This window comes from Bradyrhizobium sp. 27S5, assembly GCF_037217225.1.
Lineage (GTDB): Bacteria > Pseudomonadota > Alphaproteobacteria > Rhizobiales > Xanthobacteraceae > Bradyrhizobium > Bradyrhizobium septentrionale.
Map to the genome: position 1 here is coordinate 9010011 of NZ_CP147714.1, position 55829 is coordinate 9065839.

Genomic DNA, 55829 nt, shown 5'->3' on the forward strand with positions numbered 1-55829 from the left:
GCGCTGGTCTATGTCTATGATCACGCCGCACGCGACCTGTCGAAGCGGCTGGTGCAGAATTTCCACGGCCATCACGACCTGTCGCTGGCGACGCTGCATGTCCATCTCGACGACGACAGCTGCATGGAGGTGACGGCGCTGAAGGGCGCCAGCGGCGAGGTCCGGCATTTCGCCGATCACATCATCGCCGAACGCGGCGTGCGTTACGGCCGCGTCGTGATGATCCCGACCGCGGCGGACAAGAAGCCGGGCAAGCGCGGGCACAAGCACACGCATGATTGAAAGTGCTTACCTCGCCCCGCTTGCGGGGAGAGGCGTAGGCCGCCTCCGGCGGCCGTCCCAAAGAACGCCGAAGCTATGCTTCGGCTATGTCGCATCGCCAGATGCAATCCGGGTAAGGGGGTACAGGTCTATCCAATGATATCGCTCTCAGAGAGAGCCCCTCACCCCGACCCTCTCCCCGCAAGAGCGGGGCGAGGGAGAAGAACAGCTACGCCGCCCTCGCCTTGGTGCCGCCCGGGAGGCCGGCGCGGGCGAGACCGCCATAGAGCGCTTCGCCCGGCATCTCGGATTTCAGGATTGCGCGCACCGCGACCAGCCGGTCGAGATCGATGCCGGTCGGAAATCCCTTGCTCTCGCAGAGGAAGACGAGATCCTCGAACACGACATTGCCTGTGGCGCCCGGCGCGAACGGGCAGCCGCCGAGGCCGCCCAGCGAACCGTCGAGCACCCGGGCGCCTTCGTCGAGCGCGGCGGAAGCGTTGGCGATGCCCATGCCGCGGGTGTCATGCAGGTGGACGCAGACCGGCTTCGATCCGGCGATCTTCACCGCGCCCCGCGTCAGCTCGCCGACCTGCTTCGGCCCGGCATAGCCGACGGTATCGGCAATCGCGACCATGTCGACGCCGGCCTCGTACAGCTTCTCGGTGAGGCGCAGCACCTCCCTGGGATCGACGGCACCGACGATCGAGCAGCCCAGCGCCATCGAGATCGCGGCATTGACCACGGGCTTGTGCGCGCTGGCGTCGCGCAGCTCGCAGAGCCGCTTGACGTTCTCGATCGCGGATTCACGCGAGCGGTTGGCATTGGCCTGGCTGTGCTCCTCGGTCGCCGACACCACGGAGGCGATCTCGGCGACGCCGGAGGCCAGCGCCTCGTTGACGCCGCGCTCGTTCAGCGCCAGCGCGACGCCGTGCGCGCCGGGCAGCGCGGCAATGGTCGTGACGACGTCGCGGACATCGACGAACTGCGGAAAGGTTCTTGCCGGCAGGAACGAACCGACCTCGAAATGCCGGACGCCCGCGGCATATTCGTCGCGCACCCAGCGCTGCTTCGCCGCGGTCGACGGGAATTTCTTCACCAGTTGCAGACCGTCGCGCAGGCCGACTTCGCGCAAGGTTACCTTGTCGTTGGGATAGATATCGTGGACGCGGGTCATGTCAGCCTCACGCAGCGTTTCCGGTTGATGAAATCTTTTGTTGTGCGAGCTCGGCGCGCACCGCGTCGGTGTCGGCGCCAAGCACCGGCACTCTCAATCCTTCGCCGATATTGCTGCCGTTCCATTCGACCGGCAATGCGGGGACGCGGAACGGCTTGCCGTCGGCGTTCAAATTGTTGACGAGCCCGCCGGGCCGCAGCACATGCGGATCCCGCAACAGATCCTCCGGCCGATTGATCGGCGAGAAGCAGATGTTGAGCGCGTCGAGCCTGGCCGACAGATCGGCTACGTTCCAGCCTTTGATCACCTCGGCGACACGCGGAATGATCCGGTCGCGCGCCATGATGCGGTCCGTGGTGGAGCGCAGCGTCGGATCGTCGGCGAATTCCGTCAGGCCAAACTCGCGGCAGAAGCTCTGCCAATGACCTTCGGTGACGACCCCGATGAAGATGCGATCGCCGCCGGCGGCATCGAAGATGTCGTAGATCGGCCAGGCATGCTCGCGCTCCGGCATCGAGCGCGGCTTGCGCCCGGTCATCTCGTACTCGACCATGTGCTGGGCGACCAGGAACAGGCAGTTCTCGAACAGGCCGATACGAATATCGGCGCCGTTCCTGTTGCCGCCCCGCTTCTGGTAGAGCGCGGCGAGGATCGAGATCACCCCGAACATGCCGCCCATGATGTCGTTGGCGGAGGAACCGACGCGCTGCGGCTTGTCGCTTGTGCCGGTCATCGCCGCGAGCCCCGACATCATCTGCACGACCTCGTCGAGCGCCGGGCGATGATCGTAAGGGCCCGACAGAAAGCCCTTGTGGCCGGCAATGATCAGATGCGGATATTTTTTGCGCAGCTCCTCGGCGCCAAGACCCTGCTTGTCGAGCTGGCCGTCGCGAAAGTTCTCCAGGAACACGTCGGCGCCGGCGAGCAGCCGGTGCATCGTGTCGCGGTCCTCAGGCTTGGCGAAATCCAGCACGACGCTGCGCTTGCCGCGGTTGAACAGCGGGAAGAACGAGACGCCCATGCCGCCGAGCGAGCGGGTCTTGTCGCCGGCGGGAGGCTCGACCTTGATCACCTCGGCGCCGAGTTGCGCCAGGATCATCCCGCAGGTCGGGCCCATCACCATGTGGGTCATCTCGACGACCCTCACGCCTTCCAGCGGCAGTCCGCTCCCGGTCATCGGTTTCTCCGTGCTCGTTGCGCTCTTGTTCTGACGCGTTTTCTTCACGCGAACCGGTACCCACTTCGCTCGAAAACGCTTTGCTATCGGCGCAGGTTAGGCTTCCGCACGCTATCTGAAAAATATAATCTGTCGAATAGTGTATTCGCGGTTCTAGAACGCTAAGCCCCCATGGATTCGCGCCAGCTTCGCTATTTCATCGCGGTTTACGAGCAGCGCAACCTGTCGCGGGCGGCGGATCAGGCCAATGTCGCGCAATCGGCGCTGAGCCATCACATCGCCAATCTCGAGGCGGAATTCGCCACGCCGCTGTTCGAGCGCAAGCCGCGCGGCATGGAACCGACCGCGGCGGGCGAGCGGCTCTATGAGCACGCCCGCATCATCCTGCGCGCGTTGGCGGCGGCCGAGCGCGAGATCAAGGAAGGCGGCAGCGCGATTGCCGGTGAGATCTCGATCGGCATGGCCAATTCCGGGATGAAGGCGATCGGCGTGCCGTTGATGCGGACGGTGCTGACGAAGTATCCGAACCTGAAGCTGGCGCTGACCGAAAGTCTCTCGGGCGCGACACTGCTGCATTTGATGAGCTCGGAGGTCGACCTGGCGCTGGTCTACAATCCGCCCTCGGAAAAGGATCTGATCGCCGAGCCGGTGCTGGAGGAGCAGATGTTCTGCGTCGGTACCGAGAAATTGATCGGCAAGAAGGGACCGATCACGTTCGAGCAGGTGGCCCAGCTGCCGCTGATCCTGCTCCGGCACGGGCTGTCGGCCCGCGCCCTGCTGGACGACCCCGTGCCGCTGAAGCGGCTGGAGGCCAACGCCATCCTGCATCTCAATTCGACCAGCGGCATGATCGGCGCCTTGACCGCGGGCCTCGGCTGCACGATCGCGACGACGCACTTCGTGAGAGAGCCGTTGCAGGCAGGCGCGCTGGTCGCACGCGAGGTGATCGAACCCAAGCTGAGCCGCACGCTCTATCTGTGCCGCCTGCGCAACCGGCCGATGACCTATGTCATGGAGGAGATGTGCCGGCTGATCCGCTCCCTGATCGCCGAACAGGTCGGGCGCGGCGCGTGGGAGGCGACGCTCCTGATCTAAAGCGCTTTCAAGCGAAGCCTGCCCCGCACTTGATGCGGGGTGGGCACCGGTTCGCGCGAAGAACGCGCGTCGGAAAAAGCGCTATCGAAAATATCGAACGATTGCTTCGATATGTTCGTCTGGATTTCTGGCTTCCGGCTGCCAAACATGCGTGACCGGCACGACCTCACAAGAAGGGCGTCCGCTGGACCATACGGGGAGGACCATCATGAGCGCCGTCGAACTCGGCTCGGTTGCCGATCTCGCCAACACGACAGCCGGGCCCGACGGGATTTCGCGGCGGCTCGAGGCGTTGCCCACCTCCGCCTATGTCTGGCGGCTGGTGATCCTGCTCTCGCTCGGCGGCTGCTTCGAGATCTACGATCTGTTCTTCACCGGCTACATCGCGCCGGGCCTCGCCCGCAGCGGGCTGATGACCACGACGACGCAGGCCTTCTTCGGCTTCTCCGGCATCGGCGCCTTCGTCGCCGCGACCTTCGCAGGTCTCTTCATCGGCACCTTCTGCCTCGGCTTCCTCGCCGATCGTTACGGCCGCAAGGCCGTCTTCACCTATTCACTGTTGTTCTACAGCGCGGCCTCGATCATCATGGCGTGCCAGACCACCCCCGGCGGCCTCTTGCTGTGGCGCTTCATCGCCGGCATCGGGATCGGCATCGAGATCATCACGATCGACGCCTACATCACCGAGCTGGTGCCGAGCTGGATGCGCGGCCGGGCCTTTGCGATCAACCAGGCGGTGATGCTGTCGGCGGTGCCGATCGTCGCAGCACTTGCATGGTGGCTGGTGCCGCTCACGCCTTATGGCATCGACGGCTGGCGCTGGGTGGTGCTGATCGGCGCGGCCGCCAGCATGGTGATCTGGGTGCTGCGGCTCTACGTGCCCGAAAGCCCGCTCTGGCTGGCCCGCCACGGTCGCGTTGCCGAGGCCGAGACAATCATGCGGACGCTCGAGGCCTCATCGGGTGCGGCTGCTCCGCGCCCAGCCCCCACGGTCGCGATGGTGCCGGCACGTGCGCCGGTCAGGACCGGCTACGCCGACCTGTTCAGGCCGCCTTACGCTTCGCTCGTCGTGCTGTTCATGATCTTCAATTTCTGCCAGGCGTTCGGCGTCTACGGCTTTTCCAACTGGGTTCCGGCGCTGCTGGTCGAGAAGGGCATCAACGTCACCAAGAGCCTGCAATATTCCTTCATCATCGCCTTCGCCTATCCGCTGGCGCCGCTCTTGGCCGCGACCTTTGCCGACCGCTTCGAGCGCAAATGGATCATTTGCGGCGCGGCCGCCGCGATCTCGGTGTTCGGCCTGGCGTTCGCGCAGCTCACCGAGCCGGTGCTGCTGATCGCCAGCGGCGTGCTGGTGACGGGGGCCAACATGACGCTGTCCTACGCTTACCACGCCTATCAGACCGAGGTATTCCCGACCGCGATCCGGGCCCGCGCCGCGGGGCTGGTCTATTCGATGAGCCGGCTCAGCGCGACCTTCTCCGGCTTCATCGTGGCGTTCATGTTGAAGGAGGCCGGCGTCAGCGGGGTGTTCGGCCTGATCACCGCGGCGATGCTCATCGTGATCGTTGCTGTCGGTGTCTGGGGACCCAACGTCCGCGGCAAGCCGCTCGACGCCTGATCGCGACATAAACGGCACTTGCCGAAGCCATATTGGGTGTCTACCTCTGCGCTCGTCATTCTGCAGAGGTAACCCAGTCATGTTGGACGCCGCCGTCAAGGCGCTTTCGCAAATCCTGTCGCCGCCGATGCGCACGATCCTGTGGCGTTCGATCGGGCTTGCGCTGGTGCTGATCACCGTGCTGGCGATCGGCTTGCAGCGGCTGCTGAGCTGGTTTGCCGACACTGGCGAGCTCTGGGCCGAAGGCATACTCGGCCCCAACTTCCATTCCACGCTGCACGTGCTGTCCTGGATCATCTCGATCTCGGCAGGGCTCGGCGTCGTGCTCGGCGGCATCTTCCTGATGCCCGCGATCACCTCGCTGGTGGCGAGCCTGTTTGTCGACGGCGTCGCCGACCATGTCGAGCGCGAGCACTATCCGGCCGACCATCCCGGCACGGCGCTACCGGTCACAATCGCCACGATCGAGGGCGTCAAGACGGCGCTGCTGACGATTTTGGTCTACCTGGTCGCGCTGCCGTTCGTGCTGTTCGCGGGCGCGGGCTTCATCATCTTCTTCATCGCGACCGCCTGGCTGCTCGGCCGCGAATATTTCGAGCTCGCGGCAATGCGGTTCCGCTCGCCTGATGACGCCAAGGCGATGCGCAAGGAGAATGCGGCGACCGTGTTCACAGCCGGCCTGTTCATCGCGGCCTTCGTCTCGATCCCGATCGTCAATCTGGCGACGCCGCTGTTCGGCATGGCGTTCATGGTGCACATGTACAAGCGGCTGTCAGGTCCCCGGCGCGAGGTCATCGAGCCGGCGCGGCGAAGCAACGTGCCCTCGGTCTAGGCCGCATCCGGAGGCACCTGCAGTGATGCGGGTGTCCGATCGCGCGCCAACGGCACCAGCAGAAGCCCAACGATCGCCACGCAGGCGAGCATCGCCCATGCCTCGTTGACGGTGAGCGCGAGCGATGCCCGCTCGACCAGCGGCCGGACGAACGCGATTGTCGCTTCATCCGGCGGCCCCGGCAGACGGTCGATCAACAACTTCGGATCGAGCCCGATCGCCTGCGCCGCGCTGACATCGCCGGCCAGCAGGCGGGCACGGAAATCCTCGCCATAAATCCAGCTTCGCCCGTAGAGGATGGTGTCGATCAGGGCGATCCCGATCGCGCCACCCAGATTGCGCATCAGGTTGAACAGTCCGCTGGCGTCGGCAACCTCCGCCTCCGGCAGCGCGCCCAACGCAATGCGCGTCGGCGGCAGCAGGCAGAACATGATCGCGACGCCGCGCACGATCTGCGGCCAGAACATCTCGTCGAAATCCGCCGTGCGGGGCTGAAACGCGCTGAGGCCGAGACCGAGCGCGAACAAGGCGAATCCCGCGCCGGTCAACCACCGCGCGCCGATGCGGCTCTCGAGGATTGCCGCGAGCGGCGCTGCGATCAGCTGCGCGACTCCCGTGACCAGCATGATGCTGCCGATCTCGAAGGCATCATGGCGGCGGACGAAGCCGAGAAACACCGGCATCAGATAGGTCGAGCCATAGAGGCCGATGCCGAGGCAGAAGCTCAGGGCGCAACCGGCCGCGAACGAACGCCGTCTGAAAAGGGTCAATTGTGCAATCGGATACGCCGCGCGGAGCGTGCGCCGGATCAGCAGCGCCATCCCGGCAATGCTTCCAATCAGCAAGCTCACGCAAAGCATCGAGAGCCAGCCGCGTTGCGGCGCTTCCTTCAGGCCAATCATGAAGCTTGCGAGTGCGGCCGCGAGCAGGACGAGCGACCACCCGTCCAGCCTGGAGAACGCGCGGAGATGCAGGCCCTGCTTCGGAAGCAGCAAGGATGTAACCGAGGCCGCAATCGCGCCCGGAAGCACATTGATCAGGAACAGCCACGGCCACGACCAGGTCTGCGTGATCCAGCCGCCGACGACGGGTCCAACGGTCGGTGCAAGCACCGCGACGACGCCGCCAATCGTGGTGGCCACCGCATGAAGGCGCGCCGGGAACAGCATGAACACGGCGGAGAACACCGCGGGGATCAGCACGCCGCCGGAAAATCCCTGCACCACGCGAAATGTCAGCAGCACGGCAAAGCCGCCGCTGAAGGCGCAGCCGACGGACGCGACGGTGAACAGGCTGACGGCGATGACGAACAGCCATCGCAACGACAGCGCATGCGTGAACAATCCGGTCAGCGGGATAGCGATCACCTCCGCGATCAGATAGGCGGTCTGGATCCAGCTCATCGCGTCCGGCGAGATCGCAAGCGCGCGCTGGATCGTCGGCAACGAGGTCGCGACGACCTGGATGTCGAGGATCGCCATGAACATGCCGAGGCACATCAGCAGAAAGCCGGCCCAGGTCGCAGCCGATGGGCTGTCGGTGCAGTGCTCCGCCCGGCCGCTCATGGCGTGCCTGGGCGCGGCCAGCCGGCGACGGAGAGCGCGCGGCTCTCGGCGCGAATCCGGATGGCAAGCACCGCGAGATTGAGCACGGTGAAGATCAGCGCCAACACTAGCAGATGCAGTGCGAGTGGCAGCAGCGCGATTTCACCGACGACGACGGCATAGTTTGGATGCGGGAAGATCCGGTAAGGCCCGGACGCGACCAGCGGCGCGCCCGGCAGCACGATGATCCGCGTGGTCCATCGCGGACCGAGCGCGGCGAGCACCCACAGCCGGAGGCCTTGCAGCAGTAGAAAGGCCGCGAGCGCGGCCAGATTGACATCCTGGTCGCGGCCCCAGATCCACAGTGCGATCAGCCAGCCGGCGTGCACCAGCACAATGAGCGGGTAGTGATTGGCGCCGACCTCGATCGCGCCTTGCGCCAGCAGCCGCGCCGTGTTGCGACGTGCCAGCACCAGCTCGCCGAGACGCTGCAAGGTGACCAGCACAAGGATGATCGAAGCGAAACTCACGCCGCGTGCCTGAGCGCAACGCAGCTGAGCGTGAAGCCGGGCCCGAGCGCCGTGAGCAGCGAGCGGGGCGGCAATCCCTTGGCGCAGGCGCGTTCGAGGACAAAGAGAACCGTCGGGGCCGACATGTTCCCACACGTGGCGATGACGTCGCGTTCGTGGTCGAGCGTGCCCTGATCGAGCTTCAGCGCCCGCTCCAGCGCGGCGATGACCTTGGTGCCGCCGGGATGGCAGAGGAAGCGGTCGATATCGTCGGCCGTCAGCTGCATCCGCGCCAGAATTTCGGCAACGGCCGGCCCAAGGTTGTCGCGAACAAAATCCGGAATGGTGCGCTGAAAGACGACGCCGAATCCTTCCGGATCGACCGTCCAGCCCATGATGTCGAGCGTATCAGGCCACAGCTTTTCGCCGGTCGCCTCGATCCGGGTCGCCCCGCCGTCCCCGGCGCGCAGCACGATCGCGGCGGCGCCATCGCCGAACAGGCTGGCGGCAACGATGTTCGCCTTGGTGAGTTCGTCGTGCCGAACCGCGAGCGTGCAGAGCTCGAGCGCGACCAGCAGCACGTTGGCACCCGGCCGCGCTTCCGCCAGCCTCGATGCGATCGACAGGCCCGACACGCCGCCGGCGCAGCCGAGGCCGAACACCGGCACGCGCGACACGTCCGTTCGCAGCCCAAGCTTGCCGGCGACGCGCGCATCCAGCGTCGGCGTGGCGATGCCGGTCGAACACACCGTCACCACGATATCGATGTCGCTGCCGGTCAGGTCGGCGCGGGCGATCGCCTTGCGGGCGACGTCGACATACAGCGCCTCCGCACCCTCGAGAAAGGCTTGCGTCCGCTCCGGCCAACCGCGCCGTTCGAGATACCATTCGATCGGCTTCACGCCATAGCGACGCTGAATGCCGGTGTTGGCGAACAGGCTGGAGAGCGTCTCGAATTCGGGATAGCGGTCGGCCAGGAGGTTTCGCGCGGCCTGCAGCACTTGTCCCTGATGGAATCGATGCGGTGGAACCGCCGTCGCCATGGAGACAAGCGCGGCCGTCTGCCTGTTGTAGCTCATCGTAGCTCCGGTTCCCCCGCTGTGTGGAACCGCGCGATTAGCAAAATATTTCAGACGCTCACCACACAGGTGAGAGCACTGCATTCACTATAAGTTGACCCGCCGGCGATATCAGTGCCGCCTCGCGCAAATCACAGCGCACAGGCTCGATCAGGAAGCCGCTGCGCCGAACTTGCGCATCACGTTCTTCACGAAGCCAAACGGCACCGGCGACAGCGGGCCAGGCGGTGCGCGCTTGATCAGGGCGACCAGGAACAGCGCCAGCATCGCGAGCCAGAAGCAGAGCCAGAAGCCGTCAATATAGGCGAGCGTGTTGGCCTCGCGCTGCACCAGCGCCGCGAGCGTGCCGACGGCGCGCCCGGTCGCCGCCCCGATGCCGTGGCCGGAAAATCCCTCCGTCAACCGCTGCAGCCGGTGCACGACGTCGGCATCGCCACTCTGGACGTATTGCCCGAGATAGTTCGAGTGGATCTGCTCGCGAACCCGCAGCCAGGTGCCCATCAGCGCGATGCCGATCTCGGCGCCGCCGAGCCGGCAGATCTGGATATAGGCCGCGAACGCCGTCGCCCGTGACGGATCGGAGTTCGACAGCGCCATCATGATGATCGGCAGCAGCGTGAGCGCCTGCCCGACCGACAGCAACAGCACGATGCCGACAAAATCCTCTCGCGCCCAGACATGGCTCAGCTGGGTGCCCCAAAGATTGGCGGCCGCGAACGCCGAGAAGCCGAGCACCACGACGACGCGCGGATCGAGGTGGCGGAGCAGCAGGATCGAGACCGGCACCAGCACGAACATCGGCAGCGCGCCGTAGGTGAACAGCAGCACGCCGGATTGCTCCGGCCGCAGCGCACTGACGGCGCTGAGGAAGTTGGGCACCAGCGACGAATTCGACAGGCTGGTCAGCGTGTACAGCAGGATGACGATCAGCGAGAGCCCGATATTGCGCGAGAACAGCACGTTGAAATGCGCCCAGGGCTGGCGCACTAGCGTCTCGTTGATCATGAAGCCAATGATCAACAATCCGCCGCCGATCAGGAGCGCCATCACCGTGCCCGACGACAGCCAGTCCAGCCGGTTGCCCTGATCGAGCCCGGCATAGACCATCGACACCCCGGCGCCGAGCAACAGCATGCCGCCCCAATCGGCATTGCGAAGCAGGTCGCGATTGACGGGCTCGTTCGGCGTGCCGAGATAGACCATCAGGCCCATCAGCGGCGCGACCACCACGCCCTGCCAATACAGCCATTGCCAGCCGAGGTGCTCGACATAATAGCCGACAAGCGAACTCGACGAGTCCAGCGCGAAGCCGACCCGGATCGAATACATCGCAATCGCCGGCAGCCACCAGCGGATCGGCAGATTGCGCAGGATGATCATCAGCGTCGCCGGCACGAAGGTGCCGAGCAACATGCCGTGCGCGACGCTGAGCGCGATCAACGTCGTATAGTCGCGCACGAACGGAATGGTCAGGGAGACTACGGCGTAGATCAGGCTCGGGATCCCGAGCACGCGGCGCAGCCCGAACACGGTGGCGAGCCAGGCCACCGCGGGTGCGACGAAGATCTGCGAGCCGATCGCGGCGGTCGAGAGCCAGGCACCCTCGTCGAAGCTGAGCGAGAACGCGCCGCGCAGGTCGGGCAACCCGACCGTGGTCAGGCGGCTGTCGAAGTTCGCCAGGAACGCACCGAGCAGCACCGCGACCACGGCGAACAGCGGATAGCGCGCGACGTCGCCGCGCGAGACCGGACCATGACCGCGGTCGTCACTTTCCGCCATTGCCGGCCGCCCCGCCGGTGTTGATCCGCGTCACGACCGACATGCCCGGGAGCAGGCGATCGAGCAATGGCTGGTTCTTCTCGAACTGGATGCGCACCGGGATGCGCTGCACCACCTTGGTGAAATTGCCGGTGGCATTGTCGGGCGGCAGCAGCGCGAATTGCGATCCGCTCGCCGGCGCGATGCGCTCGACGACGCCGCGCAGCCTCTCACCGGAGAACGTATCCACGGTGACCTCGACCGGCTGGCCCGGTCTGACGTTGGTCAGCTGCGTTTCCTTGTAGTTGGCGATCACATAGACGTTCGGCAGCGGCACGACATTGATCAGATTGGTGCCGATGTTGACATAGTCGCCCGGCTGCACCTGGCGCTCGCCGGTGACGCCGTCGAACGGCGCTATGATCTTCGTGTAGCCGAGCTTGAGCTTGGCCGATGCGAGCAGGGCCTTGGCGGCGTCAAGATCGGCGGCGCGCTGCTTCTTGGTGCCCTGCAGGACCTCGAGCTGATGGCGCTGCGCAGCGATCACCGCGCGGCTGGCCTGAACATCGGCCTCTGCCTTGGCGTAAGATGCGGTTGCCTGCTCGAGCCGTTGCCGCGTGCCGGCATCGGTTTGCGACAGCGACTGCTGACGCTCTTCCTCCTGGCGAGCCAGCGTCTGCTGCGCTTCCGCGGACAGTCGCGAAGCCTCGGCCTGCGCGATGGTCGCATACTGCAGCTCGACCTGATTGTTGAGGTTGTCGAGCGCGGCCTGCGCGCCGACCACACCGGCCTCGGCCTGCGCGACCTGGGCCTGGTAGTCCGCGGGATCGATCTGCACCAGGAGATCGCCGGCCTTGACGCGCTGGAAATCGGAGATAGCGACGGTCAGGACTTCGCCGGACACGCGGCTGGAGAGCTGGGTCAGCTCGGCCCGCACATAGGCATCATCGGTGGTCTGGATCGTGGCGCTGCCGACCCACGCATCCCAGCGCGTGGTCGCCACCGCGACGAAGGTGAGCGCGGCGAGCACCGCAAACAGCGGAATGGCGAAGCGGCCCCAGAAACCGTTCGCCGCAGGCTGCGGCTTGGCTGGCGCCGGTACCGGTGCGGGCGCGGTCTGGCTGGCTTGTGACGGACCGCCCTGAACCTGCTCTGTCACGCCACACTCTCCTCAGTTACGCCGGAACGCGAGACAACCGGTTAGCACATGATGACGATCATGGCTCAGACGGTCTTTTCCGGCCACCGGCAAAGATCATTGATCAGACATACTTCGCAACGCGGCCCGCGCGCGAGGCAGGTATAGCGGCCATGCAGGATCAACCAGTGATGGGCGTGCAGCATGAACTCCGTCGGGATCACCTTCTCGAGTCCGAGCTCGACCTCAAGCGGCGTCTTGCCGGGCGCGAGCCCGGTGCGGTTGCCGACGCGAAACACATGGGTGTCGACCGCCATCGTGTGTTCGCCGAATGCCATGTTGAGCACCACATTCGCGGTCTTGCGACCGGCACCGGGCAATGACTCGATCTCGGCGCGCGTGCGCGGTACCTCGCTGCCGAATTCGGTGATCAACTTCTCAGAGAGCGCGATGACGTTCTTGGCCTTGTTGCGATAGAGCCCGATGGTCTTGATGTACTCGCGCACTTTGTCTTCGCCGAGCGCAAGCATCTTCTCCGGCGTGTCGGCGATCGCAAACAGCGCCCGTGTCGCCTTGTTGACGCCGGCGTCGGTCGCCTGCGCCGACAGCACCACCGCAACCAGCAGCGTGTAGGGGTTGAGATGCTCGAGCTCGCCCTTCGGCTCGGGATTGGCTTTGCGGAACCGGTCGAAGGCCTCGTAGACCTCCGCCGCCGTCCACGGCTTTGGTGTTGCGGCCTTCTTGGCGACCTTCTTGGCCGCCGTCTTTGCCGAACGTTTGGGCAGCGGCTTTGGCGTTTTCGCGGCCTTCTTCGGTGCGGACCGAACGCTTGATGAGCTGGCGCGTTGAGAGCGGATGATTTTGGCCATGAACGGGATATACTGATACGTCATGACCGCAGGCAACGACTTTGATCCCAGCGACGACTTCAGGGCCAGTAACGTTGAGACTGGTGACCTCGAGGCTGATGACGCCGGGGCCGAGCCAAAGCTGTTCTCGGCATTGCTGACGCCGCACCGCTCGCTGAACCGCACGGGCTTCATCGTGCTGATGTCATTCGTCACCGTGGTCAGCTTCATCGCCGGCGTGGTGTTCTGGTGGCTGGGCGCCTGGCCGATCTTCGGCTTCTTCGGGCTCGACGTGCTGGTGATCTACTGGGCGTTCAAGGTCAATTTCCGCACCGCCAGAGCCAGCGAGGAGATCACGGTGACGCCGTCGGAACTGCGGGTCCGCAGGATAAGTCACCGCGGCCATGTGGCGGAATGGGTGCTCAATCCGCTCTGGGTGCGGTTCGAGCAGATCTCGCACGAAGAATTCGGCATCGAGCGGCTTTATCTGGTGTCCCGGGGCCGCCGGATCAGCATCGGCAGCTTCCTCGGCCCCGACGAAAAGGCCAGCTTTTCCAAAGCCTTGACGGCTGCGCTGAACACCGCGAAACGCGGCCCGACCTACAACCCCATCGCTTGAGTAAGCTTGTCAGAAATCGGGTGGTTTGATTGCGCCATGGCTCCTAAATCAGACACCATGATGACACTCGCCATACATGACCAGCGCCTGGCCAAGCCGGGCCCCCAGAACGCCGCGCTGCGCGACTATGATTCGGTGCGGCGCGCCATCGCGTTCATCTCGGAGCACTGGCGCACGCAGCCGACCATCGAAGCGATGGCCGATGCCGCCGCCGTCACGCCGGATGAACTCCATCATCTGTTCCGCCGCTGGGCCGGGCTCACGCCGAAGGGCTTCATGCAGGCGCTGACCCTGGATCACGCCAAGAACCTGCTGCGCGATTCCGCCAGCGTGCTCGACGCGGCGCTCGACTCGGGTCTCTCAGGACCGGGACGGCTGCACGATCTGTTCGTCACGCATGAGGCGATGTCGCCAGGCGAATGGAAGACCGGCGGCGGCGGCATGACGCTGCGCTACGGCTTCCACCCCTCGCCGTTTGGCACCGCGATCGTGATCGCAACCGATCGCGGGCTCGCGGGACTTGCCTTCGCCGACCCCGGCGATGAGCAGACTGCATTCGCCGACATGAAGCGACGCTGGCCGAGCGCGACCTTTGTCGAGGACACCGGCGGCACCACGGCACTGGCGCAGCGCGTGTTCGATACAAGGTTGTGGCGGGCGGACCAGCCCCTGCGCGTGGTCCTGATCGGCACCGACTTCGAGGTGCGGGTGTGGGAAACGCTGCTCAAGGTGCCGATGGGGCGCGCGGTGAGCTATTCCGACATCGCCTGCAAGATCAGCAACCCGAAGGCCTCGCGCGCGGTCGGCGCCGCGGTCGGCCGCAATCCGGTGTCGTTCGTGGTGCCGTGCCATCGCGCACTCGGCAAGAGCGGCGCGCTGACCGGCTATCACTGGGGCATCACCCGCAAGCAGGCGATGCTCGGCTGGGAAGCCGGCCAGGTCGGGTTGCATTAGCCTGATTGTAGCAACCATTAGCTCTTTCGGTTGTGTGCGATTGAATTGTCCGATCGCCGTTGATGCTGACGCCGTGCTCGCGGCCATCAAGGCGTGGCCTGTTGAGGGTGAGGATGTGGTGGCATTTGAGCGACGGCCATCCTTGACGGCCGCTGTGCGCGACGTCCTGGTGACGGCAGGTCGGGACGAAGAAACGGCGCCCCGGTCGAACAAAGAAACGCTTCAGGCTGCTGGAACAGCTGACATGTCAGCTTGCCAAGGGGTGCCTCGGGCCACTACGGCGTTGATGAAGACGAGCAGCTTCCTGGCGCAGGCGATTAGCGCGCGCTTGTGACCCTTACCGGCGGCGATCAGTCGCTTGTAAAGGGCGATGAGCTGCGGATTCCAGCGGAACGACGCCGCCAGCGCTGCAGCATAGAGCGCCTCTCGCAGGCGCTTGCGTCCACCGATGATGTGACGAGCGCCAATATGCTCTCCGCTGTCGTCATCATAAGGCGCAAGGCCCGCAAGAGCTGCGGCCTGCTCGCGGCTGATTTGGCCGATCTCCGGCATGCGCACCAGAATGGCGACCGCAGTCGGCAGCCCGGCCCCGCCGACGCTGTAGATCAGATCGAGCCGGGCAGCGAGATCGTGATGTTCGCGGATCGCTGCCACCAAAGCCTTGAACTCGACGCGTTCGCGCTTGGCCAGGCGGACGATATCTTCCTTCCAGAGCTTTTGGATACGCGCATCGCGACAGCTCTCGAGCCGGTTCTTGAACCGCGTGATATCCTCTCCGATCTGATCGATCAGTGTCAGCTGCCCGGCCAAGGGCGATAATCTTGCGTCAGGGGCCGGGTGGATCTTGTTGACCGCAGCGGCGCAGGCGGCGATCAGAGCCGCGTCGATCCGATCGTTCTTGGCACGTTGCCCGCGGTATTTGGCATAGGCACGCACTTGCGCCGGCTGGAACACCACGACGACAAACCGCATGCGCCGTAACTCGGCGACGACGGCTTGCTCATAGCCACCGCTCGCCTCGATCCCAACCCGCTTGACCTTGCGCCGCCCAAGCCACTCCAGCAGCGCCTTGTGACCTTCTGCCGTGTTCTCCACCTGCAGCTGCTCCGAGTTGCCGTCGAGCGCCACGTCGAGCTTGCGCTTGCCGGTATCGATCCCGGCACAGATTGTGGTACGCTTGGCCATCTTCCTCGACCCTCCCTTGTGATGCGAACCTAAAGTTCGTTCAACCATGCGGGTCCCGATGAAGTGCCGATCGCGATCTTGCTACGAACGACAGCCCTCAAGGCTTCGATGGGTAACGATCCGATCGATCAGCGGCCCAGCCCGGGCGGCTACCCGAGCTGGGCCATTCCTCACGGAACGAGGCCAGTCTAACCCAGCGCGCTAATACAAGGATGGGTAGAGCGAACCGAAACCCATCTTACGGCTGACTTCCTTAAGCCAGGCTTCCAGCCTCACACCGTCACCCTGAGGAGCGCGAAGCGCGTCTCGAAGGGTCGACGGCCCGGCTGGTGGCCGTGCATCCTTCGATGCTCGCTCCGCTCGCACCTCAGGATGACGGGTTGAGCGGAGTGATGGCCTAAGCCTACCCCGCCAGATCGACCTTTGAAGCAACGGTGGAATCGGCGTTGAGCCGATAGACCACCGGAGCGCCGGTCGCGAGTTCGCGCTTGAGGATCTGCTCCGGCGTCAGCTTCTCCAGCACCATGATCAGCGCGCGCAGCGAATTGCCGTGGGCGGCGATCAGCGTGCGCTGGCCGCGCAGCACGCCGGGCAGGATCTCCTGCACGTAGTAGGGCAGCGTGCGCGCCAGCGTGTCCTTCAGGCTTTCGCCGCCAGGCGGCGGCACGTCGTAGGAACGGCGCCAGATCAGGACCTGGTCCTCGCCCCACTTCTTGCGGGCGTCGTCCTTGTTGAGGCCGGAGAGATCGCCATAGTCGCGCTCGTTGAGCGCCAGATTCTTCGTGGTCGGCAATCCGGTCTGGCCGATCTCCGCGAGCATCAGCTTCAGCGTGTGCTGCGCGCGCGTCAGATCGGACGTGAAGGCGACATCGAACGACAGGTCCTGCGCCTTCAGCTTGCGGCCGGCGTCCTTGGCCTCGGCGATGCCCTGCTCGGTGAGATCAGGGTCCTTCCACCCGGTGAACAGGTTCTTCAGATTCCATTCGCTCTGACCGTGACGAACGAGCACAAGAAGGCGATCACTCATTTCAGATTCCGTTTCGCTTAGCTGGATTTCATCTCGTCGGGGCGATCTCAGTCGCTCAACCCGAGCACGTCGGCCATCGAGTACATGCCGGGCTTCTTGCCATGCGCCCACAGCGCCGCCTTCAGCGCGCCCTGCGCGAACAGCGCGCGGTCCTCGGCATGATGCGACAGCGTGATGCGCTCCGACGGACCGGCAAAGATCACGCTGTGATCGCCGGCCGCGGTGCCGCCGCGCAACGAGGCAAAGCCGATATCGCCCGCACGCCGCGCGCCGGTCAGGCCATCGCGGCCGCGCGCCCAATGCTGATCGAGCGCGATCTTGCGTCCGGCAGCGGCCGCCTCGCCGAGCATCAGGGCGGTGCCCGACGGCGCGTCGATCTTGGACTTGTGGTGCAGCTCGAGAATTTCGATGTCAAAACTCTGGTCGAGCGACTGCGCGACGCGCTTGACCAGCGCGGCGAGCAGATTGACGCCGAGGCTCATATTGCCCGACTTCACCACGATGGCGCGGTCGGTGACGCTCCGGATCACCGCATCGTCGGACTGCGACATGCCGGTGGTGCCGATGACGTGGACGAGGCCGCGCTCGGCCGCGATCGCGACATTGGCGATGGTCGCGGCCGGCACGGTGAAATCCAGGATGCCGTCGGCGCCCGCCGACATCGACCACAGATCGGCCGACAGCGCGACGCCATTGGCGGGAAGGCCGGCGAGCACGCCGGCGTCCTTGCCGAGCAGCTCCGAGCCCGGCGCTTCCAGCGCGCCGACCAGCACCGCCCCCGGGGTTTCGGAAATCACCCGCGTCAGCGTGCGGCCCATCCGGCCGCCGGCTCCCGCAACAATCAGACGCATGTCAGCCATGGCTCACCTCTGCAGGCCGTATAAAGCATGATCCGGAAAAGGGGAAACCGCTTTTCCGGGCCGATATCATGGCTCCAACGGACGAATCCCACGGCTGTTCCCGGCAATCGAACCGGCGGCCTGGTGTCCGGGCTACGGGCTGTCGTGCCCCTCGATGATGATGAGGTCGGCGATCGAATGCGGCTGCCGCACCTTGAGGTTGGTCTGGTATTCCGGCGAGTTGTAGCAGGCGAGCGCGGTCTGATAGTCCGGGAATTCGATCACGACGTTGCGCGAGCGGCTCTGGCCCTCGACGCCGGTGAACTTGCCGCCGCGAACAATGAACTTGCCGCCGAATTTCTGGAAGATCGCCGGGTTGGCCGCCATGTAGGGCTTGTAGCCCTCCTCATTGTGAACGTCCACGCGTCCAATCCAGTATCCCTTCGCCATCTCTGTTCTCCCTCGTTGTTGTTCAGGCGAGCGTCTCGGCGATTTCGGCGTGAATGGCTTCGGCTGCGGCCTTCGGATCGGCGGCTTCCATCACCGGACGCCCGACCACCAGATAGTCGGCGCCGGCGGCGATCGCACGGGCCGGCGTCATGATGCGCTTCTGGTCGCCGGTGGCAGAGCCCGCGGGGCGGATGCCCGGCGTCACCAGGTTCATCTGATCGCCGACGATCTTGCGCAAGGCTGCGGCTTCCTCGGGCGAGCTGACGAGGCCGTCGACACCGAGCGCCTGCGCTTGCCTGGCGCGCACTTCGACGAGATCGGAGACGCTGAGGCGGTAGCCCGCGGCCTGAAGATCGTTGTCGTCGTAGGAGGTCAGCACCGTCACCGCGAGGATCTTGAGGGTAGAGCCGGCGCGTGCCTCGACTGCCGCCTTCATGGTCTGCGGATAGGCATGCACGGTGAGGAAGGTCGCGCCGAGACCGGCGACGCTTTCGACCCCGCGCGCGACCGTGTTGCCGATGTCGTGCAGCTTGAGATCGAGAAACACCTTCTTGCCGCTGCCTGCGAGCTGCTTCGCCAGCGTGAGGCCGCCGGCATAACCGAGCTGATAACCGATCTTGTAGAAGGTGACGCTGTCGCCGAGCCTGTCGATCATCGCCTCGGCGCTAGCGACGGACGGCAGATCGAGCGCCGCAATCAACCGGTCTCTTGGAGCGATCTTGGCTGGCTGCATGTCACCTCACATCATGCGTTGGGAATGGTCGACCAGCTGCCGCACCAGCGCGCGCATCGCGTCGATGTCGGCCTGGTGCTTCAGATGATCCATATCGTCATAGGCCTGCTCGGCGAATGACAGCGCGAGCTGGCTCGGGATCACGGTCGCGTGGCACGCCGACAGGATCAGGCGCAGCGCCGCCAGCGCGCGCGTGCCGCCGAGCCGGTTGCCGGATGCCGCTGCGATCGCGAAGGCGCGGCCATGGAACACCTGGCCGCGGGCCTCGTGCGGATCCTGCACGCGGCTCACCCAGTCGATCGTGTTCTTCACCAGCGCCGGCACCGAGGAATTGTATTCCGGCGTCACGATCAGGACGCCATGATGGGCGCCGATCATCCGCTTCAAATTGACCGCGTGCTGCGGCACGCCCGATTTCGCCTGCAGGTCGCCGTCATAGATCGGCAGCGGAAAATCGCCGAGCGAGATGCGCGTGACGTCGGCCCCCAGCTGCGCGAGCTCCTGCGCCAGCACGGCAGCGAGCTTCGTATTGAGCGAGCCGGATCGAAGCGATCCCGGGATCACGAGGATTTTCAGCGCTGACATTTCGAAATCGCGGTTAGGGCGCGCGCCGCCCAGCGCGACACCGCAGGGCGATCAGCCCTTGCGATACACCCAGACCCGCGCGGGCGGAAGGTTCATCCAGATCCGCTCGGACGCCTCTGTGGACACGCCGGGCAGCGACTTCGGAATCGGGGGCACCACCGAATAGGTGAACTGCACAAAGGGCGCACCGGGAGCGAGCGCCAGGAAGGCGTCGCGGACCAGCCTGAGGCGGGTCAGCATCGGCTTGGTGACCAGCGGCAGGCCGGAGACCATCGCGGAGGCGGGAGACTTCAGCACCTCCCACAGCGTATCGCGAAGCCTGTAGGCGTCGCCCTGGACCACCCTGGCCTGCGGATAGCGTTCGCGCAGCAATGCGCAGAAACCGGGATTGTATTCGACCAGCACGAGCCGCTTTTGATCGACGCCATGCTCGATCAGCGCATTGGTGATCGCCCCGGTGCCGGGTCCAAGTTCGACCACCGGCCCTTCCGCGTCAGGATCGACATATTGCGCCATGGTGCGAGCAAGCAGCCGTCCTGACGGCATCACTGCGCCCATATGCAGCGGCTTCTCGATCCATGAACGGAGAAAACGAACCTCGTCGTCGAGACGGAGGGGCTTCTTCGACGCACGCACGGACGATTGCAGGGGCATGTCGCTACCAGGCGGGACCGCACAATCGAGCGGTTGTCAGAAAACGGTCATAAAGACGTATAGATCGAAGCCGTTACGGTCAAGCGCGACGACAACTACTGGGTGGTGCGGTTTCCGAAGAAGTCCTTGACCTTAGAGAAGAAACCCGCTGCCTCCGGCTGGGTTGCACCGGACGACAGCTTTTCGAACTCCATCAGCAATTCCTGCTGCTTCTTCGTCAGATTCTGCGGCGTTTCGACCACGACCTGGACATACATATCGCCGGTCTGGCGCGAGCGGAGCACCGGCATACCCTTTGATGCGATGCGGAATCGCCGGCCCGACTGGGTGCCGGAGGGCACCTTCACCTTGGTCTTGCCCTTGTCGATGGTCGGCACCTCGAACTCGCCGCCGAGTGCTGCAGTCACCATCGAGATCGGCACGCGGCAGTGCAGGTCGGCGCCATCGCGCTGGAAGAACTGGTGCGTGGTCAGCGACAGGAAGATGTAGAGGTCGCCGGGCGGGCCACCGCGGACACCGGCCTCGCCTTCGCCGGCGAGACGAATGCGGGTGCCATCCTCGACTCCCGGGGGAATGTTGACCGACAGCGCGCGGTCGCGCGTCACCCGGCCGGAACCGGCGCAGGAGGTGCAGGCGTCCTCGATCATCTGACCGCGGCCCTGGCAGCCGGGGCAGGTCCGCTCCAGCGTGAAGAAGCCCTGGGCCTGCCGGATGCGGCCGGCGCCACCACAATGCGAGCAGGTCTTCGGCTTGGTGCCGGCCTTGGCGCCGGTGCCCGAGCAGGATTCGCAGGTGACCGAGACCGGGATCTCGATCTGCGCGGTCTTGCCCTGGAAAGCGTCCTCGAGCGTGATCTCCATGTTGTAGCGCAGGTCGGCGCCACGCTCGCGGCCGCCGCCGCCGCGGCGCTGCCCGGCCATGCCGAACAGGTCCTCGAAAATGTCGGAGAAGGACGAGGCGAAGCCGGCGCCGAAGCCGGGACCGCCGCCGCCCATGCCCTGCTCGAAGGCGGCATGGCCGAAGCGGTCATAGGCGGCGCGCTTGTCGCCGTCCTTCAACACCTCATAGGCTTCGTTGATTTCCTTGAACCGGACCTCGCTGCTGGAGTCGCCCGGATTCTTGTCCGGATGCCACTTCATCGCGAGCTTGCGGAAAGCCGTTTTCAGCTTGGTCTCGTCCGCGTTCCGCTCGACCTCGAGGGTCTCGTAATAGCAGCGCTTGGTCGACATCCTTCAATTCCGTCCGGAGTTCATCGCTATCGCCAAGGATTGCGCCTGTCTGGAAGATGCAGCGATCGCCTTAAAGAAAAATGACCCCCACTCCTCCGAGACGCGTCGCGTGCTCTTTGGTGTGAGGGCCATCATCTCAAACCCGCTTAAGCAGATTTCTTGTTGTTCTTGTCGTCGTCGACCTCGGTGAACTCCGCGTCGACAACGTCATCCTTGGCAGCGTCCTTGGCCGCATCGGCCTCGGCCTGCTGCTTGTACATGGCCTCGCCGAGCTTCATCGAAGCCTGCGCCAGCGTGTTGGTCTTGGCCTTGATCGCCTCGGCGTCGTCGCCCTTCAGCGCTTCCTTGAGGTCGCTGACGGCGTCTTCGATCGCGCGGCGGTCGGTGTCCGGGATCTTCGAGCCGTGCTCGGCCAAAGCCTTTTCGGTCGAATGAACCAGGCCGTCGGCATGGTTCTTGGCGTCGACTGCCTCGCGGCGCTTCTTGTCCTCGGCCGCATTGGCCTCCGCGTCCTTGACCATCTTGTCGATGTCGGCTTCGGACAGACCGCCGGATGCCTGGATCCGGATCTGCTGCTCCTTGCCGGTCGCCTTGTCCTTGGCCGAGACGTTGACGATGCCGTTGGCGTCGATGTCGAAGGTCACCTCGATCTGCGGCATACCGCGCGGAGCCGGCGGAATGCCCATCAGGTCGAACTGGCCAAGCATCTTGTTGTCGGCCGCCATTTCACGCTCGCCCTGGAAGACGCGGATGGTGACGGCGCCCTGATTGTCTTCGGCCGTCGAGAACACCTGGCTCTTCTTGGTCGGGATCGTGGTGTTGCGGTCGATGATGCGGGTGAACACGCCGCCCAGCGTCTCGATGCCCAGCGACAGCGGGGTCACGTCGAGCAGCAGCACGTCCTTGACGTCGCCCTGCAGCACGCCGGCCTGGATCGCAGCGCCGATCGCGACGACTTCGTCGGGGTTGACGCCCTTGTGTGGCTCCTTGCCGAAGAACTGCTTCACGACTTCCTGAATCTTCGGCATGCGGGTCATGCCGCCGACCAGCACCACTTCGCCGATCTCGCCGGCGGTCAGGCCGGCATCCTTCAGCGCCTTGCGGCACGGCTCGATGGTCTTCTCGACGAGGTCGGCCACCAGCGCCTCGAACTTGGCGCGGGTCAGCTTCATCGTCAGATGCTTCGGACCGGTCTGGTCAGCCGTGATGAACGGCAGATTGATTTCGGTCTGCGTGGTCGACGACAGCTCGATCTTGGCCTTTTCAGCGGCCTCCTTCAGGCGCTGCAAAGCGAGCTTGTCGTTGCGCAGGTTGATGCCCTGCTCCTTCTGGAACTCGTCGGCCAGATAACCAACAAGGCGCATGTCGAAATCTTCACCGCCGAGGAAGGTGTCGCCGTTGGTCGACTTCACCTCGAACACACCGTCGCCGATCTCGAGGATCGAGACGTCGAAGGTGCCGCCACCGAGATCGTACACGGCGATCGTGCCGGTCTTCGACTTGTCGAGACCGTAAGCGAGCGCGGCAGCGGTCGGCTCGTTGATGATGCGCAGCACTTCAAGGCCGGCGATCTTGCCGGCATCCTTGGTGGCCTGACGCTGTGCGTCGTTGAAATAAGCGGGAACCGTGATGACGGCCTGCTCGACCTTCTGGCCGAGATGCGCCTCAGCGGTCTCCTTCATCTTCTGCAGGATGAAGGCCGAGACCTGCGAGGGCGAATAGGTCTTGCCATCGGCTTCGACCCAGGCGTCGCCGTTCGATGCCTTGACGATCTTGTAGGGAACGAGCTTCTTGTCCTTCTCGACCATCGGGTCGTCATAGCGGCGGCCGATGAGGCGCTTCACCGCAAAGAACGTACGCTCGGGATTGGTCACCGCCTGGCGCTTCGCCGGCTGGCCGACGAGGCGCTCGCCATCGTCAGTGAAAGCAACGATCGACGGCGTCGTCCGCATGCCTTCCGCGTTCTCGATCACCTTGGCGTTTTTGCCATCCATTACGGCGACGCACGAATTCGTGGTGCCGAGGTCGATCCCAATGACCTTACCCATGGTTTTGATATCCTCTTTGTTGCGGCAGGTTGGTTGGGCCCTGACGGCGCTCCGTACCGAACCCCCAGACGTTCACATACTCGCGATATTGCGACGGTGAGCCTGATATAGGAGAGAGGGTCCTGCCCGCAAGGACTGGACGCAACGTTGAGGCCTGAAAAGACTGACGTTTGAAAGATTGTGTCAGCCCGACTACGGCGCCAGTTCAGGCCGGAAGCAAGTCCATAACGAGCCCAAGCCACGCCCCGAGACAGGCCCAAGCCAAGTTAACAAATCGGCAATGATTTAGGGCGCCAACGTCCGCCGCGCGGCGTCACCGCTGTTGAGTGAACGCTCACAAACGTCGTATGCGAGAGCGGCGCACGGGCCGAGGCGCGCTGTTTGGCCGCTGGGCGGCCGCAGGCGGTGGGCTCGTGGACACGTCGGGAAGCTCAAAAGTGCCAGCCAATCAGGGCGAAAAGCCCATGGAATCGGGCTCGCGGGCCCGGAGCTGAGATTTGGCGGCCTGTTGCAGGGTCATCAAAACCGCTAAAAGCGGTCCGACTGAAAGAGGCCGCCCAGCCCTGCACCGGGCCCGTTGCGCGGCCACCAAGCAAAACCGGTAGATCCCCCATGACGCCTTTTCGAGTTCTCGTTGCGGTTGCCTTGCTGATTGCTGCCACCTGTCGTGGCTTCGCCGCCGACGTGGTGTTTCCGCCGGGCGCGCATGTCGGGATGAAGCCGCTGGTGGGCCTCAACCGGGCCAAGTCGTTCATCGGCTTCGAGACTGAGGACCAGGGCGTGAAGGTCCTGATCGCCGACCTGCCCGCGGACGCCTACGCGGAGGTCGTGAGCGCGTTCAAGGCCAATCCCGCCGGCACCGGGAATATCAAGCCCGAGAGCCTCGAGACGCCGGCCGGCCTCGCCTACTACACCGTGGAGAGTGGGCGCGACGGCGCCAGCAATGTGCGGCGCTATTCCATGATCCTGCCGGGGCCGACCTTCTCCGGCTATGTCGCTGTGCAAGTGCCGGAGAATGCGAGCAAGATCTACACCGACGACGCCGTGCGGCAGATGTTCGCCACCGCCCAGATCCGCAACGAGGTGCCGGTCGACGAGCAGCTCGGCATGATGCCGTTCAAGGTCACCGAGCTCAGCGGTTTCAAGAATATCCGCATGCTGGCGCCGGGCGCAGCATTGCTGATGGCCGACGGCGACGAGAAGGCCCTCGAGACCAAGCCCTTCTTGCTGCTTGGCATCATCGGCTCGGCCCCGGCCACACCCGATGATCGCGGCCGCTTCGCCCAGCAGATCGCGACTACGATCCCCGGCGTGCGCGACGGGCGGATCACCATGTCCGAGCCGATCCGGATCGACGGCCAGCCCGGCTTCGAGACCCGGATCGACGCCGTCAGCGGCAAGGACAACACCCCGGTGACCATCGTGCAGTGGCTGCGGTTCGGCGCGCAAACCTCGATGCGCATCATCGGCAGCTCGCCGCGCACCGATTGGGAGAAGGCCTTCCCGCGCTTCCGCGCGGTGCGCGACGGCATCCAGCCGCGCGGCTGATCCCTTTCGTAAAGCCCTCCGAAAAATCGGGCTTTCGCAGCTCCACGAACGGAACTAGCCTCCTCGCGCGATAATCACACAAAGCGAGGAGGGCGCGATGTTCGATCGACGACGGATTGTTGCAGGCCTTGGCACGATCGCGCTCGCGACGCTGGTTCCCAGGAATCTCTGGGCCGCCGCGATCAAGCCCGACGACGGCTCCGCGCTGCTCGTGATCGACGTGCAGAACTGCTTCCTGCCCGGCGGCAGCCTCGCGGTGAAGGACGGCGAGCAGGTGGTGCCGGTGATCAACAAGATCGCCAAGAGCTTTGCCAATGTGGTGATGACGCAGGACTGGCACACGCCCGGTCACGTCTCCTTTGCCTCGGTCCATGCCGGCAAGAAGCCGTTCGAGACCATCGACCTCGCTTATGGCAAGCAGGTGCTGTGGCCCGATCACTGCGTGCAGGGCACCGACGGCGCCGCGCTGTCGAAGGAACTCGCGATCCCGCAGGCCGGGCTGATCATCCGCAAGGGATTTCACAAGGACGTCGACAGCTACTCCGCCTTCACCGAGGCCGACGGCAAGACCACCACCGGGCTCGGCGCCTATCTGACGGCGCGCAAGATCAATCGCGTATTCGTCACCGGGCTCGCCACCGATTTCTGCGTGGCCTGGACCGCGCTCGATGCGCGCAAGGCCGACTTCGAAACCTATGTGGTGGAGGATGCCTGCCGCGGCATCGACACCCAGGGATCGTTGGCCAAGGCCTGGGCCGATATGGACAAGGCCGGCGTCAAGCGGATCCAGTCGTCGGATATCGCGTGAGACATTGGATCAGGCGGTGATGTCGGCGCCTGGGGCGGCCTTGGCGCCGCCCTTGGAGACACCGACCAGTGCCGGACGCAGGATGCGCTCGCCGATCATGTAGCCGGCCTGCACGACCTGCACCACGGTGCCCGACGGCACCGACGTGTCCGGCACTTCGAACATCGCCTGCTGGAAGTTCGGATCGAACTTCTCGCCGATCGGATCGAACTTCTTGACGCCGTTCTTTTCCAGCGTGTTGAGCAGCGAGCGCTCGGTCAGCTCGACGCCTTCGAGCAGCGCCTTCAGGCCGGGATCGGCGGCTTCCTTGGTCTCGGCCGGCACGGCGTCGAGCGCGCGCTGCAGATTGTCGGCGATGTCGAGCACGTCGCGGGCAAAGCCGGTGATGCCATAGGTCTTGGCGTCGGCAACCTCGCGGCGGGTGCGCTGACGGAGGTTCTCCATCTCGGCCAGCGTGCGCAGCGTCCGGTCGCGCGCCTCGGCGAGTTCCTTGGTCAGCGCCTCAGCCGATCCCACCTCGGGATCGTCAGGCATGATGTAGGGCTTCGAGACCACGGGTTCACCCGTCGGCGCCGAATTCTCGGTGTTGTCATTGGCCCGGTTCGGATCGGTCATGGCTTGCCTTCTCGAAAACTCGCGTCGGTTCAAATCTTGGGGATTGCTGCCCGGGATATCGTGCTTTGAGCGGCGAAAATCAAGCGCAACATACCGGTTAGGGCCAGCGCACCTCCACTTCGCGTCAAGAAACCCGTCAAATGAAACCGAATTTCGCTCCGATCAGCCGCCCAGCATCTTGCTGACGATGCGCGCGGCATAATCCACCGTCGGGATTACCCGCGCATAGTTCAGCCGCGTCGGTCCGATCACGCCGAGCACGCCGACGATCCGGCCCTGGGCGTCGCCGTATGGCGCGATGATGGTGGAGGAACCCGACAGCGAGAACAGCTTGTTCTCCGAACCGATGAAAATCCGCACGCCCTCGCCGCGTTCGGCGCGGCCGAGCAGATCGATCACGCCGCGCTTGGTCTCGAGATCGTCGAACAGCGACTTGATGCGCTCGAGGTCGTCGAGCGCATGCAGATCCTCGAGCAGATTGGCGTGGCCGCGCACGATCAGCTGGCGGTCCTCGTTCGCGCCGCCGGACCAGCTCGCGATGCCGGCCGCGACGACCTTTTGCGTGAGCTGATCGAGCTCGGCGCGGTTTTGCGTCAATGCCGTCTCGAGCTCGAGCCGCGCTTCGGCCAGCGTCCGGCCACGGATCCGCGCATTGAGGAAATTGGTCGCTTCGGTCAGCGCCGACGATGGAACGCCCGGCGGCAGCGCCAGCACCCGGTTTTCGACCTGGCCGTCTTCGCCGACCAGCACGACCAGCGCCTTCTCCGGCTCCAGCCGCACGAATTCGATGTGCTTCAGCCGCGCATTCGACTTTTGCGTCAGCACCACCGCGGCGGCACGGGTCAGCCCCGACAGCTGCGTCAGCGCCTCGCCAAGCGCCGCCTCGACGGATTGCGCACGGCCGACGGCGGCCAGCTGGGTCTGGATCGATTGACGCTCGGCCTCGGTGAGGTCGCCGACCTGCATCAGGGCGTCGACGAAGAAACGCAAGCCAAGTTCGGTCGGCAGCCGGCCCGCCGAGGTGTGCGGCGCATAGATCAGCCCGAGCTGCTCGAGGTCCGACATCACATTGCGGACCGAGGCCGGCGACAACGGTAATGCGATCAGGCGCGAGATGTTGCGCGAGCCGACCGGCTCGCCGGTCGCAAGGTAGCTTTCGACGATTTGACGAAAAATGTCGCGCGAACGCTCGTTGAGCTGGGCGAGCCCCGCATGCGGTGCGATCAGGCCAATCGGATCGTGATGAGTCACACTCCAGTCCCTCACAATTGCTGCCTAATCTGTCGCTCCGAGAGGCCGGTGACAAGCATGCATTCAGCCCCCGGTACCTGGCCAACCCAGGGCCGAAAACCCTTGCCGCTGCCCGTTCCCCCTCCTACAAGCACGCCCAGCCATATATCTCGGATTTTTGGAGGATTTCATGCGGCCAAGCCGCCGTGCGCCCGATGAACTGCGTCCCGTGTCGCTGGAACGCGGCGTCGTCAAATATGCCGAGGGTTCCTGCATGGTGAAGTTCGGCGACACCCATGTGCTGGTGACCGCCACGCTGGAAGAGCGGCTGCCGCCCTGGCTGAAGGGCCAGGGCCGCGGCTGGGTGACCGCCGAATACGGCATGCTGCCGCGCGCCACCCTGGAACGCACCCGCCGTGAGGCCTCCGCCGGCAAGCAGGGCGGCCGCACGGTCGAGATCCAGCGGCTGATCGGCCGTTCGCTGCGCGCGGCCGTCGATCTGGAGGCGCTCGGCGAGCGCCAGATCACGGTCGATTGCGACGTCATCCAGGCCGATGGCGGCACCCGCACCGCCTCGATCACCGGTGCCTGGGTGGCGCTGGCCGACTGCATCAACTGGATGAAGGCCCGCAACATGCTGAAGACCAACGTGTTGCGCGACAATGTGGCGGCGATCTCCTGCGGCATCTACCAGGGCACGCCGGTTCTCGACCTCGACTATGCCGAGGACTCCGAGGCCGACACCGACGCCAATTTCGTCATGACCGGCGACGGCCGCATCATCGAGGTGCAGGGCACCGCCGAGAAGACGCCGTTCTCGCAGGACGAGTTTCTGGCGCTGATGGCGCTGGCGCGCAAAGGTGTCGCGCGTCTGGTCGACTTGCAAAAGATCGCGGTGGCGTAGTCAGATTGGTCATGCATCGCCGAATCACCGGAAGGCTCGTCATCGCCACCCATAATCCCGGCAAGCTCGCCGAGATGCGGGAACTGCTGGCGCCGCATGGCGTGGAGGCGGTGTCGGCCGGCGAGCTCGGCCTCGCCGAGCCCGAGGAGACCGGTGACAGTTTTCGCGCCAATGCGGCGATCAAGGCGATCGCCGCGGCGAAAGCGACCGGACTGCCGGCTTTCGCGGACGATTCCGGCCTCGTGGTCGACGCGCTCGACGGCGCACCCGGGATCTATTCGGCGCGCTGGGCCGGCGAAGGTAAGGATTTCATGGCGGCGATGACGCGGATCGAACGTTTGCTGCAGGAGCGCGGCGCCACCGCGCCGGACCGGCGAAGTGCGCATTTCGTCTCCGCCCTGTGCGTGGCGTGGCCCGATGATCACCTCGAGGAGGTCGAGGCCCGCGCCGACGGAACCCTGGTTTGGCCGCCACGCGGCACCGCCGGCTTCGGCTATGATCCGGCCTTCCTGCCCGACGGCCATACGCGGACCTTCGGCGAGATGACCAGCATCGAGAAGCACGGCCTGCCGCCGCTCGGGCTTGGCCTGTCGCATCGCGCCCGCGCCTTCGTGAAGCTCGCGGAGATTTGCCTTGAGCCACGCTGAACGGAAAGCCTTTGGCGTCTACGTGCACTGGCCGTTCTGCCTGTCGAAATGCCCGTATTGCGATTTCAACAGCCACGTGCGGCATGCGCCCGTCGACGAGGAGCGCTTCGTGCGCGCCTTCGCCCGCGAGATCGAGACCACGGCCGCGCGGGTGCCGGGGCGCGAGGTCACCTCGATCTTCCTCGGCGGCGGCACGCCGTCACTGATGCAGCCGCAGACCGTCGGCGCCGTGCTCGACGCCATCGGTAAGCACTGGTCGGTGGCGCGCGACGTCGAGGTCACGCTCGAAGCCAACCCGACCAGCGTCGAGGCGACGCGCTTTCGCGGCTATCGCGCGGCCGGCGTCAATCGCGTCTCGCTCGGCGTGCAGGCACTTGATGACGCATCGCTGAAGGCATTGGGCCGCCTGCACACCGCGCGCGAAGCGCTCGACGCGGTTGCGATCGCGCGAAGCGCGTTCGACCGTTACTCGTTCGATCTGATCTATGCGCGGCCCGACCAGACGCCGCAGATGTGGGCGAGCGAGTTGAAGCAGGCGATCTCGGAAGCCGCCGAGCATCTGTCGCTCTATCAGCTCACGATCGAGGAAGGCACGCCGTTCTTCGGGCTGCATGCCGCCGGCAAATTGCAGACGCCGGATGAAGCGACCGCGCGCGCGCTCTACGACGTGACGCAGGAGGTCTGCGCCCGCGAGGGATTGCCGGCCTACGAGATCTCCAATCACGCCCGCACTGGGGCGGAGTGCAAGCACAACCTCGTCTACTGGCGCGGTGAGGAATATGCCGGCATCGGCCCCGGTGCGCATGGCCGGCTCGACATCGATGGCGTCAGGCACGCGACCGCGACCGAGCGGCGCCCCGAGGCCTGGCTGTTGAATGTCGAGGAACGCGGCCACGGCGTCGTCACCGATGACAGCCTCAACAGCGAGGAGCGTGCCGACGAATTTTTGCTGATGGGGCTGCGGCTTGCCGAGGGCATCGACCCCAAGCGCTATGCGGCACTGTCCGGCCGCCAGCTCGACCCGCAGCGGATCACAATGCTGCGCGAGGAAGGCGCGATCGCCGTCGACGCCGACGGACGGCTGCGCGTGACGAAGTCAGGATTCCCGGTGCTCGACGCCGTCGTCGCGGATCTCGCCGCCTAGAGCCTATCCCGTTCCGATGAATCGGAACGGGGCTCTAGATTCTTGTTTTGACGCGTTTTCTTCACGCGAACCGGCATCCACTTCGCTCGAAAACGCTCTGCGTGCACGCTGCCAAAATATCGAAAACAACCCCATGCAAAGTAGCTGGCGGGTTCCGGCGCTCGACAAGGCAGCTTGCCCGCCTGACGAAAATTAAGCCCCAAAACTCTTCGGCGACCCCGCAACCGGTGTGCCGCCGCCGGACGCCACCTTCATGACCGCAAGGCCGCGTTCATTGGTGCCGTCGGAGCGGAAGCGGAACAGGCCGTCGATGCCGGCAAAGCCGGATGGATTGGTCAGCGTCTCCGGCGCGAAGCGCTGTGCGCCTTGGGTGCGCGCCAGCGCCGCCATCAGCGCGACGGCATCATAGGCCAGCGTCGCGGTCCGCACCGGCTCGCCGCCATATTTGGCGCGGTAGCGGCCGGCGAAGCTGCGGAAGCCGGACGGGTCTGGCGCGGCGTAGAGGCCGCCCTGCAGCACGGGGCTCGCGAACACCCGCGGATTGTCCCACAGCCCGGTGCCGAGCAGCTGGATGTTGCGCAGATTGGCGCCGGCCGCGGTCAGCGCATCGGCGGTCGCGACGACCGAATCGCCATCGTCGGCAATCAGCAGCGTATCGGCCTGGCCGAGCGCCTGTGCCACGGTCCGTGCCGGCGTTGCGCGATCGGCGCCGTATTTCTCGAATGCGACGACGCGGCCGTTCTTGCGGCCGACCGCCTGCTTGAACGCGGCCTCGACCACATTGCCATAGGCGTTGTCGGGCACCATCGCGGCGAATGAGCGCTTACCGATCCCGGCGGAATAATCGACGATCCGATTGATGTCGGACTCCGGCAGGAAGCTCAAGAGATAGACGCCGCGTCCGGCCACGCTTGAATCGGTGGAGAACGCGATCACCGACGTTCCGCGCGGCCGCGTGAGTTGCGCCGTGGCCGGCACGGAGCCCGCGAACAGCGGTCCCAGAATGATCTCGGCCCCTTCCGACAGCGCCTGCTGGGTGCCCTGCGCCGCGCCTTGCGAACTGCCGCCATCGTCCTTGATCAGCAGCTGAATGTTCGGGTTCTGAAATTCCGCCAGCGCCATTTCGGCGGCGTTCCGCATCGACTGCGCGGCGAGCCCGGCATTGCCGGATGCCGACAGCGGCAGGATCAGCCCGATCTTGACTTGCCCGGTACCGACCGCTTGCGGCTGTTGCTGCGGGCCGGCGGGTCCCGCCTCTTGGCCGCCGCCGAACGGACTGGAGAACTGGCTCAGGCTTTGCTGGATACCGGAGCAGGCCGACAGCAGCGGCGCGCCCACGATAAGACCAAGCGCGGTCCGCCGGGTCGTGCCCGACGGCGGGGACTTGTGGTGATGCGGGCCTTCCATCGTCTCTCTTCTCTTGGCCGACCATGATCGGCCAGGACTCCATCCGGCTCTGATGAGGCGGGTGGATTCAGGCATATTGTCGGCGAATAGTTAACCGGAACAAAAGGATTATGGCCCCGCGGCGCCGTTGCCGCGGCCCACATTTCCGGCGCAGCGACCTTCAAGCAACACCCCTGCGGGTGTGGCGCAAGCGCTGCCATCCCTCTAGATTGGCATTATGCGCGCAAAAGCCAGTTCCCTCCACAGTCCTGACGCCACGGCGGGCGCTGCGGCCAAAACCTTTTCGATCGGCGGCCAGCTGCTGGCGGCGCCAAGGGCCACGCCCGGGCTCCATCTGGTCGCGACCCCGATCGGAAATCTCGCCGACATCACCCTGCGCGCGCTGGAGACGCTGGCGGGCGTCGACATCATTGCCTGCGAGGACACAAGAATTACGCGCCGGCTGACCGAGCGTTACGCGATCACGGCCGAGCTTGCGCCCTATCACGAGCATAACGCCGCGCAGGCGCGGCCGAAGATCCTGGAACGGCTGGCGCTGGGCGCCTCGATCGCGCTGGTCTCGGACGCCGGCACGCCGCTGATCTCAGATCCCGGCTTCAAGCTGGTGCGTGAGGTCTGCGCCGCCGGGCATGCCGTCATCGCGGTGCCGGGGCCGTCGTCGGTATTGACGGCGCTGTCGGTCGCGGCGCTGCCGACCGACCGGTTCTTTTTCGAGGGATTTTTGCCAACGAAGGAGCACGCGCGCCGCGCTCGGCTGACCGAGCTGGCGCGGATCGATGCGACGCTCGTGATGTTCGAATCGGGCAATCGCGTGCAGGACACGCTGCGCGATCTCGCCGCGATCATGGGTAGTCGCGATGCCGCGATCTGCCGCGAGCTGACCAAGCTGCATGAGGAGGTCAATCGCGCGCCGGTCGCCGAGCTTGCGGCAGGCGCCGATGTGCTGGAAACGCGCGGCGAATTCGTGCTCGTCGTCGGACCGCCGGCCGATGATGCCGGCGTGATGGACCAGGGCGCGCTCGACGATCTCCTGCGCGCGCAGCTCGCCCGCGGCAGCGTCAAGGATGCGGTCGCGCACGCGGTCGAACTGTCGGGCCGCCCGCGCCGCGAGGTCTACGCCCGCGCCCTCGAGCTGGCGAAGACCGTCGGGGACGGCGATGGCAAAAACTGACAGCGCCTCGCCCGAGCGCGTCGCGGCATTCCGCACCGGCATATCGGCCGAAAGCCGCGCCGCCGCCCTGTTGATCGCCAAGGGCTATCGCATCCTGGCAAGACGCTTCCGCACCCCCTATGGCGAGATCGACCTGGTGGTGCGCCGGCGCAATCTGCTCGCCTTCGTCGAGGTCAAGGCTCGTGCCAGCCTCGATGACGCCGCCTATGCGGTGACGCCACGCCAGCAGCAGCGCATCGTCAATGCCGCCCAGGCCTGGCTGATGGCGCATCCCGAACATGCCGAATTTGATCTCAGATTCGACGCCGTGCTGATTGCGCCGAAGAGCCTGCCGCGCCATCTGTTAGCGGCATTCGACGCCAGCCCTTAAAGTTACCTCCAGACCTCGCGGGATACGCTTATGAAATTGAAGATCGCCGTCCAGATGGATCCCATCGCGCGCATCAACATCCGCGGCGATTCCACCTTTGCGCTGCTGCTCGAAGCCCAGAAACGCGGCCACGGCATTTCCTATTACACGCCAGATAGACTGTCGCTGCGCGGCGAGGAGCTGGTGGCACCGATGCAGTCTCTCACCGTGCGCGACGAGGTCGGCAATCACTTCACGCTGGGCGAGCCGAAGCGCGAGGCGCTCAATGGCTTCGACGTCGTGCTGCTGCGGCAGGATCCGCCGTTCGACCTCGCCTATATCACCTCGACCCATTTCCTCGAGCGCATTCATCCGAAGACGCTGGTGGTCAACAACCCGGCCAGCGTGCGCAACGCGCCGGAAAAGCTGTTCGTGATGAATTTCCCGCAGCTGATGCCGCCGACCCTGATCTCGCGCGACCTCGACGAGATCAACGCATTCCGCGATCAGCATGGCGCCGTCGTCATGAAACCGTTGCACGGCCATGGCGGCGCCGCGGTGTTCCGCGTGATGCCGCAGGACATGAATTTCGGCTCGCTGTTCGACATGTTCTCGGTCACCTTCAAGGAGCCCTGGGTGATCCAGCGCTTCCTCCCCGAGGTGAAGCATGGCGACAAGCGCATCATCCTGGTCGACGGTGAGTTCGCCGGCGCCGTCAACCGCGTGCCGGCGCCGGATGACCTGCGCTCCAACATGGTGCGCGGCGGCGCGGCCGCGGCGACCGAGCTCTCGGATCGCGAGCGCGAAATCTGCGCCACCGTCGGACCCGCGCTGCGCGAACTTGGCCTGCTGTTCGTCGGCATCGACGTGATCGACGGCAACCTCACCGAGATCAACGTCACCTCGCCGACCGGCATCCGCGCCATTCAGCGGCTCAACGGCCCCGACGTCGCGGCCAGGGTCTGGGATGCCATCGAGAAGAAGCGCGCCGCCAAATAACCCTCCCTTGTGCGCCGCACATGCCGGTTGAATTCTAAAAGCGCGATGAGATCGGGTTGAATCATCATCGCGCTTTAGCTTCTTGTTTGAGCATGATCTTTTCGGAAAACCGCGTCACACTTTACCGGATGATGCTTTAGCCGGAGACCGACCGCGCCAGCGTTCGCCTTATTCTTCTTGCCAGCTTGCGCGGGCGAGGGCAGCATTCTCTTGCCTGCGTCAGGTCAAGCGGCGGGTCAATGGGCAGGCATCAACGCGAAAATCTCATAAAAAATGTGGAGGAAGACGTTATGACGCTCAATGTCTCACGACGATCCTTGCTCGCGCTTGGCGCCGGTCTCGGCGCCAGCACCATCCTCGGCGGCACGGCCGAGGCGCGCGCTCCCAAACTCGGCACGCAGACACCCTATTGGCATCGTTTCACGCTCGGCGATGCGGAAGTGACCGTCGTCTCCGACGGCCCGCTGCCGCTCGGCGATCCCTCCGGCACCTTCACCGGCGTGCCGAAGGAAGAAGTGAAGAAGATGCTGTCCGACAACTTCCTCTCGCCCGACAATGTCGTGCTCGAGCAGAACTCGCCGATCGTCAACACGGGCGACAAGCTGATCCTGTTCGATACCGGCATGGGCACTTCCAAGGCGTTCGGTCCGACCACCGGCCGGCAGCAGAAGAGCATGAAGGAAGCCGGCATCAAGCCGGAAGACATCGACGCCGTCGTGCTGTCGCACGCGCATATCGATCATATCGGCGGCATCGTCGATGCCGACAACAAGCCGCTATTCCCCAACGCGCAGTACTACATCGCCCAGAGCGATCTCGATTTCTGGACCGACGAAGGCAAGATGGGCAGTCCGTTGAAGGACTTCATCGTGCACGCCCGCAAGAACCTGCTGCCGGTGCGCGACCGCATTGTGTTCTTCAAGGACGGCCAGGAATTCCTGCCCGGCGTGCAGGCGATCGCGGCGCCTGGCCACACCGTGGGCCACACCATCTTCATGGTGAGCTCGGGCGGCAAGTCCTTCGCCTTCCTCGGCGATCTCTCGCATCACGCGGTGCTGCTGCTGGAGCGGCCGCGGATGGAATTCTCCTACGATACCGATCCGAAGCAGGCGGCGGCCTCGCGGGTCAAGCTCCTGGAGATGCTGGCCGCGAACAAGACCGCGGTAATGTCCTATCACTTCGCCTGGCCAGGCTACGGCCACGTCGCCAAGGTCGGCGACGGCTTCCACTACTATCCCGAGCCGATGCAGATGAATCTGTGAGCAGCGGCGCATCCGGGGACGGCACACGCCGCCCCCGGATGCTCCCTTAATGTTCTTGCGTTGGGCATCCCGCTCCGCTACCTTGGGTGGCGGAAGATAGGGGCAGCATGGTCCAGCGGGTTTCTACCGTCGCTTTCGAGGGGATCGAGGCCCGCGCGGTCGACGTGCAGGTGCAGGTCGCGCCGGGACTGCCGGCGTTTGCAATGGTAACTACTATTAACCCCAAGAAGGGGTGATATAGCGGCAGCGACTTCGAGCCATTTCACACCGAATTGAGGCCGCTTAGGTCGGCTGATATCGGGTTCGTTAACGCCCAAGGAATTTCAGGTGCGAAACGAATGTCGGATACAAATTAACGGCTGCGCAGAGGTTTGCCGTTTACACGGTCCTTTGCGCGGTCTGTTACCTCAACGGCGAGCCACACTACGTCAAGACGATGCGGATCGATCATGTCCTCCCGCGCACATCGAAGGACGATCCCGAACGGATCTCGACGGTCCCAGGGAATACGGGCTACGAGATGACTTTGATCTGACTCTTTCGAAGATCGGTTGCCCACGCGTGATGCGTACAACAAGGAGCCGTCAGGCCGACGCCAGTCATCCAGAGGTATGTCGATCGAGCGAGCGCAAGGTAGCGGAAACCAAAGCTCTTGCTGAGAGAGTTGTTACGAACCGAGCGATATCGAGGCCTTGCGCACGATCGAAATGGCTATCGATCAAGCCCCCCCGCTCGACGCAAATGCCTCGAGCCGCTGATCAAGCTGTACGAGGAGCATCAGCGGCAAGCGCAGGTTCCAGAATTTCGGTTGACGACGCAATTTGCGATCCTGCATGAGCGTGGAGGGTATCGCATTGTCCAGACCACATGCCCTCTGAGGCCACGACGCATCCTTCATCGCTGTGCCCCAATTGCGGTGACGTCACTCCATGGAACGGTGCACGTTGTCTCGGTTGCGGCCGCTCTGATTCAAATCGATTGATGCCAATGATCCGGTCGAGCGAAGAACTTCGCCCGAATAGTTAGTTGCGGGCGAAGGTCGTGTGATGTCTACCGTGGGTATAGCGGGAAAGGACCTTCATCCCGACCAGCCGTACGAACCATCAAGTGAGCGAACTCGCTACTATCGACATCCGTCGTGGACACCCAAAGCAGGTCCTCGGGTATTGAGTGCTCTGCAGCGAGCCGTTCAAACATTGCCGAAGTTATGTCGTGATATCGCTCAAGGGCCGCTTCGTTCCTGTATTGACAGAGGATTGTGTAGCATGCCCCTACGGGCGTCCGCTCCAATACTACGATAAATGGCACGAAGCTCAGATCTGGCCCACGAAGATCTGTCTCCGAGAAGGCCTGCAAAACGCTACGTAGTGTACGCTGCAACGGCTCTTCTTCCTCGATGACCCAACCGTTGTTGCACCCAATCGTAACGACGATGCGTGCGACAGACTCCGGCAACCGCAGGAAATCCTTTCGATCACCTCCCATTGTTACCGAGCAAGTGTATTTTACTGGATCAGACGAGTGTGCTGCTTGTTTCAGCTTGGGCAATCCGCCAAGCAACGAGACAAAGGGGTCGGCCATCACTCCACCGCCTGCCTTGAGTTATACTGCTGTGCGGCCGCGTCGCGTACGAACCGAAGCGCTTCAATCGCCTGCACGAGCCTGGAACGGTCCACCTTTTTCAGGAAGAGGATGCTGTTCGGCCCGTACACGAAGAAATTCTCGCGCTCGGAGTCCTCTGTTTCAACCCGCCGATAGTCCCCGAACGTTCCGCCCTCGGCAATCGCTCGCGTAAGATCAGCAAACTCCTGTGCGGACTTAGGCCCATCCGTCTTCAGAAACGTCTCGATATCAAACGTGTCTGTCGTCTCTTCCAAACTGCCACGCCATCCGGCCAGCGGTCCTTTACCTCGATTGGTCATTCGTATCTCGTCTCCTGTCATATGATAAATTCGGCCGTCACAGGCCGCACACAGGAGGACGAATTAAAAGCAGCGGAGCAAAACTCAATCCGGTAGAGCAAGACTCTCGAACATGGGAGATCCTCCTTGTTCAACTTCGTACGACGAGCCAAAGAACTTCTTCACTTCAGGCAATATGATCTGCAGCCGCGCTTTACGCTTTGCAGTCAACTTCATTTGCCCGGCAATCGCCTTCTTCGCTGCACGATTAAGCCGCATGCGGAAACGATCAGCTGAAGTATCGTTGCCGTGCTCCGCATGCACTGCCTCATCCTTCTTGATGAAGTGACGGCGGATAACACTAGGACGTTTCAATTGGCTCGACTTCGCGAACCTTATGAATCGTTCAAGCACGTCAAAATCCTTATCGTCTCCAAACTTGATCTCTGTAGCGGACGGCTTATTGAGGTATAAATGGTCGTAAACAATCGAGCATAGGAAGGCGACATGATGCTCGTTATTGGGGTCCAGCTTGAGCTTTTTGAATAGTTGGTCGCGTTTGCGGAGATGCTGCTTCTGCTGCGTGATCTCTGGGGGCAGCTGCAATCCAGATTTCCCAGCCACACTTCGCAGCAGCTCGAATTCATCGATGATCAATTGTCCACGTGGCTTCATTGGAGCTCATCATGTTCGTTGATTGCACTCGGATGATGATTATTAACAATAGTTTAGATAAGGCTCAGAAGAGATTCTCCTGATCCTTGTATCGTGATGAGACACACGTTTAACGGGGATGATCTTGCATCAACAAGTTGGGGACGTATGCAGGACTATTTAGTGTCCAGAACCATGGCCTCGACGATCAACGTGTCCGACCACGCCTCGAGTTTCGCCTTCGATCGCTCCTTGGTCAGGTAGTCAACGGCAGCCGAATTGGCACCTCGAGTATGAAATCCAGCGGCCCACGGGGATTTTGACCATTCGCTTCGTATGATATGCCGAAAGCGAACCTCCAGCACTCTCTCGGGTCTTTCGATCAGCATATGGCAATGCCATCCTCGATCAACGCCGTACTCCAGAACTGGAATCCGACGAACGCGCAACTGATATCGCTGAACGCCCGGTCCATAGATCGTTCGGTCAATCCGATTTGTGAACCTCTTGATTTCGGAGCGTGCTATTTCCGGGCTCTGCAAAATGACACCGCCTACCGGGCTCACCATCCGCTCTTTCAGTACAAGCGTGACAAAGATCGGATCGTGAAAGTCGGCTGCGAAAAGGGCAAGCCATTCGCGTGTTGATACTGCGATGCAGCCAGCCACCGATAGTTACTCCGAATCCCCGGCCCGCGGCTTAGGGAGATCATGGGCGAGTTGCTCAAGAAGGAACTCACGGTATGGATTTTGCCGACTGCTCATGATGGCTATCTCATTTTCATCGCAGCGGGTCTCGCAATTGAAAGCGTGAAGATCTAACACGCATTGATTTTCGTCCATAACAAGTTCAACGAGACCCCCGCCCACGAGCAGCACGATCTCTCGGGTCCCGGACTCATCCTGGGTAACGTGCATCTGCTTCACGGCTTCGTTGAACTTGATCCGGTCAACTGACAACTCAAGTACTTCCTGGCAAATTCGATTATGGAGGCCGATGTCGTCCAGAGCTCCCTGGGACGGATGGTCCGGAAATTCCAGTCTCATGATCCGCTTTTTGACCAATGGGTTACTCTCAAACATAGGCGAGGACCTCTCTCAAAGTGATGAACTGGATGCGAGCCGTTACGGATGAACTGATCGGTCATGCGTTACGGTAGAAAATGCGCGTCGCTTAGCCATTGGAGCGAAGATGCAATTAGCTACTGGATCCCTCCTTCGAAGGACCACGCTTCAAGATGGCTGCGACAAGCTGATCAAGTTCCTCTCGATCCTTGATGAGCAGCGTCGAATGCTCTCCTGCAACCCAGATAAGCTCCTTCGATCTCACTACATCGAATGGACCACTAGCGGCGGACCCCGAGGAAGACGAAGCCACAAGAGCACGAAGGAGGAATTCTCGTCCTCTCTGGTCCGGGTTGTGTTCTTCGATCCATTGCTTCGGGTTCGTGGCTCTGATCATGGCATTGTTCCTTCCAGGCACACGACCGCGCACGGCCTTGTCATCCCATCGAATTCGGCGGCGTCGTCGAAAACTCCTACCGACTATTAGCCTAACGTCATCCCCACCGAAACCCAGCGTCACTCCTCGCTGGACAAAATAGGGGCCCCTATTAAAGATACAGTCCTCCTATCCAACTTGTGATCCTGGTCATGCCGAGAAAACCTCGAGTTAAACTCTTAGAAGCAGAGCTCGCCTACATCAGGTTGGCGCGCAAGAAGCAGGAGATCGAAATCCCGCCAGAAAGTAGCTTCCAAACTGCGGCAATAGACTGCGCAAAGCGGCTTCTAAAGAAAGCGGGATTGGACGTCCGCAAGCCAGCACATCTCCTCTTTATGTGCGGCATCATCAACGATCATCTGTTTTTACGGAGGGCCCCGGGTCGTCCTCGAAGCTTGACCGACAGGGACGCTTTCGATCTGCTCGAGAGCTTTGCATTCTATCGAGAGAAACGCAGTAACAATCGACCTCGGACCATCTCGCGGGTCACGAACGGGCTCTTCTATTTTAGCGACAGATCTTTTGACTATCAGCGAATTTTCAAATCGCCAATGAATTTGCGTAAAGCATTCGCGAGAAACTGGCATCGGTTAGAACGGAACGAAATTGGCGAGTTGTCTTGGCCACGTCAACGAAAGGGAAAGCGGAACGGGTTGGATTGGAAGCGCTCGGCCAGGCGAACTGAGCTGCTTGAACTATTGCGAACGCGCTTCGGAGGACCTCCGTCAAGCAACGGTGGTTCGGTTCGATAGAACTTGTCGCTTCAAACGATCATTGAAACGCACAAATTGAAGAGTCTCTGCGGATCAATTGCATCGGCGATATCTAATCGGCGGCCAACGGCGAGCCTTGCGCAGATGACAAAGAGTCCGAAGCAAGAAGTGACGTGACTTGTTGCTCAGGATCAGAACTGAACTGGTCGGGCCCGAGAGTAGAACTTTAACTTCGCCGTCAAGAGTACGTCCCAGCAGTCTGATGCGGTATTTGCCGGTTGTCTGGCGAGCGTATAGCGCTCTCCTGAGGTCCATTAGCTCGGCGTAGGTGTCCGGCCCGTTTTGCGCCAACCATTCAAGGATATCTGTTGGATAGCCATTTCGAAAGCGTTTGCGGTATTTGGCCCGGCGCTGAACTGCGAGATGCGATGTAGGTGGCGGAATTGGATTGGGCTCTGAGTCCCAGAGCGGCGGCGCTGTTGCCATGAAGGAAATTGTCTCCGTTTTCGTTGCGAATTGGGATTGCAGACTGACGATGAATGTCAGCCCCAACGGAGATATTTAGGATTTGCGGCGGACGGTGTCCGGCTCTTGGGAGCAATACTTCAGTTGGCGGCACAAGCGGCCTCGTTTCGGATTTCGTTGCGGGTGACGGTCACCCGCAAATGAGATCAGCCGCTGGCTAGTTTAAAGGACGCTTGAATGCCGGATCAATCAGCGCCTGGCTAAATGCTTTGACCATTGCTGCCGCCTCATGATCTCCACGATCATCGAGGATCCGATGAAGCGCCTTTGCACTCTCCTGGAATTCAGACAAGAGTGATGGATCGCGTTCGCACAAGACCCCTGCGATACACAGCGCAAGGGCTTCCGTGCCTATCTTTGCTTGGGCTAATGGATCTGCCGCCATCTCTCTCGCCTTTCATCGGATACTTTCGCAGTCGCTCCACCTTGCCGATCGTGCGCTGCCTCCGGGGCTTACGACGCTCGGTCTTGGAGGCGATCAACCCCTTCAATTCCTCGACAAGGCGCCGCTTGATGAAGCTACGCTCGGCGTCCGTCAGTTGAGTGGTCAACAGCCTTCGGTACCGCCGTACATTTGCTTCATGGGTCCATCGAGCATCCGCGCGAGATACCCTCAACGGCCGGGGCCGCCTCGACGCAGCATGCCGTTCGGAATCGGAAACGGCACATACAGGCTTGCCGAACCGAGGCTCCCCCATGGCCATGCCGCGGCGCGGCGGCGGATCACTCTCGTCGTCCAGACGTTTCAGCGCCGCCAAGATGTCGGCAAGACGCAACCGATGAGGAATGCCGGGCACCTCCCGCACGGTCGGCTGGGATTCGACGACGTACATATCCGACGCCCAGGACGAGAGGATGACACGCTTCTCGTCTGTCGAGAGCCGAGCGTCATTCAATACATCGCCCGGTGAATTGTAGTGGGATACTGAATGAAAAAGCGGTTCGTTGATGTTGGCGTTACGATTGACCTGGCTCATAGCGGTGTCTCCTGCTTTCTCCTTTCGTCCAGAGACGGGGTTGATAGAGGTCGGCGACGGTTATGCGCCGCCGACTTCTGGCTTCAGTTGCTGTTGATCGCGATACGTTTGACGTTCGACCTTGACCTCTCGGACCTCGGCAGAGTCACGGTGAGGACGCCATTCTTGAAGTCGGCTTTCGCCTTGTCTTCCTCGACGCCATCAAGCGGAATCTGGCGCTCGAAAGCGCCGTAGTACCGCTCGCTGACGAACTTGGACTGGTCGCTGCGTTCGGCTTTCCTCTCGCCCCGAATCGAAAGGACGCCATTGGTGATTTCAACCTGGACATCCTTTTCGCTGAGGCCTGGAAGCTCGGCGGAAACCGTAACCTCCTTATCGGTCTCATTCAGTTCCAAGCGTGGCCAGCTAAACTGGCCCTCCATCAGCGGAGTGTCGAGGCGACCGAATGAGCCGAAGCCGCGGAAGGCGTCATCGAACAGGCGGTTCATCTCTCGGTGAAGCGTGAGAAACGGATCGAACGCTTCACGTCCGGTTGAGAGTTCTTGACCTTTGCTCCAGGGAACAAGATCCCGAATACCCATGATATCCTCCTTTTGACATGCAACTGATCACCGCACGGACGACTGTTGCCCGTGCGTGACTTGGCCCACATGAAGCGGGCTCAGGCCGCCTTCTGGGTGATTTGTGCGGCAGGAGCGCCACTTCCGATGGCGATGCGCCGAGGCTTCATGGCCTCGGGGATTTCGCGCACAAGCTCGATCCTCAGCAAACCGTTATCGACCATCGCCGACTTGACCTGCACGTAGTCAGCAAGGTTGAACTGTCGCTTGAAGGGACGAGCCGAGATACCCTGGTAGAGGTATTCGTGCTGGTCTTTGTCGCCCTTACGACCTTCCACGGTCAATACGTTCTGCTCGGCCGTCACCGAGATCTCGTCCTGGCTGAAGCCGGCCAGTGCCACCGAGATCTGGTAACGGTCCTCTCCGAGCCGCTCGATATTGTAGGGCGGGTAATTGTCTTCGGACCGATGCTGGGTTTCGTCGAGAAGGTCGAAGAGGCGGTCGAATCCGATGCTCGAACGCCACAGGGGAGTGAAATCGTACGTCCTCATAGCCAAATCCTCCTGAGAGCAAGATGGGATACGAAGGAGCGCAAGACATTCGGTGCAAGACACCTGTCCGGCGCCCTGTTCGCTCTGCCGAGCCCAACCTGGCGCCCGGCACCGCCCATAAGCGGCAAAAATCCAATTAGAAAAGCGCCAATCAGTTTCAAGAGCGCCCCGCAAAATTTTTTGGCTGATTTAGCTCGGCTATTTCGACCGCACCGGAACCCGGCTGTGCAGTTTGCCCCAAGTTCCCCTTGTGAGTTGACGATTTAGAATTCCTCGGGACGCGAGCGAGTTCACGAAGCCGCTTCATTCGCGAGCTGCTGGTTGCAAGCGTCGCTTTGCTAGCCATCTGCCACGGACTCGGCTGGGGCGTGCGAGACCACTTTCGCCTGGACAGGCATCCTACCGGCTGCATGTACGGCGCCTGCGCTGCCTGCTGGCGTCGAGCCAGGCGGGCTTTCCATTCTTCCATCTTCAGGCTGATAACCCCCGTGGGCATGGGACAATTCGGGTTGGTCAGAGGGTGTCGGGGGTACGCAATGGTGAGCTTTTATCCTCGTTGATCAATTCTTGCTCGGCCAAGTGCCAGAACTCCTCATCTCGTCCTTCGGGTTTGCCGGCCTCTTCCCAGAGCTGGTAGGCACGCGCCGCTACGGCTTCATCAATCCGCTTGTTCATCGGACTTCTCCTAACCCTCACGAGCGGGACCTTTTGCGTTCCTACTTCCTGGACAGGCCCTTGAACGAACTTGCTCGTAGCAGCCCTTCTGACGTGATGTCGCGATATTCGATGTCGGCGACGAACGATGGCTCAACCCATGTAGCCTTCTGTTTCCTGACTGGCTTGGTGAGCTTGGACTTCGGGCTCACGACTGTATCGAGTTGCTTTCGTATTTGGCTGGACACGGTCCGCGACCAGCCGGTGCCGACCTTGCCCATGTAAACCAGCTCATTGCCCTGCTGCTTGCCGAGGTACAGCGCTGCAATGCCCGTCGGATCTTTGATGAAGCCGATGACGGGAAACTTCTCGCGCTGCACCGTCTTCACCTTCAGCCAGGCGTCAGTTCTCTCCGAGCGGTAGGGCGCGTCCGCGTTTTTCGAAATGATGCCCTCGTACTTGAGCTTGCGTGCATGCTCAAATAGCTGCTGGCCATCGCCAATCAGGTGCTCGCTGAAAAGTACGGGTGGCTCAAGCTGATAGGAATCGAACAGTCCTTGCAGCATCGCCTTGCGCTCAATCTGCGGCCGCTTGCGCAAGTCTTGCCCGTCGAGCCACAGGAGATCGAAGGCGTAGTACAGCAAACGGTCCTGGTCGCTTCTGGCGAGTTCTGCCTGCAGCTCGGAGAAGTTGGTCCGGCCCTCATGGACTACAACAACCTCGCCGTCGATGATTGCCTCTCCGGGAATGTCAAACGCACCGGCAATGACGGAGAATCTTTTGATCCAGTTCAGACCGTTGCGGGTGAACGCTTTAGCCTTGCCGCGATTGAGGTGTAACTGGATGCGGTAGCCGTCGTATTTGATCTCATGAATCCACTTGTCCCCTGATGGAGCCTTGCTCCGCCGGGTCGCGAGCTGGGGCTTAATGAACCCTGGCATCTCAATGCGCTTGGACAAAGAACTCAACTCATAAAAAGCCCGACGGGCAGTGTACACAGTTACTGCTTCCACGCCCTGCCAACGCTGGCGTGGCCGTGGTGTTTCTTCCCTTGCCCGCTTGTATCCCGTGTTTTTACGGAAACTGCTTTGAGCGCACACGACGCTAATATTGCGGGTGCCGGGGCTATTTTCATTAAGGTCGATTTTTTCAGAACTTCCGGTAGGGGGCCGTTCGCGTGACGCGGCCCCTTTTAGTTTTGTGCAGGTCCCTTTTCCTTACGAGAAATCGCCCTTCCTGTTGGGACCGATGCTGTACGGCCGGTTCAGAAAGAATTCGCGATTGCCGAGCGCGGCTTCCGCGTACTGGTCGATGGAGACCTGGATGGCCTGGACGTGGTGATAGCACCAGCCTTCCCGACAAGAGAGCTGCCGGACTTCGCTCAGGGCCTTGATGAACGGCGGCGGGTTTTCCCAATCGTCAAACCACTGCGGGCGCTCGCTCACCATTTCCGGCCTCCCACCACCTGCCCGCTTGGCTTTGGCAGTTGAGCCTTCATCCGGTCGCGGTCGGCGCAGAGAGTATCGATCTTGTCGAGCATCCTTCGGAGCAACGCCTCGGCCGAGCTGGTCGGAATACCGGCTCTCTGGAGCTGGAGGATTTCCTTGCGCTGGCGGCTGACTTGCACGCGCATTCGCTCGATCTCCGATCGGAGGAATTCGACTTTGGGCATGTTTCGCTCTGAAATGGCTGTGAGCCGACATAAGAACGAACAAAGAACATCGAGTCAAGCCCGGATTGTTTTAGGTCAGGCGATATGCTCAAAATGGTACTACTCCAGCGTGTCTTTCAGCTATTTGAACGCGAGACGTAATTCAGACATTGCCTGCATGCGACGTTTCAGCACATTGGTCTAGGAATTGAAGGCTGTCGTTCTAAGCAAGGATTTTTCAAGTGGCACGTACCGGCGGATTTCGGCACCTCATCTACTTCATTGATGGAACATGGCTTTGGGCAGGCAACGACGATTTTGATGTGTATTCGAACGTCTATCGCTTGAACACGCTATTGAATGCAGACGACGATAATGGCCGCGCGCAAATTGTGCACTATTCTAGGGGTCTTGGCGCCGGTCCAGGAAAAGCCAAGAAGTGGCTGGCCGGTGCCTTCGCATTCGGAATCGACGAACTCGTCGCAGACCTTTACGTAAATATCTGCTCGAACTTCGAGCGCGGCGATCGGATCTATATCTTCGGATTTTCGCGTGGCGCCGTTGTTGCTCGCGCACTTACCGGCCTCCTTTCACATGGAATACTGAAGGCTCATCACATCAATAGATTTGGCTATGTCTGGAGGTCATATGCTCGCAGCGGCGAAATGCTGGCCTCCGGTCAGTCCGAAGAGACATTGACCAAGGTGAGATTATCATCCGAGGGCGAGCCTATCGATGCCAAAAGCTTCTCAGACCCAAACCCAAAAATCGAATTTGTGGGGGTCTTCGACACCGTGTCAGGCGGTCATGGTCCGGCTGAAGTGGCCCAACAGCTGCGATTGAGTTCCGGGCTAGTCCAACCAAACGTGAAACACGCCCTCCACTTGATATCGATCGACGAGACAAGACTGTTTTTCAAACCAATCTATTGGACCGGCCTGGGCACAAGTTCTGACGGGCCTACGTTCCGATCGAAGAGATCGCTGGAGCAGATTTGGATGCCTGGCGTTCATTCTGACGTGGGCGGTGCTTACAGTAAGAGACAACTGGGTAATCTAGCACTTCTCACAATGATCGATCGCGTGATCGCGAGAACTGAGCTGTCGTTCGATTTGAAGGAAGTAGGAAAGTTGCAAGTCCTTCCTGAGGGCGGCGATCATATTCGAGTACACAACGAGTTTGTCGGAACATGGCCCTTATGGTCGGGCGCCAGCCAGCGTTTGATCGATCGTCGAATTACGCAGACGATTCATCCCTTCGCGAAAAAGATGATGTCTATGCCGGTGAGTTACAAGACTGGATCGAAGCCCGATCTTTATAAGCTTTCCTCTGATCTAGCTGCGATGGATGAGGCAGAGGAATTCTTATCAGACCATTTCGAAAGTATTTGCTGATTATGCACCTCAGCCTCTGACATTTCTAACGGATTTCCATTGGGCATCCGAGCGTTTACCTGGACCGCCAAGTGCCAATTGAAGGTCGAGTCCATAGCGGTGGGTGATTGCCTGTTGTCTCGAACCTAATTTAAATGGACGGGGCTCCATCATTAACGAAGGAGCCCATCATGGCACGAGCGACGATCTCTCTGGTTTCCGTTCAGAAGCCGACCGCGAACACACCAGTCCTTCAGCGCCGCAACAAGTTCACTGCCAGTATCGATCAGCAGATGACGAAGATCGCGCTCTTTCGTGAGGGAAAGAGAATTTCCAAGGAGGCCTTCTGGGTTGATGGAGCAGGTGCGATTTTCTTCCAGCTCCGGTATGGGAAGCAGCCGCTGGAGCTGGAGAAGGGCAAGAGCACGCTGAAGGCATCGACGTTTGACGATCTCGTCGAGCAGCTTGATCAGATCAAGACGATTGCTGTTGCCGGTGGCCTGGACGAAGCTCTGGCCGCCTGCGCCAATGCCGTTCGGTCAAACTTCAAGACAGCTAAGGATAAGAAGGCAGGCAGAGGATCGTAGTGCCTCCCCGTTGCCCGAACTGCCTTCAGACAGGATCCTCCATTGGCTCAAAGCCAACGGAGGATCTTTCTATGGTCGACGAAATTGCCTCACAAGCTCGCTATCCGCTGCTATCCGGCCTGTCACTGCTCTCGATCCCTTTATCAGGGGCGGTCAGCTACCTCGTATTCGGAAGTCAGACCTACTCTTGGATCAACGCCGTTGGCTTGCTGATTGTGCCGCTCTCGATCTTTTGCTGGGTATTTACGACGATCAGAGCGATCCACCTGGTTGGCGTAAGGTTTTGGTTCATTCCCTCTACATATGTTGCGTTAGTCGTCGGTATCATCGCTCTGCTGATGTGCCTGGCGATGGGTCTCTTTACGCATGAGGCTGCAAGGCACGGTCACCAAGTTACAGACGTCACATTGTATATTGCAGCTGCCATTCTCTACGGCGGCTGCATCGTTTGGTCATATTTCTACAATTGGCGGAAGACCCGATCGCCGATCTTGGCTGCTAGCTTGACCGTCCTTCAGACTGTATCCGCCACATTCGTAATAGGGCTGCTGTATCTATGGATCGACGGTCGCAACACGAAACGATACGAACGCGAACACGGTATCGGTTAGGATGCCTCCTACTGAGCAGGTGGCCGTGACTTTTCCCCTTGATGTGCACGTCTAAGCGGCCGGGGCCAGGTCTTCGGTTTGTATTCGCCGGGCGTGACAATTTTCCAAGAACCTGGCTGGCCACACCCTTGCCAAAAGAGATTCCATTTCTAGCCACGAATCGGGCTCACAAAGGCGAGAGCATAACGGGGGGATACGTGATGCAAGCACGCAAAGCTCGGGAGCCAGGGCCCATCGAGAAGAATGCGGAAATTGAACGACTGTACCTTGAGCTAGCTTCGTTCAACCAACGCATCCAAGAACTCGAAAAGCAGCATCCCGAAGCATCGACGATTGAGGCTCTGAAGGTTAGTGCGCTCGCTCTGGCGCGGCAGATCGATGAAATTTGCTGTTCGACTGCTTCGACTGCGGTCGAGTTGACCCGGTTGCTCGCGAAGTAATCTAACGGGCCGCAATCGCCAGAAGTGTGCGGCGCATTAATTTTTCAACTTCCTTGACCGTCGACGCCAGTTCTGGGTTCTGGGTCATTCGCGTTGGTTTGAGCGCGTTCCGACTACTTTCCGTTCTACCCCCTCAACTAACGGACATCGTTCAGCATGAACGGCAGGTCAGAAATGTGCCAACAACAGACTCATGCACCGCAGCAAATAGCGGGCCTCATTCGTAACCGGTATGAGCTCCCACGTCTGCGGAGATCAGCGGGCGCGTGGGTAGCGGATCGGCATCCAATATTGGCGCATGGCCTCGACGACCGCTGGAATATCGGCGTAGGCGTTACGCAGAAAGTCGGCAGTCTCGCGGCCGCTTCGGGGGGATCCGAGCATCGGCTGCCCCTGATCGTCGCGACAGTGCAACAGAATGGGCAGAAGCAGGCCGTGATTGACATTGCTGGTGTCCAGCATCGGCGCCCACGCCGACAGCCTGAGCCGCATCGCGGCATGGAAACCCTGGCACCAGGGACGCGGATCGACGTCGCCATTGGGGTTGCGCCGGTGTATCGGCTCGAACCGATCGGGGGCAGTCGAGAGGGTGTTGCTGATGTCGTTGTGGCGCAGCGCAACGGCGGAGATCGCGGCGAACTCCGGCGTGCCGCCATGGTTGAACGCGTCGGCATCGATCGCGAGCAGCGGGCAGATCCAATCGAGCGGGCTCATCGAGACCGGTCCGGCTACGATCGCGGCAGCATAGCCGTCGAGCATGGGAATGCTAGTGGCGGCAGGATGGCGATCGATGCGAGCCTGGAGCCATCGCTCGAGGTCCGCAAGCGGCATCGCGGCTGACGGCATCGACGATGCTGCTTTATGGCGACGTGGGCTCATGCCGCTGCCTGCGGTGTGCGCCGGCGCGCCGCCTTCCAGTTCCAGGCGAGCAGCTCGTGCAGCTGATGGCTCTTGGTTCGCCCGGACACGATGCGCTCCAGCACATCGGCCAGGTAGGCCTGCGGGTCGAGCTCATGGAGTTTTGCCGTGTTCACGAGCGACGCCAGGATCGCCCAGCTCTCGGCGCCGCCTTCGCTGCCGCTGAACAATGAGTTGCGTCTTCCCATCGCAATCGGGCGCATGGAACGCTCGACTGTGTTGCTGTCAACCTCGACACGGCCGTCGCGGAGAAACAGCGTCAACCCGTCCCAGTGATTGAGTGCGTAGTTGATGGCCTCCGCCAGCTTCGATTGGGAGAAGAGCTGGCCGACCATTGTGGTCAGGCGCGTCCTGAGCGCCTCCATCAATGGAGCGGACCTGGTGCGGCGGGTGGCCAGCCGCTGCTCGGCATTGCTGCCGCGGATCTCTGCTTCGATGGCATAGACCGCCTGCAGGCGCTCGATCACTTCGCGAGCGAACGGCGACTGGGTCGTCTTATACACGTCGACGAATTTGCGTCGGGCGTGGGCGAGACAAAAGGCGAGCTGGATCGCGTCGCCATGATCGCGGGCGAGCGCTTTGTAGGCTGCATAACCGTCGACCTGCAGAATGCCGGAAAAGCCCGTCAACTGTCTGGCGATCTCCGCCGTGCCGCGGCCGTCGGCGAACACGTAGGCCACCGCCGGCGGCGAGGGGCCGCCCCATGGCCGGTCATCCATCGCATGCGCCAAGAACTGGCAGATGCGCGGGCGATGTCGTCCGGGATCGAGCACCGGCATCGGCGTCTCGTCGCAGAACAGGCGCGGCGCAGCCTGGATGGTGCGCAGCTGGAGCTCATAGAGGCTCCTGAGCCACCAGGCCGCTCGCTTCACCCAGCCGGCGAGCGTCGCCCGGTCGAGATGGACACCCTGGCCGGCCAGAATTTGCACCTGTCGGTAAAGCGGCAGATACCAGGCGAACTTCGAGACTACCACGTGGCTCACGAGTGCCGTCGAGGCCATGCCGCTCTCGATTAGGCGCGGCAGCACCTTCGCCTGGATCACACCATCGGTGCAGCGGCGGCAGCCGTACTTGGGACGGACCGTCCGCAACACCCGCAGGATCGCCGGGATGATGTCCAGCACCTCGCTGACGTCCTCGCCGATCTTGTGAAGCTGGCCCTGACAACACGGGCATGCGGTCGCCTCCGGCTCCAGCACCTGCTCGCAGCGCGGCAGGTGCTTGGGCAGCGCGCCGATGTTGCGGCGCGCCTTCTTCCGCAGTGGTTTGCCGGGCGGCTTTGCCGCGGCTGCATCGTCGTTGGCAGCTGCAGGCGGCGTGACGCCGGTCTCAAGGTCGCCAAGCTCAAGTGCGAGCTGCTCGGCCACGAGCGCGGCAAGCCGCTCCGAGCGCTTCCCGAAGATCATGTCCTTGAACGTCTGCATTGCTACGCGCAGCTTCTCGTTCTCAGCGTCAAGCGCGAGCACCATCTCGGTCAGAGCTGCTGGATCGGCCGGAAGAGCGTCGGGGCGAATCGCCATGATCAGACGATACATCCGTGTGACCCACGCTCCAGCGAAATCCTCACTTCTCAGCCGACAATGACCGGCTGCTTCACAGGCTTGGGCGACACACGCGTCCACTCGAGGCCGTCGAGTAGCATCGCAAGCTGCGTCGCACTGAGATGCACAACGCCGTCGCGGATCGGTGGCCAGGTGAAACGCCCCTGGTGCAACCACTTCGTTACCAACACCATGCCGCTGCCGTCCCACGCCAGAAGCTTCACTCTGTCCATGCGCTTGCTGCGGAACACGAAGACGTCGCCGCAATATGGGTTCGCGCGCAGTGCTTCGCTCACCAGCGCCGACAGCGTATGCACCGACTTACGAAAGTCGACCGGCTGGGCCGCCAGCACCACCTTGAGGTCTGACCGTAGCGCAATCACCGGATCCCTCGAAGCGCCGATAGCACCATCGAAAGCGTCGCCAGCTCCACGCCCGGCTCGACGCGGATGCGCGCCCCGTTCACCTCGATCTCGACCGCTCCACAGACCTTGGCCGGCGGCGCGGCAATCTCCAAGGGCTTCATCTTACCCGGCGAAATACACTCGGACTCGCCAGCCCTCCCGCCATCGCTCTCGGCGCCAATTTGGATAGGCACGAAGTTCTGGGCTTTGCCGGCCATCGCCGCCGCTACCTGGCGTCGCCACACCGTGAGCAGTCCGCGGGAAACACCATTGCGCCGCGCCACCTCGGAGATGTTCGTCCCCTCCTCAAAGCTCTCCGCCGCGATCCGGGCCTTCTCCTCGCGCGTCCACCGTCGCCGCCGGCGCTCCCCAGTGATCACCTCAACGCGGCGATAAGAGTCACCTTCCTGCCTGGCATCAAGCATGGCATTTGCCATCGCTTCACCTCCACCCATCAGCTCATCCCAGGCTGTATCCCAAGCGAACCGCGCCATGACGAGGTGGAGGCCTCATGCCGGTTACCCTCATTCGATCACCTCGTCGGCGAGCGACAGCAAGGTACGGAGCACGGGTATGCCGAGTCCCTTTGGCGATCCTCAAATCGACCATTGAGCAGCAAGGGTGGTTGTAGTACAGAAGCCACTCGGGCCATTCACAACCGCCCGATGAGCTCCCGCAGCCAAGCGTTGTTTCGCTCCATTGAGGAGGTGAAACATGCCTTGCGGCAGCACGATCAACAATTCAACCAATACTCTCGACGCAGCTGCTTCAGCCTCAGCCTCTTTTCCGGCCTTTAGGGGGCCCCGGAGAATCCCGGCTGCGTGGCTGACCGGATTGGCACTGTGGTTGGAACGACAGCACCAATACAGGGAACTTCTCGAACTTGATGACTGGCTGCTCGCCGACATTGGCGTATCGAAGGCGGATGTTGAAGAAGTGCGAAGGTCGCCCTTGTACCTAGATGCGTGTCGCGACAGCCGATAAGGCGGCCTTACTTACACTCCGAAGGAATGCCTCATCTGACTCGCCATGCGATGGACCGCATCTGTGTATTGACCATGGTTGAAGCGCTGGTCGCCCAAGTAAAGAGCGGCAATAATGCCTATCGCTATCAACAGCCCTTTCATGGTGATCCCTAAGGTCGTGGTGGCTCTGGATGACGTGACGATTCCGGCATTCTGTTCGAGACATCCGCCCGCGTCGGCTCCGGCAACCGGCTCGTCTCCAACATTCTGTTGTCGCGCACCATCCAGCCAGCAAGTCGAGCGTAACCGCGCCTCAGTGCCGGTATGAACCATTCGTGTGGTTCGTCTTTGTGCATCGCCATGAGCATTTCAGGGCTCCTTTAAGGAACCATTGATCGGCTTCTTTCCATGCTGTGACCGATAAAAAAACGGCCCCAGAGCGGTACGAGCCGAGGCCGTCGGAGTACTCGTATCTAAACATTTCCGGCTGACATCAGGCTTACGCCAGCCCGCCTCGACGATCCGCTATCAATCTTGCCGGCATGATCTGACGAAGAGGCCGCCAACTGAGGCGGCCCAGACAAAGCGACGCCGCCCGTTTGAAACTCTTACAGGCGGCGCGGCCTTCCTGCCCGAGAGGGTACTAACAAAATCCCGGATAGTGCCGAAGGTTGGAATACCCGACGTCCCAAGGCTGGTCAATTTTGACCACTCTCGAAAAGAAACTAGGCCGCCAACTGAGGCGGCCTATTTCACATAAACGCAAGAACGATTCCCATTCCGACCAAGGTGTACAAGCCTGTAACGGCTACACCGAGATAAACGTCGGCCATGACGTTATCTGGCGGGGGTTTGATCTGGTTGTCCAACATTGCGTTTCTCCACGCAATTGGCCCAAGCCAACTACATCACGCGGGAACCCCCGCATTCGTTCCAGCGCTGGCCCGTTTACATGGTGAACAGGATTAGAACGGGGGCCAAACAACCGATGGGCGTCGGTAGTCCTACTGAGAACAACGGCCAAGGCCTGGTAACCGTTCGGTTAATTCAAAACAGGCCACTCCCAAATTCAAATTAGGCCACTAGGGGATAAAACAGGCCAGTACCCGCCGTCCTATGAGAACGTAAGGTGATATTGGACCAATTCAGGAACGTAGTAGCCAGCCGGAGGCCACTCAGGGTCAATCGCGTCGTTTTTGCAGTCGGCCAGCTACTTCCGGTCTACCCTCAGCTTCGGACATGTCGCCGCACTGCGCCAACTGACGCGATGGGCCAGTTTCGGACTCAAGGTTGATAGCGTCGCGCAGCTACGCCGCCGGTTGGTTTTTCGCCTCACTGCCTGCAAAGGTCGCGTGAGTAACGGTGACGGCCGTTCCGTTTGCTCCACTCAGGGTAACGACTTGGGAGTTGAGCTGCTTGGAGAGCGCCTTGACAATGCCGGTGCCAAGCCCGGATTTGGGTTGCGCAAAGACGCCGTCAGGTTTTCCAACCCCGTTATCGACGACGGATAGTTTCCAGTCCGTCCCGGAAACTTCATAGGAGACGGCGATCTGTCCGTCCTTCGTTCCTGCCTTAAACGCGTGCTTTAGCGAGTTGATCACAAGGTCGGTGACGATTAATCCGAGGCTCTCGGCGTCGCGACAAGTCGCTCTCCCGCCCTGACCGAGCACCCTCAACGAAATTGACTGGTCCTCGCCTATCATCGAGTGGGCGAGCGCCTCACAAAGCTTTGTGAGATAGGGCTGCATTTCCATTGAGCCAAGACTCGCCGAAGCGTGAAGGTGTTCTTGCACGGCTGCAACCGAAATCACCCTGGTGTGAGCGTCGTGTAGATGGCGTCGCGTTTCCTCAGATTCCACCGATTTTGCCTTCATCATAATGATGCTGGCGATGATTTGGAGACTATTGGCGACCCGGTGCTGGAGTTCGTCGAGCAGCACGTCTTTCTGGCGCAACAGGTCATCCTTATCGCGTTCCAGATTGCGTTGAACCGTAATATCCTCGATGCCGAGCAGGATATTGGTGTGCGCTTTCTCATATCGAACGATGCAGGCATTTAACAGCATCACCCGTCGTCCGATGCGAGGAAAGTCATACTCAACTTCGTATTCATCCATCGCGCTTTGACTGGGTATAATTTCTTCCAACAGCAAGCGGAGCTTTGGAATGTCCCATTCCCGGCCGCCCAATTCATAAAAGCGCTTTCCCTGCGTGTGGCGGGGATCGGTCGAGAACTTCACATAGAACGACCGGCTCGCGGCGACGACCCGCAGGTCTTTGTCGAGGACGATCAGAGGTTCACGAACGGTATCTACCATCGCCTGCGCGAGCGCACAGGCGTCTTCAACCTCGCTGAATTGCTTTCTAAACACGGGTGACCTTTCCCCGCGCGTCTTTCAAAATTGCGCAATATAACTCGAAGGCGGTGAGGAGATGCAGGAACAACGGCCTCAAGTCTCTAAGGTCCATCGCTAGACCGGCTTATTTTGGCAGTGCAATATTGACCACTCAGCCGGAGGCGGTTGGAGCGGGCAATGCGCTGACGAAAACATCGAACACCTCGTAAGCCCGCTGCGGCGTCTTTCCTTCCTTGAATGCGCTTGCGAAACTGAAGATCGCATCCGCCAAAAGGAATTCTTCCGGGACAGGAAACAGGGTGCGAAGTTCGGCGAGCCAGTTCGCGTAGGAGGGTGGGTTGAACTTACCCAAGGTGTAGTTATCGCTGAATGAGGTGCGCATTTAGGTCGGAGCCTTCAGGCCGGGCGAGGCAAGCCACTCGCTGACGTGCGATGCGGTCTCAATCTGCCGTGCTCTGCGGATCAACCTCTCACGCTCAATACCTGGCGGAGTGCCCCTCGCTTGCTTGCGAAGTCGCTCTGCCTCATTGGCAAGGCGGTCATATAGAGGTTCGTCTTGTGGCCTGTAACGGCGTCGCTGCATTCCGCCGCTCCTCTGTTTGCAGAAGGCGGGAGCGCGTGATCGCGTTCTCATCACCGATAGGGGCCAACAAGGCGGTGCGGTGATTGGGCTAATCTGGCATGTCCGGTAGCCGAAATACTGGTCAATATTGATCACATCGACAAAAGTTAATGAGTTTCAAACGGGCTTACGGTCCCGCGCTCGCACGCCTCAAGGCCGCCGGTTCAATTCGGCGGGTTTTTCTCTGGGTTGAGCGGCGAGGCGCTGATCCGGCTTTTTAGATTGATGCCTTTCGGGCCGGCGCGCTTCCACTGGCCGCGCAAATCTGGCGGCCCACCGCCGTTCGAACTTTCTTTGAATATCGCGAGGAACGTCGCTCATAACCCTTCAGGCCCCTCGATGGAGCCTCAACGCGCAAGGCGCTCTAAAGGACCCTCATTCGGGTTGGCGTTGGTCCGCGACGCCTGAGGCGCAATTATCGTTTTACAATTCGCGCTTGATCTCGGGCTTGTCGTACAAGACCGCGTTCAGCAATGAACTGTTGACCTCGATTTTTCCGTTGTAGCTGATCAAGCCGAGCTTGCGAAATCTGTTCATGAAGAAGCTGACGCGGGATCGCGTCGTTCCAATCATTTCGGCCAATGTCTCCTGGCTGATATTTGGACTGATCGGTTGAGGGCTGCCCTCCTTGCCGAAATTCGCCAGCAGGAGCAGCAGGCGCGCCAACCGCTTTTCACTGGAGTTGAAGAGCTGGTCGATCAGGTCCTCTTCAATCCGGCTGTTGCGGGTCAGCAAATAGGCCATGAACAGCTCGGAAAACTTGGGTTCATCGTGCAATGCCGCGACCATGGCGGTCTTCGTTATCGCGGTCACCAGGCATTCCTCCATCGCTGTCGTCGTCGCGATACGCAGCGAATGGCCGTTCATGCAGCCTTCGCC

The 55829-nt window shown here is 62.0% G+C and carries 59 protein-coding genes and 1 pseudogene (2 of these 60 cut by a window edge); 21 read left to right on the forward strand and 39 right to left on the reverse strand.

Annotated elements, in window-relative coordinates:
* A protein-coding gene (gene nikR / locus WDM24_RS42295) for a nickel-responsive transcriptional regulator NikR (protein WP_338829908.1) crosses the window boundary here: on the forward strand, positions 1–282 show its 3' portion. Its footprint begins 162 nt before the window's first position; only the last 282 of its 444 coding nucleotides appear in the window; its start codon lies off the left edge, out of view; the stop codon is at positions 280–282.
* Between the two features lie 208 nt (positions 283–490).
* On the opposite strand, the gene WDM24_RS42300 is transcribed toward nikR, so the two are convergent.
* On the reverse strand, positions 491–1438 hold the full coding sequence (locus tag WDM24_RS42300; protein ID WP_338829909.1) for a hydroxymethylglutaryl-CoA lyase: 948 nt from the start codon (positions 1436–1438) through the stop codon (positions 491–493).
* Between the two features lie 7 nt (positions 1439–1445).
* The gene (locus tag WDM24_RS42305) at positions 1446–2615 is read right to left on the reverse strand and encodes a CoA transferase (protein WP_338829910.1); all 1170 of its coding nucleotides are present in this window, start codon (positions 2613–2615) and stop codon (positions 1446–1448) included.
* A 171-nt stretch (positions 2616–2786) separates the two neighbouring features.
* Between WDM24_RS42305 and WDM24_RS42310 the strand changes: the two genes are divergently transcribed.
* From WDM24_RS42310 to WDM24_RS42320, 3 genes are all read left to right on the forward strand, one after another.
* Positions 2787–3710, forward strand: coding sequence for a LysR family transcriptional regulator (locus WDM24_RS42310; protein WP_338829911.1), 924 nt, complete (start codon positions 2787–2789; stop codon positions 3708–3710).
* Positions 3711–3918: 208 nt separating this feature from the next.
* Positions 3919–5331 (forward strand): MFS transporter, encoded by a 1413-nt coding sequence (locus tag WDM24_RS42315; protein ID WP_338829912.1) that lies wholly within the window; start codon positions 3919–3921, stop codon positions 5329–5331.
* A 79-nt stretch (positions 5332–5410) separates the two neighbouring features.
* Positions 5411–6163 carry a sulfate transporter family protein gene (locus WDM24_RS42320; RefSeq protein WP_338829914.1) on the forward strand — a complete coding sequence of 251 codons (753 nt, stop codon included), beginning with the start codon at positions 5411–5413 and terminating at the stop codon, positions 6161–6163.
* Here WDM24_RS42320 and WDM24_RS42325 read toward each other — a convergent pair.
* The 6 genes from WDM24_RS42325 to nth form a co-directional block, all read right to left on the reverse strand.
* A complete protein-coding gene (locus tag WDM24_RS42325) occupies positions 6160–7728 on the reverse strand; it encodes a DHA2 family efflux MFS transporter permease subunit (RefSeq protein ID WP_414645659.1) in 1569 nt (522 codons plus the stop codon). The two genes, WDM24_RS42320 and WDM24_RS42325, sit on opposite strands and share 4 nt — an antisense overlap.
* The gene (locus WDM24_RS42330; RefSeq protein ID WP_338829915.1) at positions 7725–8237 is read right to left on the reverse strand and encodes an isoprenylcysteine carboxyl methyltransferase family protein; all 513 of its coding nucleotides are present in this window, start codon (positions 8235–8237) and stop codon (positions 7725–7727) included. Before WDM24_RS42330 ends, WDM24_RS42325 begins: the two co-directional genes overlap by 4 nt.
* Entirely contained in the window at positions 8234–9295 is a 1062-nt protein-coding gene (locus WDM24_RS42335; protein ID WP_338829916.1) for a type III polyketide synthase, read from the reverse strand. The genes WDM24_RS42330 and WDM24_RS42335 overlap by 4 nt, the downstream gene beginning before the upstream one ends.
* A 150-nt stretch (positions 9296–9445) precedes the next feature.
* The gene (locus tag WDM24_RS42340; RefSeq protein WP_338829917.1) at positions 9446–11074 is read right to left on the reverse strand and encodes an MFS transporter; all 1629 of its coding nucleotides are present in this window, start codon (positions 11072–11074) and stop codon (positions 9446–9448) included.
* Positions 11061–12212: an HlyD family secretion protein gene (locus WDM24_RS42345; RefSeq protein ID WP_338829918.1), complete on the reverse strand. Its 1152-nt coding sequence runs from the start codon at positions 12210–12212 to the stop codon at positions 11061–11063. The genes WDM24_RS42340 and WDM24_RS42345 overlap by 14 nt, the downstream gene beginning before the upstream one ends.
* A 65-nt stretch (positions 12213–12277) precedes the next feature.
* Positions 12278–13084: an endonuclease III gene (gene nth / locus WDM24_RS42350; protein WP_338829919.1), complete on the reverse strand. Its 807-nt coding sequence runs from the start codon at positions 13082–13084 to the stop codon at positions 12278–12280.
* Here nth and WDM24_RS42355 point away from each other — a divergent pair.
* The gene (locus WDM24_RS42355) at positions 13083–13658 is read left to right on the forward strand and encodes a DUF2244 domain-containing protein (protein WP_338829920.1); all 576 of its coding nucleotides are present in this window, start codon (positions 13083–13085) and stop codon (positions 13656–13658) included. The two genes, nth and WDM24_RS42355, sit on opposite strands and share 2 nt — an antisense overlap.
* 57 nt (positions 13659–13715) lie before the next feature.
* Positions 13716–14612 carry a bifunctional helix-turn-helix domain-containing protein/methylated-DNA--[protein]-cysteine S-methyltransferase gene (locus tag WDM24_RS42360; RefSeq protein WP_338832545.1) on the forward strand — a complete coding sequence of 299 codons (897 nt, stop codon included), beginning with the start codon at positions 13716–13718 and terminating at the stop codon, positions 14610–14612.
* A gap of 222 nt (positions 14613–14834) precedes the next feature.
* Here the strand turns inward: WDM24_RS42360 and WDM24_RS42365 are convergent, their stop codons facing one another.
* From WDM24_RS42365 to dnaK, 9 genes are all read right to left on the reverse strand, one after another.
* The gene (locus tag WDM24_RS42365) at positions 14835–15797 is read right to left on the reverse strand and encodes an IS110 family transposase (protein WP_338829190.1); all 963 of its coding nucleotides are present in this window, start codon (positions 15795–15797) and stop codon (positions 14835–14837) included.
* Positions 15798–16200: 403 nt separating this feature from the next.
* Complete coding sequence (locus WDM24_RS42370; RefSeq protein ID WP_166300205.1) at positions 16201–16824, reverse strand: 2,3-bisphosphoglycerate-dependent phosphoglycerate mutase; 624 nt, start codon at positions 16822–16824, stop codon at positions 16201–16203.
* Positions 16825–16871: 47 nt separating this feature from the next.
* Entirely contained in the window at positions 16872–17684 is an 813-nt protein-coding gene (gene dapB / locus WDM24_RS42375) for a 4-hydroxy-tetrahydrodipicolinate reductase (RefSeq protein ID WP_166212892.1), read from the reverse strand.
* A gap of 132 nt (positions 17685–17816) precedes the next feature.
* Positions 17817–18113 carry a DUF1330 domain-containing protein gene (locus WDM24_RS42380; RefSeq protein ID WP_166300201.1) on the reverse strand — a complete coding sequence of 99 codons (297 nt, stop codon included), beginning with the start codon at positions 18111–18113 and terminating at the stop codon, positions 17817–17819.
* Positions 18114–18135: 22 nt separating this feature from the next.
* Positions 18136–18846 (reverse strand): orotidine-5'-phosphate decarboxylase, encoded by a 711-nt coding sequence (pyrF, locus tag WDM24_RS42385; protein WP_338829922.1) that lies wholly within the window; start codon positions 18844–18846, stop codon positions 18136–18138.
* Between the two features lie 6 nt (positions 18847–18852).
* Positions 18853–19431, reverse strand: a complete 579-nt coding sequence (locus WDM24_RS42390) for an NAD(P)H-dependent oxidoreductase (RefSeq protein WP_338694093.1) — start codon at positions 19429–19431, stop codon at positions 18853–18855.
* A 51-nt stretch (positions 19432–19482) separates the two neighbouring features.
* The gene (locus WDM24_RS42395) at positions 19483–20085 is read right to left on the reverse strand and encodes a class I SAM-dependent methyltransferase (RefSeq protein ID WP_029081008.1); all 603 of its coding nucleotides are present in this window, start codon (positions 20083–20085) and stop codon (positions 19483–19485) included.
* Between the two features lie 95 nt (positions 20086–20180).
* Positions 20181–21314 carry a molecular chaperone DnaJ gene (dnaJ, locus tag WDM24_RS42400; RefSeq protein WP_029081007.1) on the reverse strand — a complete coding sequence of 378 codons (1134 nt, stop codon included), beginning with the start codon at positions 21312–21314 and terminating at the stop codon, positions 20181–20183.
* A 146-nt stretch (positions 21315–21460) separates the two neighbouring features.
* The gene (dnaK, locus tag WDM24_RS42405) at positions 21461–23362 is read right to left on the reverse strand and encodes a molecular chaperone DnaK (protein ID WP_029081006.1); all 1902 of its coding nucleotides are present in this window, start codon (positions 23360–23362) and stop codon (positions 21461–21463) included.
* A gap of 612 nt (positions 23363–23974) precedes the next feature.
* On the opposite strand from dnaK, the gene WDM24_RS42410 reads away from it, so the two are divergent.
* Together WDM24_RS42410 and pncA are read left to right on the forward strand one after the other, a co-directional pair.
* On the forward strand, positions 23975–24910 hold the full coding sequence (locus WDM24_RS42410; RefSeq protein ID WP_338694089.1) for a hypothetical protein: 936 nt from the start codon (positions 23975–23977) through the stop codon (positions 24908–24910).
* Positions 24911–25007: 97 nt separating this feature from the next.
* A complete protein-coding gene (gene pncA, locus WDM24_RS42415) occupies positions 25008–25718 on the forward strand; it encodes a bifunctional nicotinamidase/pyrazinamidase (RefSeq protein ID WP_338829923.1) in 711 nt (236 codons plus the stop codon).
* Positions 25719–25727: 9 nt separating this feature from the next.
* On the opposite strand, the gene grpE is transcribed toward pncA, so the two are convergent.
* Both grpE and hrcA read right to left on the reverse strand, forming a co-directional pair.
* Complete coding sequence (gene grpE / locus WDM24_RS42420; RefSeq protein WP_338829924.1) at positions 25728–26333, reverse strand: nucleotide exchange factor GrpE; 606 nt, start codon at positions 26331–26333, stop codon at positions 25728–25730.
* Between the two features lie 162 nt (positions 26334–26495).
* Positions 26496–27584, reverse strand: coding sequence for a heat-inducible transcriptional repressor HrcA (gene hrcA / locus WDM24_RS42425; RefSeq protein WP_029081002.1), 1089 nt, complete (start codon positions 27582–27584; stop codon positions 26496–26498).
* 169 nt (positions 27585–27753) lie between these two features.
* Between hrcA and rph the strand changes: the two genes are divergently transcribed.
* From rph to hemW, 3 genes are read left to right on the forward strand one after another with little or no spacing between them, the layout of a single operon-like run.
* Positions 27754–28467, forward strand: a complete 714-nt coding sequence (gene rph, locus WDM24_RS42430; protein WP_166300189.1) for a ribonuclease PH — start codon at positions 27754–27756, stop codon at positions 28465–28467.
* A gap of 11 nt (positions 28468–28478) precedes the next feature.
* Positions 28479–29114 (forward strand): RdgB/HAM1 family non-canonical purine NTP pyrophosphatase, encoded by a 636-nt coding sequence (gene rdgB, locus WDM24_RS42435; protein ID WP_166300187.1) that lies wholly within the window; start codon positions 28479–28481, stop codon positions 29112–29114.
* Positions 29101–30258, forward strand: a complete 1158-nt coding sequence (gene hemW / locus WDM24_RS42440; protein WP_166300185.1) for a radical SAM family heme chaperone HemW — start codon at positions 29101–29103, stop codon at positions 30256–30258. The genes rdgB and hemW overlap by 14 nt, the downstream gene beginning before the upstream one ends.
* A 192-nt stretch (positions 30259–30450) precedes the next feature.
* Here hemW and WDM24_RS42445 read toward each other — a convergent pair whose 3' ends face one another.
* Positions 30451–31665 carry a penicillin-binding protein activator gene (locus tag WDM24_RS42445; RefSeq protein WP_338694079.1) on the reverse strand — a complete coding sequence of 405 codons (1215 nt, stop codon included), beginning with the start codon at positions 31663–31665 and terminating at the stop codon, positions 30451–30453.
* Positions 31666–31882: 217 nt separating this feature from the next.
* Between WDM24_RS42445 and rsmI the strand changes: the two genes are divergently transcribed.
* The 5 genes and pseudogenes from rsmI to WDM24_RS44595 all read left to right on the forward strand — a co-directional run.
* Positions 31883–32836, forward strand: coding sequence for a 16S rRNA (cytidine(1402)-2'-O)-methyltransferase (rsmI, locus tag WDM24_RS42450; protein ID WP_338829925.1), 954 nt, complete (start codon positions 31883–31885; stop codon positions 32834–32836).
* A complete protein-coding gene (locus WDM24_RS42455) occupies positions 32823–33206 on the forward strand; it encodes a YraN family protein (RefSeq protein ID WP_166212917.1) in 384 nt (127 codons plus the stop codon). Before rsmI ends, WDM24_RS42455 begins: the two co-directional genes overlap by 14 nt.
* Positions 33207–33236: 30 nt before the next feature.
* Positions 33237–34184 (forward strand): glutathione synthase, encoded by a 948-nt coding sequence (gene gshB, locus WDM24_RS42460; RefSeq protein WP_338694073.1) that lies wholly within the window; start codon positions 33237–33239, stop codon positions 34182–34184.
* Positions 34185–34474: 290 nt separating this feature from the next.
* Positions 34475–35446, forward strand: a complete 972-nt coding sequence (locus tag WDM24_RS42465; RefSeq protein ID WP_338694071.1) for an MBL fold metallo-hydrolase — start codon at positions 34475–34477, stop codon at positions 35444–35446.
* Positions 35447–35553: 107 nt separating this feature from the next.
* A pseudogene (locus WDM24_RS44595) lies at positions 35554–35655 on the forward strand (ATP-binding protein); the annotation flags it as partial.
* A gap of 1371 nt (positions 35656–37026) precedes the next feature.
* Here WDM24_RS44595 and WDM24_RS42470 read toward each other — a convergent pair.
* From WDM24_RS42470 to WDM24_RS42525, 12 genes are all read right to left on the reverse strand, one after another.
* On the reverse strand, positions 37027–37368 hold the full coding sequence (locus tag WDM24_RS42470; protein WP_166212923.1) for a hypothetical protein: 342 nt from the start codon (positions 37366–37368) through the stop codon (positions 37027–37029).
* 84 nt (positions 37369–37452) lie between these two features.
* Complete coding sequence (locus WDM24_RS42475) at positions 37453–38022, reverse strand: hypothetical protein (protein WP_166212925.1); 570 nt, start codon at positions 38020–38022, stop codon at positions 37453–37455.
* A gap of 155 nt (positions 38023–38177) precedes the next feature.
* On the reverse strand, positions 38178–38669 hold the full coding sequence (locus tag WDM24_RS42480) for a rolling circle replication-associated protein (RefSeq protein ID WP_338829926.1): 492 nt from the start codon (positions 38667–38669) through the stop codon (positions 38178–38180).
* A 6-nt stretch (positions 38670–38675) separates the two neighbouring features.
* Positions 38676–39047, reverse strand: coding sequence for a hypothetical protein (locus WDM24_RS42485; protein ID WP_338829927.1), 372 nt, complete (start codon positions 39045–39047; stop codon positions 38676–38678).
* 1849 nt (positions 39048–40896) lie between these two features.
* Complete coding sequence (locus tag WDM24_RS42490; RefSeq protein ID WP_338829928.1) at positions 40897–41031, reverse strand: hypothetical protein; 135 nt, start codon at positions 41029–41031, stop codon at positions 40897–40899.
* Positions 41024–41716 carry a hypothetical protein gene (locus WDM24_RS42495; RefSeq protein ID WP_338829929.1) on the reverse strand — a complete coding sequence of 231 codons (693 nt, stop codon included), beginning with the start codon at positions 41714–41716 and terminating at the stop codon, positions 41024–41026. Before WDM24_RS42495 ends, WDM24_RS42490 begins: the two co-directional genes overlap by 8 nt.
* 83 nt (positions 41717–41799) lie before the next feature.
* The gene (locus WDM24_RS42500; protein WP_338829930.1) at positions 41800–42297 is read right to left on the reverse strand and encodes an Hsp20/alpha crystallin family protein; all 498 of its coding nucleotides are present in this window, start codon (positions 42295–42297) and stop codon (positions 41800–41802) included.
* 80 nt (positions 42298–42377) lie between these two features.
* Entirely contained in the window at positions 42378–42827 is a 450-nt protein-coding gene (locus tag WDM24_RS42505; RefSeq protein ID WP_338829931.1) for an Hsp20 family protein, read from the reverse strand.
* Between the two features lie 513 nt (positions 42828–43340).
* Positions 43341–43502, reverse strand: coding sequence for a DUF2934 domain-containing protein (locus tag WDM24_RS42510; RefSeq protein ID WP_338829932.1), 162 nt, complete (start codon positions 43500–43502; stop codon positions 43341–43343).
* 41 nt (positions 43503–43543) lie between these two features.
* Positions 43544–44440 (reverse strand): non-homologous end-joining DNA ligase, encoded by an 897-nt coding sequence (ligD, locus tag WDM24_RS42515; protein ID WP_338829933.1) that lies wholly within the window; start codon positions 44438–44440, stop codon positions 43544–43546.
* 258 nt (positions 44441–44698) lie between these two features.
* Positions 44699–44929, reverse strand: a complete 231-nt coding sequence (locus WDM24_RS42520; RefSeq protein ID WP_338829934.1) for a hypothetical protein — start codon at positions 44927–44929, stop codon at positions 44699–44701.
* Entirely contained in the window at positions 44923–45153 is a 231-nt protein-coding gene (locus WDM24_RS42525; RefSeq protein ID WP_338829935.1) for a hypothetical protein, read from the reverse strand. The genes WDM24_RS42520 and WDM24_RS42525 overlap by 7 nt, the downstream gene beginning before the upstream one ends.
* A gap of 221 nt (positions 45154–45374) precedes the next feature.
* Between WDM24_RS42525 and WDM24_RS42530 the strand changes: the two genes are divergently transcribed.
* The 4 genes from WDM24_RS42530 to WDM24_RS42545 all read left to right on the forward strand — a co-directional run bounded on the left by WDM24_RS42530 (position 45375) and on the right by WDM24_RS42545 (position 48143).
* Positions 45375–46526 carry a DUF2235 domain-containing protein gene (locus WDM24_RS42530; RefSeq protein WP_338829936.1) on the forward strand — a complete coding sequence of 384 codons (1152 nt, stop codon included), beginning with the start codon at positions 45375–45377 and terminating at the stop codon, positions 46524–46526.
* A gap of 170 nt (positions 46527–46696) precedes the next feature.
* Complete coding sequence (locus WDM24_RS42535; RefSeq protein ID WP_338829937.1) at positions 46697–47092, forward strand: hypothetical protein; 396 nt, start codon at positions 46697–46699, stop codon at positions 47090–47092.
* 71 nt (positions 47093–47163) lie between these two features.
* Positions 47164–47703 carry a hypothetical protein gene (locus tag WDM24_RS42540; RefSeq protein ID WP_338829938.1) on the forward strand — a complete coding sequence of 180 codons (540 nt, stop codon included), beginning with the start codon at positions 47164–47166 and terminating at the stop codon, positions 47701–47703.
* Positions 47704–47903: 200 nt separating this feature from the next.
* Positions 47904–48143 (forward strand): hypothetical protein, encoded by a 240-nt coding sequence (locus WDM24_RS42545; RefSeq protein ID WP_338829939.1) that lies wholly within the window; start codon positions 47904–47906, stop codon positions 48141–48143.
* A 255-nt stretch (positions 48144–48398) separates the two neighbouring features.
* On the opposite strand, the gene WDM24_RS42550 is transcribed toward WDM24_RS42545, so the two are convergent.
* The 4 genes from WDM24_RS42550 to tnpA are packed head-to-tail and all read right to left on the reverse strand — an operon-like array spanning position 48399 to position 51443.
* Positions 48399–48989, reverse strand: a complete 591-nt coding sequence (locus WDM24_RS42550; protein ID WP_166213761.1) for a YecA family protein — start codon at positions 48987–48989, stop codon at positions 48399–48401.
* Positions 48990–49018: 29 nt separating this feature from the next.
* Positions 49019–50581 (reverse strand): IS66 family transposase, encoded by a 1563-nt coding sequence (gene tnpC / locus WDM24_RS42555; protein ID WP_166213760.1) that lies wholly within the window; start codon positions 50579–50581, stop codon positions 49019–49021.
* A 50-nt stretch (positions 50582–50631) separates the two neighbouring features.
* Positions 50632–50985: an IS66 family insertion sequence element accessory protein TnpB gene (gene tnpB, locus WDM24_RS42560; protein WP_166208697.1), complete on the reverse strand. Its 354-nt coding sequence runs from the start codon at positions 50983–50985 to the stop codon at positions 50632–50634.
* The gene (gene tnpA / locus WDM24_RS44600; RefSeq protein ID WP_166208700.1) at positions 50982–51443 is read right to left on the reverse strand and encodes an IS66-like element accessory protein TnpA; all 462 of its coding nucleotides are present in this window, start codon (positions 51441–51443) and stop codon (positions 50982–50984) included. The genes tnpB and tnpA overlap by 4 nt, the downstream gene beginning before the upstream one ends.
* A 277-nt stretch (positions 51444–51720) precedes the next feature.
* Here tnpA and WDM24_RS42570 point away from each other — a divergent pair, with 277 nt between their 5' ends.
* Entirely contained in the window at positions 51721–51990 is a 270-nt protein-coding gene (locus WDM24_RS42570) for a DUF1127 domain-containing protein (RefSeq protein ID WP_338829940.1), read from the forward strand.
* Between the two features lie 1288 nt (positions 51991–53278).
* Here WDM24_RS42570 and WDM24_RS42575 read toward each other — a convergent pair.
* The 3 genes from WDM24_RS42575 to WDM24_RS42585 all read right to left on the reverse strand — a co-directional run.
* Positions 53279–54343, reverse strand: coding sequence for a sensor histidine kinase (locus WDM24_RS42575; RefSeq protein ID WP_338829941.1), 1065 nt, complete (start codon positions 54341–54343; stop codon positions 53279–53281).
* A gap of 136 nt (positions 54344–54479) precedes the next feature.
* Positions 54480–54710, reverse strand: coding sequence for a hypothetical protein (locus WDM24_RS42580; RefSeq protein WP_338829942.1), 231 nt, complete (start codon positions 54708–54710; stop codon positions 54480–54482).
* A 663-nt stretch (positions 54711–55373) separates the two neighbouring features.
* Positions 55374–55829 carry the 3' portion of a Crp/Fnr family transcriptional regulator gene (locus tag WDM24_RS42585; protein ID WP_338829943.1) on the reverse strand. 225 nt of this gene lie beyond the right edge of the window, so the window shows 456 of its 681 coding nt (coding positions 226–681); its start codon lies off the right edge, out of view; the stop codon is at positions 55374–55376.

Bases quoted from the DNA above. Each gene is read 5' to 3' on its own strand.
- WDM24_RS42395 (WP_029081008.1), bottom strand. From the start codon at position 20,085: ATGCCCCTGCAATCGTCCGTGCGTGCGTCGAAGAAGCCCCTCCGTCTC.
- tnpA (WP_166208700.1), bottom strand. From the start codon at position 51,443: ATGGCAAATGCCATGCTTGATGCCAGGCAGGAAGGTGACTCTTATCGC.
- pyrF (WP_338829922.1), bottom strand. From the start codon at position 18,846: ATGCAGCCAGCCAAGATCGCTCCAAGAGACCGGTTGATTGCGGCGCTC.
- WDM24_RS42320 (WP_338829914.1), top strand. From the start codon at position 5,411: ATGTTGGACGCCGCCGTCAAGGCGCTTTCGCAAATCCTGTCGCCGCCG.
- WDM24_RS42505 (WP_338829931.1), bottom strand. From the start codon at position 42,827: ATGAGGACGTACGATTTCACTCCCCTGTGGCGTTCGAGCATCGGATTC.
- WDM24_RS42365 (WP_338829190.1), bottom strand. From the start codon at position 15,797: ATGGCCAAGCGTACCACAATCTGTGCCGGGATCGATACCGGCAAGCGC.
- nth (WP_338829919.1), bottom strand. From the start codon at position 13,084: ATGACGTATCAGTATATCCCGTTCATGGCCAAAATCATCCGCTCTCAA.
- WDM24_RS42305 (WP_338829910.1), bottom strand. From the start codon at position 2,615: ATGACCGGGAGCGGACTGCCGCTGGAAGGCGTGAGGGTCGTCGAGATG.
- pncA (WP_338829923.1), top strand. From the start codon at position 25,008: ATGTTCGATCGACGACGGATTGTTGCAGGCCTTGGCACGATCGCGCTC.
- WDM24_RS42525 (WP_338829935.1), bottom strand. From the start codon at position 45,153: ATGCCCAAAGTCGAATTCCTCCGATCGGAGATCGAGCGAATGCGCGTG.
- WDM24_RS42370 (WP_166300205.1), bottom strand. From the start codon at position 16,824: ATGAGTGATCGCCTTCTTGTGCTCGTTCGTCACGGTCAGAGCGAATGG.
- rsmI (WP_338829925.1), top strand. From the start codon at position 31,883: ATGCGCGCAAAAGCCAGTTCCCTCCACAGTCCTGACGCCACGGCGGGC.
- WDM24_RS42360 (WP_338832545.1), top strand. From the start codon at position 13,716: ATGATGACACTCGCCATACATGACCAGCGCCTGGCCAAGCCGGGCCCC.
- WDM24_RS42335 (WP_338829916.1), bottom strand. From the start codon at position 9,295: ATGAGCTACAACAGGCAGACGGCCGCGCTTGTCTCCATGGCGACGGCG.
- WDM24_RS42470 (WP_166212923.1), bottom strand. From the start codon at position 37,368: ATGACCAATCGAGGTAAAGGACCGCTGGCCGGATGGCGTGGCAGTTTG.
- WDM24_RS42455 (WP_166212917.1), top strand. From the start codon at position 32,823: ATGGCAAAAACTGACAGCGCCTCGCCCGAGCGCGTCGCGGCATTCCGC.
- WDM24_RS42380 (WP_166300201.1), bottom strand. From the start codon at position 18,113: ATGGCGAAGGGATACTGGATTGGACGCGTGGACGTTCACAATGAGGAG.
- WDM24_RS42510 (WP_338829932.1), bottom strand. From the start codon at position 43,502: ATGAACAAGCGGATTGATGAAGCCGTAGCGGCGCGTGCCTACCAGCTC.
- rph (WP_166300189.1), top strand. From the start codon at position 27,754: ATGCGGCCAAGCCGCCGTGCGCCCGATGAACTGCGTCCCGTGTCGCTG.
- WDM24_RS42535 (WP_338829937.1), top strand. From the start codon at position 46,697: ATGGCACGAGCGACGATCTCTCTGGTTTCCGTTCAGAAGCCGACCGCG.
- WDM24_RS42315 (WP_338829912.1), top strand. From the start codon at position 3,919: ATGAGCGCCGTCGAACTCGGCTCGGTTGCCGATCTCGCCAACACGACA.
- grpE (WP_338829924.1), bottom strand. From the start codon at position 26,333: ATGACCGATCCGAACCGGGCCAATGACAACACCGAGAATTCGGCGCCG.
- WDM24_RS42410 (WP_338694089.1), top strand. From the start codon at position 23,975: ATGACGCCTTTTCGAGTTCTCGTTGCGGTTGCCTTGCTGATTGCTGCC.
- WDM24_RS42520 (WP_338829934.1), bottom strand. From the start codon at position 44,929: ATGGTGAGCGAGCGCCCGCAGTGGTTTGACGATTGGGAAAACCCGCCG.
- rdgB (WP_166300187.1), top strand. From the start codon at position 28,479: ATGCATCGCCGAATCACCGGAAGGCTCGTCATCGCCACCCATAATCCC.
- WDM24_RS42390 (WP_338694093.1), bottom strand. From the start codon at position 19,431: ATGTCAGCGCTGAAAATCCTCGTGATCCCGGGATCGCTTCGATCCGGC.
- WDM24_RS42475 (WP_166212925.1), bottom strand. From the start codon at position 38,022: ATGAAGCCACGTGGACAATTGATCATCGATGAATTCGAGCTGCTGCGA.
- WDM24_RS42355 (WP_338829920.1), top strand. From the start codon at position 13,083: ATGACCGCAGGCAACGACTTTGATCCCAGCGACGACTTCAGGGCCAGT.
- WDM24_RS42580 (WP_338829942.1), bottom strand. From the start codon at position 54,710: ATGCGCACCTCATTCAGCGATAACTACACCTTGGGTAAGTTCAACCCA.
- WDM24_RS42300 (WP_338829909.1), bottom strand. From the start codon at position 1,438: ATGACCCGCGTCCACGATATCTATCCCAACGACAAGGTAACCTTGCGC.
- gshB (WP_338694073.1), top strand. From the start codon at position 33,237: ATGAAATTGAAGATCGCCGTCCAGATGGATCCCATCGCGCGCATCAAC.
- dnaJ (WP_029081007.1), bottom strand. From the start codon at position 21,314: ATGTCGACCAAGCGCTGCTATTACGAGACCCTCGAGGTCGAGCGGAAC.
- WDM24_RS42310 (WP_338829911.1), top strand. From the start codon at position 2,787: ATGGATTCGCGCCAGCTTCGCTATTTCATCGCGGTTTACGAGCAGCGC.
- dnaK (WP_029081006.1), bottom strand. From the start codon at position 23,362: ATGGGTAAGGTCATTGGGATCGACCTCGGCACCACGAATTCGTGCGTC.
- tnpC (WP_166213760.1), bottom strand. From the start codon at position 50,581: ATGGCGATTCGCCCCGACGCTCTTCCGGCCGATCCAGCAGCTCTGACC.
- WDM24_RS42570 (WP_338829940.1), top strand. From the start codon at position 51,721: ATGCCTTGCGGCAGCACGATCAACAATTCAACCAATACTCTCGACGCA.
- WDM24_RS42545 (WP_338829939.1), top strand. From the start codon at position 47,904: ATGCAAGCACGCAAAGCTCGGGAGCCAGGGCCCATCGAGAAGAATGCG.
- WDM24_RS42550 (WP_166213761.1), bottom strand. From the start codon at position 48,989: ATGCCGTCAGCCGCGATGCCGCTTGCGGACCTCGAGCGATGGCTCCAG.
- WDM24_RS42540 (WP_338829938.1), top strand. From the start codon at position 47,164: ATGGTCGACGAAATTGCCTCACAAGCTCGCTATCCGCTGCTATCCGGC.
- WDM24_RS42465 (WP_338694071.1), top strand. From the start codon at position 34,475: ATGACGCTCAATGTCTCACGACGATCCTTGCTCGCGCTTGGCGCCGGT.
- WDM24_RS42485 (WP_338829927.1), bottom strand. From the start codon at position 39,047: ATGAGACTGGAATTTCCGGACCATCCGTCCCAGGGAGCTCTGGACGAC.
- WDM24_RS42495 (WP_338829929.1), bottom strand. From the start codon at position 41,716: ATGAGCCAGGTCAATCGTAACGCCAACATCAACGAACCGCTTTTTCAT.
- dapB (WP_166212892.1), bottom strand. From the start codon at position 17,684: ATGGCTGACATGCGTCTGATTGTTGCGGGAGCCGGCGGCCGGATGGGC.
- WDM24_RS42445 (WP_338694079.1), bottom strand. From the start codon at position 31,665: ATGGAAGGCCCGCATCACCACAAGTCCCCGCCGTCGGGCACGACCCGG.
- WDM24_RS42325 (WP_414645659.1), bottom strand. From the start codon at position 7,728: ATGAGCGGCCGGGCGGAGCACTGCACCGACAGCCCATCGGCTGCGACC.
- WDM24_RS42340 (WP_338829917.1), bottom strand. From the start codon at position 11,074: ATGGCGGAAAGTGACGACCGCGGTCATGGTCCGGTCTCGCGCGGCGAC.
- WDM24_RS42500 (WP_338829930.1), bottom strand. From the start codon at position 42,297: ATGGGTATTCGGGATCTTGTTCCCTGGAGCAAAGGTCAAGAACTCTCA.